The sequence below is a fragment of the Yersinia mollaretii ATCC 43969 genome (assembly GCF_013282725.1).
Lineage (GTDB): Bacteria > Pseudomonadota > Gammaproteobacteria > Enterobacterales > Enterobacteriaceae > Yersinia > Yersinia mollaretii.
In genome coordinates, this window is record NZ_CP054043.1 from 2,306,857 (window position 1) to 2,364,527 (window position 57,671).

Below are 57,671 nucleotides of genomic sequence, written 5' to 3' on the forward strand. Positions count from 1 at the left end.
AATAATTCTATCAATCGCCAATTGAAAGCGGTTAACCGCTCGGGCCAGCATTAAATAATAATGATTGTTATTGTTTTAGTTGGTGTCACTCCTATTATTCTACGTGGGCGTATTTGTATGCGATGTTTTTATTACTCCGCAAATTTATGTCGTCATCAATTAGTTAAGCTTTGCATAATACTATTTCTTGTTTTTTTTTGTTCATCACTCATTTCAGCACCACCCGTAAGACCTGTGCCTAATGCGGGAACTATTGGCAATGAAATACGGCAAACCACGATAGAGCCACTGCTTGCACCACAGGCGGCAGATATTGAAGTACCGCCATTACTTGTACCCTCGCCACCAAATAACCGTATTGCGTTGGCACAAATTACGCTACGTGAGGTTAGATTAGAGGGAGATACACTATTATTGTATTCTTCCGGCTCAGACCGTTCTGGGAGTAATAAAAATCTGCAAGCAGTGATTGCCCCTTGGCTAGGCCAGTCATTAACCTTTTCTGATTTACAAACCATGGTATCGGCAATAACCGGTTTTTATCGGCAGCAAGGATGGATAGCGGCTCAGGCAATATTACCGCCGCAAACTGTTCATCACGGCACCGTTGTGGTGCGTGTTATTGCTGGCCAACTCGATAAACCAGAAGTGAATAATCAGAGCCGCTTGAATACGCAATTTGCTACCGCTGTCATTGAAAGTAATAGTTGTATTAAACATGTCGGGATCTTTGGTGAAAAAGAGTGTGCAGCCTCACCCGCAGAATTATCCCGTCTTGAACGGACCGCATTGATTCTGAATGAAATACCGGGTGTCGAGGCATCTCTGGCATTAAAACCAGGAACGAAATCGGGCACCACGCGAATTTATGCCGATATTAAACCAGCCCCAATAGCCATGGGTTATCTCGGTCTGGACAATCAGGGTAATGACTACTCTGGTCATAATCGGCTATTAGCCGGCGGTGCAATCAATAATATAACGGGCTGGGGTGATCAACTACGCACAGACTTAATTCTATCCAGCTCGACTGATGTTTTTAGTGGGCAGTTTGATTATAACTTTCCTATTAATAATTATGGTAGCCGAGCGGCACTTGATTATAGTCATTTAAATTATACCTTGACCGGACCGTTCGAGCCTTTGGATGCACATGGTTACTCCGATACTTGGGGAGTTAACTTACGTCATCCGTGGATACGTGATTCAGCGGCAAGGATTGATGCGAATGCCGGTTATTATAATGCGAGGATGCGTGATTCACTGAATATGATACCCGAACAAAAACGTCATCTTAATGCGGGCGAGTTGGGTATTGGGGGAACATTTAGCGCATTACCCCGTGGACTTAGCCATTTCAATTTACTGGGCACGTCGGGTCATCTTTCACTGGATGACGAATTTAGCCAAAGCATAGACTCTGTGACGGGAGTCAGCGGCACCTTTGCCCGTTTTAATTATCGCGCGGGCCATGATCAGAGTTTTGATACTACGGCTCTCTCTTCAACTTTCTCATTTTTCAACCAATTTACCGGTCAAATGGCCAGTAAGAATTTGGATAGCTCACAAAAACTGTTACTGGGTGGGCCATTGGCAGTTCGTGCTTATGGTATTGGCGAGGGGGCGGTGGATAAAGGCACGGTGTTTACCACTGAATTGCGTGCGCGTTGGCAACCCCCCTTTCCTGCATGGGCTGGCGTGGGGAATCAAATCACAATTGCAGGATTCTTTGATCAGGGATGGGGGGCTTATTATCGCCAGCCAATCGCGAATGTGTCTGGAAATAACATCAATTTATCGGGTTTTGGTGCCTATATTACTTTCGCCCGTCCGGCAGATTACGCCCTAAATCTGACTTGGGCACACCGAACCGGTCAGGCCGTGGCGAGTAATCCGGATAACGATCAGCTTTGGCTTAGCGCTTACAAGATGTTTTAGCGCTTATTGGCCGATCGGCTGATTTAAGGGATATAAACAATGAACAGTAAATTATACAAACATATTTTCTGTCGTCGTTTGGGATGTTTAGTGGCTGTTAGCGAATTTGCGCGATCTTATGGTCAATCGTTTTCGTCTATGGGCGGGGCTTTAATTAAAGATAATCATCCTAGAGCCGGAATATTAAGTCGATTGGTGGTCATGGTGGGATTAGCGCTGGGCACATTGCCCTCGCGGATATTGGCGAATCCCTCACTGCCCGTTAACGGCAATATTGTGGTTGGTCAAGGCAGTTTGAATGTGGATAACACCACGCTAACCGTGACCCAGCAAACGGATAAATTGGCGATTAATTGGGGGAGTTATGACATTGCGCAGGGGCACACGGTTATTTATCAGCAGCCGGGGAGCCAAAGTATCGCGCTAAACCGAGTGTTGGGCAGCAATGGGTCACAAATCAATGGCAGCCTCAAGGCGAATGGTCAGATTTTTCTGCTCAATCCGAATGGCGTGCTGTTCGGGAAAGGGGCAGAAGTGAATGTTGGCGGGCTGCTGGCTAGCACTAAGTCAATGTCTGATAAAGATTTTATCAATGGCCGATATAGGCTAAAGAGCCGTAAGCACGAAGGCAGCATCATTAATCAGGCCAACTTAAGTGTCACTCCGGGTGGTTATATCGCGCTGGTGGGGCAGCAAGTGGATAACCAATATTCCGGCATCATTGAAACCCCACAGGGGAAAACGATGCTGCTGGCCGGGCGCAGTGTCACGCTGGATCTAGATGAAGGTCGCTTGCTCGGGGTACAAATTCAGGGGGAACAGGTGATTACCCTGTTACAAAATGGTGGGCTGATTAAAGCTGATGGTGGGGTGATTCAGCTAACCGCACGGGGCAAAGATGCGCTAATGAATACGGTGATTGATAACTCAGGTATTTTGCAAGCCCGTGGATTGACTCAAAAGAATGGGGTTATTCATCTAGACGGTGGCACCGATGGGGTTATAAGCCATAGAGGGGCGGCAGATGTCAGTAACCCACAGGGAGGTGGGGGGCGGGCGATTCTGGAAGGGGAACATATTCATTTGGTTGCCGGGAGTAAAATTGATGCCCATGGATCGGAAGGAGGGGGGGCTGTCTTTGTTGGCGGGGGCTGGCAGGGTAAAAATAACCAGATAAGAAATGCCGATTCAGTCGTAATGGAGAATGGTGCAAGTATTGATGCCTCCGCATCGCGTCAAGGGGATGGCGGAACTGTTGTATTGTGGTCTGAGCGTTACACCCATTTTAAGGGGGATATTCATGCCAGTGGTGGCCCACAGTCAGGGCGTGGTGGGCAGGTTGAAACCTCCAGTGCGAAGCTATTAACGGCTTTTGGTCGAGTTGATGTTATCGCCAATCGGGGGATCAAGGGGCATTGGTTACTTGATCCGGCTGAGGTCACGATTGTTGATAGTGGTGCTGAGACCGGTACATCGATTCAGGTCGGTGATATACCTGCTGAATATACGTCAAATGCGCAGGTTTTTACCCCGACAGCCAATATGTCTCAAATATTGAATAGCAGCATCAATTCCCATCTTGATGGGGGGGCAAATGTGACTATTATGACCAGTAATAGTCAACTGAATAACAATTGCCAAGGGTGCAATATCACTCTGCGGGCCGATATCAATAAAAAGGCTGGAACTGATGTTACGCTAACATTATATGCGGATGGTAATATTAATGTTGAGAATAATATTACCTCTGATACGGGAAAGTTAAATTTAAATCTATTGGCGGGCAATTCTAAAGAAGACTCCATGATTACATTAAATAATAGTGTCCTGTTATTAAATGGAGGAGATCTGGTTGCCAGACATGCGGGTAAAAATAACAAGACACATATCGCCATTATAGGGGGGCAGCATAGTGTCAGCAATCTGACTCTGGAAGGGAATGCGGGAATGACATCACAGGTGGGGGTCAATCTCAGCAATGCTGCTAATATCAGTGCCGCTGGTGAGGTTCATATCTCTGGGGAGAGTAGCAATATTAATGGGCAAGGGGGGCGTGGGATAGAGATAACCGATAATTCATCGATAATCGGCTCAGGAAATATGACCTTCACGATGAATTCCAACGCTAAGAGTGCATGGATGGGCTCATTCACTAATGTAACTATTGCCGGTGATAAAGAGGTTAAAATTGAGGCTAATGGCACCGCATTGGGTGGGGTTTCATTGAATAACAGCACGATAACCGCTAAATCAGGCGACCTTTCTATTCATTTACAGGGCGAGGTTCTCACTGCAACGAATCAAGGTATTTATCTCAACGGTTCGCAGGTCAGTGGGCAGAGTGTTAGCCTTGAAAGCCGTGTTACGGGCGCGGATGGTATCTTATTAAATGGCAGTCATATTAATGCCACCTCCGGCAATATTAATGCCAATGCAACAACAACCCATAAGGGGATTGGAATTTCAGGTAATAGTACTCTGCGCGCGAGTGGCAATATTGCTCTCAACGGTAAGACAACCGCGATTGCCGCAGGGGCTGATGGAATCAAGATCAGAGGGAGTTCGACGAGTAATGTGAACATGACCGCTGAGGGCGATATTTCGATGGTAGGGCAGAATTCAGGGCAAGAAGTCGGCACCAGTTTGGTGGTCGACTATGCCAATATAGAGAGCCGTGCCGGTGATTTTAATGTCAATATGAGTGGCACCAAAAACGGCAGCTTTACTAACACAAATATCAGCGCTAACACGATCTCACTGAATGGTAATATCACTGATTCTGACGGTTTAGTGATGACTCATACTAACCTTACGGCTAAAGCGGGTGATATTAAAACGAATTTGACCTCTCCGACGACCGGCTTCTTATTCAAAGGTAATGGTGGGATGACGGCGAGCCAGAATATCACTCTGGTGGGAAATAGTATCTCTGGGACCAATGCCAATATAACGGGTAATTTTGATGCGGTAAAAATCAATGGCACTTCAGCGAATAATAGGATGAATATTTCTGCTGGAAATAATATATCAATCATATCGTACAATAATGGCTCTGCATCAGGCACTAACACCTATGTTGAGAATGCCAATATTGTGGCTAATAAGGGTGCCTTTACCTCAAAGACCAGCGGGCTTAAAAGTGCATCCTTTAAAGGCGTTAATATTACGGCGAGTGACATTGATATTATTTCTGATATCACTGGCTCCGGTGGTGTCATATTGGATAATGCCAACATAACAGCCGCAGTGGGTGATATTAATATCAACACCATTGTCACCCAAGCAAGCAGTAAAGGGATCTGGATTAAGTCAAACTCAACATTAAGCTCTAACCGAGATATGACATTGAATGGGGTATCCCGTGGTGCTAATGAAGGAATTATTATTCAGGGGCTTTCAGAGAGTTCACGGAATACGCTCTCCGCTCAAGGGAATATTACCCTTACAGGTAAAAATAGTCGTGGTGCGGGTCAACGTTCATCGATCAACTTAGGGAATGTTAGCCTGATATCAACCGGAAAAAATATTGATATCAATGGCTCATCCACCAGCACGGGGGATGTTAACTTTACCAATGTCGAGCTTAATGCCACTGCGGGTAACGTGACGGTTTATGCTGAGACAATGACCGCTTTAACCTCTTCCGCCAGTTCAGTTTTCAGCATGGGTGATAATAACAGTATAAAAGCCAAAAGCGGGTCGCTGATGGGTAAAGCGTTGAATACGACACAGGGCGTGGGCATTATTTTTAGAGCCAATAACAGCTTATCTGTTGAAGGGAATATCGCTTTTCGCGGTGAAACAGAAGGCACCAGTGCGGCACGTAACGGCATCACTTTTTATGGCACGAATACATTGGATGTGGCGAAAGGGAGCCAATTATCTCTCCTCGGTGAAAATAGTGGTGCTCAAGATACCTCTGGCGGAAATGGCATAGCTTATGTCAGCCCTAAAAAATTAACGATCAATAACCATGGCTCCTTAAAAATGGAGGGGCGTTCAACCAGCGGGGCGGGGATTAATTTCCCTACCAGCAATAACACCCTGATACTCAATGGCGACGGTGACACCCTGATCAAAGGCAGCAGTGTGACTGGCACAGGAGTCTCTCTCTCTGGCGTGGTTAACAATAGTACTGGCCCCGTCACCCTTGAAGGCACCAGTACCGAAGATATTGGGTTCCGCCTTTTCAGTGCAGAGCATCAAATTAACCGGATTAATGTGACGGGCAGTTCGACGCAGGCCGAGGGTTTGATCATTAGCGGGAATACCACCATCACCGACACCACTCTCACCGGCAAGTCGATCAATGGCAGTGGGGTGAAGATTGATTCATTGTCAGGCTCCAATGTAGTGACCCATGGCACTTTGGATAATGCCACGCTCAATGGCACAAGTACCCATGGTAAAGGGGTGGAGATAACCAGCAGTATCAACGGCATTAACCACAGCACCATTAACGGAATGACCGATGGATCGGGCTATGGCATTGATATTGGAGAGGGTTTAAGTGTGACAGGCACCAGCGAGGCAGATTTATTGATGCTGCAAGGCGTGGCGATAATCGAAGCCGGTACTGGGATAAAAATAAATGGCGATAACGACTTAAGCAATACCAGCTTAAACGGATCGGCGGTTGACGGTATTGCGCTGGATATCATCGGCCCACTGAGTAATAGCAGCAACACGGCATTAAACGGCACCGCGTCCGGTGCGGGTATGGGGGCTTATGTTAATGGATCACTCAGTGAGAGTGTTGTCAATGGGACTTCCGCCAGCGGTATCGGCGTGCAACTCCATGGCAAGGTAGGCAGTAGCCGTATCAAGGGGATCTCGACCCATGGCAGTGGGGTGAAAATCGATGGTGAGAGTGTGCTCAGTAACACCACACTGACAGGCAGCAGCACTGACGGCAGAGGGGTTGAGATCTCCGCCAATCTGAATGGCAGTCAAAGCAGTGTGGTGCAAGGGACGACAGCCAATGACGTGGGGGTGACTATCGAGAGAGATACCACCCTCATTGGCGGCGGTTTGGATGACCTGTTGGTGATTAACGGGATTGCGGCTGGCTCGAACGGTAGCGGTGTGACTTTGGGGGGCAATAATACCCTCGATAACACCTCGCTAGCGGGCGAAGCGATCAGCGGTATGGGGATTGATATCACCGGCCCGCTCGTGAATAGCAACAGTTCTGTCGGCGGTAAGGCCACGACAGGGGTGGGGGTGCAACTGGATGGGGCGGTCAGCGACGGCGCATTCGATGGCACTTCCGCTGAGGGGAGCGGCATCAAAGTGCAAGGCGGCACCACGCTGGATAACGTCACCCTCAATGGCAACAGTGCTGATGGTAAAGGGGTCGATATCGCCGCTGATCTGACCGGCAGCAGGGGCAGCTCCGTGCAGGGAGTGACACTGAATGGGACGGGCATTGCTGTCAGCGAAGATCCCGACCTTACGGGCGGTGCCGCCGATGACCTGCTGGTGATCAGTGGCGATGCCCGTGGTGAGAAAGGTACGGGGTTGATATTAGCGGGCAACAATACCCTTGATAATACCTCGCTGGTGGGCAATGCCATTGGCGGCATTGGTTTCGATATCACCGCCCCGCTGGTGAGTAGCAACAGCACGGTTGAGGGGCACGCCAAACAGGGTGATGGGGTGCAGTTGAACGGCGCGCTCAGCGGTGGCACCTTCAATGGGACGTCGGCCATGGGGCGCGGTATCAAAGTGAAAGGCAGCACCATGCTGGATAATGTCACCCTCAATGGCAGCAGTACGGACGGCAAGGGGGTTCATATCACCGCTGATCTTACTGGCAGTGAGGGCAGTGCGGTGCTGGGGATGACCGTGAATGGGACGGGCGTGGCGGTCAGCCGAGATCCTGACCTGACGGGCGGCGGGTCTGATGATCTGCTGGTGATCAGCGGCGATGCTCGCGGTGATAAAGGCACGGGGCTGATATTGGCGGGCAACAATACACTTGAAAATACCTCGCTGTCGGGTCATGCCAGCGAGGGGCATGGAGTCGAGATCACCGGGCCAGTAATCAATAAAGGCAATAGCGCCATTGAAGGGGAGGCTTCGGGTGAGGGTCACGGGGTGCATATTGATGGCACCGTGACGGGGGGGCGCGTGAATGGCAGTTCTGGCAAGAGTAGCGGTGTATTCCTTGATGATGATGCATTTATCACTGAAATTGCGATTGGCGGAAAGGCGAAATCAGGTCAGCCGCAGGTGCATACCGTACCGCCAGAGCTGATAGGTGAAAATGTCACTATTAATGGCAAACTTTTCGTCAAAGCCCAGGTTGTCGGGGCCAATAACGGCATATCACCGCCAGTGCCAACGCTAACGCCAATCCCCACCTTATTCCCAACCTCAGTCCTAACTTCAACCTCAGCCCTAACACTAACCCTGTTCCCAAGCGGCACAACAGTCGGGGATGGCACGACGACAGTACAACATACCGAGGGGGACGCGTTCGACTCATTACTGATGATGCGCATTCAGATCCTCAGCTCCCTTGAAGGGCACGACGCCCCCTCATCCCCGCTGCTTGAATTAGCGCAAGATAGCACGGCCAATATCAGTATCGCGATTTGTGTCTCTGGCAGTGAACAGGCACCTTGCGACGAGCATGTTCTCGGCAAATGGGAACCCCGATGGTCAACCCGTCAGCCAAAATAGCGTGAATAGCACATTGTCAGGGAGAGCTGCAAATGGTGGAGAAACCCATTGAAATCGCGCCAGTTATTGAGCGCCCGGCTGTTTTTTCGTTGCCCTATTTTGAGTTTTTAGTCTGCACCCGGCGTTACGAAGAGGCGGGGCAGATATTGGTGTTTATGTTGGAGGAGTTGGATGCCCACTATGGGCGCTGGGATGTGTTTTCCCTGAAAAAACAGCCGCTACAGGAACAGGAACACTACTGTAGTCGGCTGGCCGCCGCCATTGGCACCCTGTTTTCTGATCCCGGATTTGTGCTTTCCGATAAAGGTTTTTTGCAACTGATTAATTTCCATCGCTGGATCGCCTTAATTTTTGCCGCCTCACCTTTTTTACATGCAGATCATGTGATTACCAATCTCAATCAGGCGGGGGAGGGCTGTGTGCATCCTTTGCGTTTTGAGCGCAATAATTTCCTGAAATTTTGTCTGATGTATTTACCTGAGTCAGGCATTCCCCTTCAGCCGGATATCTTGTGGCAATTTAACCCCAGTGTGGCGGCAGCCCTGTTTCTAGCCCTGTTATCCCCACGGATTTTACCCAGCGCCGCAGGGCACGCAAAGCGCGAGTTTCTACTGGCTTGGCTACCGGAGAAGCTGTTAACGCTGGAGAGCCTCGAGCATCTACCCGAGCGTATCCTGCACGATGTTTACATGCATTGCAGCTATGCGGATGGGGCAGAGAAGCACCGTATCAAGCGCAGTATCAATTTTCATTTACGTCATGCACTGCTTCACAATGGTCTGTCAGACAGCAAATTACCTCCGCCATCACGCAGTAAGCCATTGATGTTAGTTATCTTAGAATGGTTTAACAGCGGTCATTCTATCTATCGCACTCACTCCAGTACCTTGCGTGCCGCCCGTGCGCAGTTTTCTACCCATGGCGTCACCATTGTCGAAGCCACGGATGCTATCACCCAGAAAGTATTTGATGATTTCACTGAAGTGAGCCGGGTAGGTGCGGTCGAGGCGATTGCGACATTGGCGAAACAGTTGCAGCCAGATGTGATCTATTTCCCCAGTGTCGGCATGTTCCCGCTGACCGTGGCGTTGACCAATTTACGGCTAGCCCCCCTACAGGTGATGGCGTTAGGCCACCCGGCGACGACACACTCTGACTATATTGATGCGGTGCTGGTGGAAGAGGATTATTTGGGGGATACGGCCTGTTTCTCCGAAAAAGTGATCCCGCTCCCCAAAGATTGCCTGCCCTATGTGCCTCCGGTCAATATCAGTCAGCCCGAACCTATTCGGCACTTTTATGAGCGGCCAGCGGTACATATTGCGGTTTGTGCCTCCGCGATGAAGATTAATCCGCGCTTTTTAGCCACTTGCGCAAAAATCACTCAGCGAACAACCACGCCAGTGGTCTTCCATTTTCTGGTGGGTTTTTGCTGGGGGATTAGCCATCGGGTCATGGAAAAAGCAGTTAATCACATTGTCCCGCAAGCCATCGTGTATGAACACTTGGGGTATTTGGATTATTTACAGGTGATTAATCAGTGTGACCTCTTTATTAGCCCATTCCCCTTTGGCAATACCAATGGCATTGTCGATACCGTGCGTCAGGGGCTACCCGGTGTGTGTCTGAGCGGATCTGAAGTCCATGAGCATATCGACGAAGGGCTATTTCGCCGACTGGGGTTGGCTGAAGTGCTGATTACCCATAATTTACCAGACTATATTGCGGTGACCGTGCGGCTGATTACGGATATCAAGTGGCGCAACAGTTTGCGCCGCCAGCTGCTGAAGATGCAGCCCGATCGCGTGCTGTTTACCGGTAAGCCTGAGCAGTTTGGTTTGATTGTCCGTGGCTTGCTTGATGACCATCGTGCCAGAGAGAGGCGCAATAAAAAAAGCCCCCAGTAACCATTGGGGGCTTGAGTAGACACTAACCTTTATAAGGCCAATAACCTCTATAAGGTCGATCGATTACGCCGCTTCAGTATGCCGCTGTTTCGCGGGTGACTTTACTGCCGGTTTGGCGGCCAACTCATCGGCTTCAAACTCGTCGACATTAATTGAACGCAGACGGCTCTCTTCCGCTTTGGTGAGAATCGCGGCCTCCTCGGCACTGATTTTCCCTTCCGCCAGTGCCTGTTTCGCCAGTTGATCCAAGCGGGTAAATGGCAGGCTCTTACCTGCTTCTTTACTCAGGCGCTTATGAATCGGCTCTGCGGCAATCACATCTTGCAATGCGGCTTCCAGCAGGCCTACCGGGTTAAACTCGCTCGGTGTCAGGTATTGACCACGGCCAATACGGCTACGGGTGGCTGATGGGACTTGCAGTAATTGGGCAATTTGGTGATCCAGTTTGTCTGAAGGTGCCTGATGCACGCGGCCCAATGGGAAGACCACAAACCGCATTAACCCAGCAATCAAACCATTCGGGAAGTTACGCAGCAAGTCATCCAGTGCTTGCTCTGCCTGATTCAGCGCATCCTGAACCCCCCAATGGACCAGTGGCAAATCCTCTTTCTGGCGGCCTTCATCTTCATAGCGTTTCAGTGTGGCCGAGGCCAGATACAGTTGGCTGAGAATATCCCCCAGACGGGCAGAAATACGCTCGCGACGTTTCAAGCTGCCACCCAGTACACCCATCGAGACATCGGACAGCAGTGCCAGATTGGCGCTCAGGCGGTTCATCTGTTGGTAATAGCGGCGCGTGCTGTCTTTCACTGGTGTGGCGCTGGTGCGGCCATTCGTCAGGCCCAGCCAGAAACTGCGAATCTTAGCGCTGCCGACATGACCCAGATGCCCAAACAGCGCTTTATCAAAGGCAGCAACATCATTGGATTGTGCCGCAGCCATCTCATCGAGCACAAACGGATGGCAACGAATCGCGCCCTGACCGAAGATAATCATGCTGCGAGTCAGAATATTCGCGCCCTCGACAGTGATACCAATCGGGGCACCCTGATAACTGCGCGCGATAAAGTTAGTCGGGCCAAGGCAGATGCCTTTACCGCCAGCGATATCCATCGCATCCATTACGGCGCGCTGACCACGGTGGGTGCAGTGATACTTCACAATGGCGGAGAGCACCGCCGGTTTTTCACCCAGCATGATACCGCTAGTGACCAAGATAGCGGCGGCGTCCATCACATAGGCATTACCGGCAATGCGCGCCAATGGCTCTTCAATTCCCTCCATTTTACCGATGGAGATTTTGAACTGACGGCGAATATAGGCGTAAGCCCCGATGCCCATGGCCACACTTTTCAGGCTGCCAGTCGCATTGGACGGCAGAGTAATACCGCGCCCAACCGACAGGCACTCCACCAGCATCCGCCAGCCTTGCCCGGCCATTTTTGGCCCACCGATAATGTAATCAATCGGGACAAAGATATCATTGCCGCGCGTCGGGCCATTTTGGAACGGCACGTTCAGCGGGAAGTGGCGGTGACCAATTTCCACCCCTGGGGTGTTGGTGGGGATCAGGGCGCAGGTAATCCCCAAGTCCACGGTTTCGCCCAACAGATGTTCAGGATCCGAGAGTTTGAAGGCCAAACCGAGCACGGTGGCGATAGGCGCGAGAGTGATATAGCGCTTGTTCCACGTCAGGCGCATACCCAACACCTGCTTGCCTTGCCATTCGCCCATGCAGACGGTGCCTGTATCGGGAATCGCCCCGGCATCAGAGCCAGCTTCTGGGCTGGTCAGGGCGAAACACGGAATCTCGTCACCCCGGGCCAGACCCGGCAGATAATGATTTTTTTGCTCTTCAGTGCCGTAATGTTGCAGCAATTCGCCGGGACCGAGGGAGTTAGGCACACCCACCGTGATAGCTAATATACCCGAGACACCCGAGAGCTTTTGCAGCACGCGAGCCTGAGCATAGGCAGAGAACTCAAGGCCGCCGTACTCCTTCTTAATGATCATCGCAAAGAAGCGATTCTCTTTCAGATACGCCCACAATTCTGGCGGCAGATCAGCCAGTTCGTGAGTGATCTCGAAGTCATTCGCCAGACGGCAGGCCTCTTCAACCGGCCCATCGATAAAAGCTTGCTCTTCTGCGGTTAACTGCGGTTTTGGGTAGTTATGCAGCTTCTTCCAGTCGGGTTGACCTTGGAACAAATCGCCTTCCCACCATGTCGTACCGGCATCAATGGCCTCTTTTTCGGTCCGTGACATCGCTGGCATGACTTTACGGAACATGCGCAACGCCGGGGCAGAAAACAGTGATTGGCGGAGTGGCGTGAGCAGTAGGGGCAGCAAAACAATCACCAGCGGCAATAATACCCAGTATGACCATAACTGCGACGCACCCATTGCTGCGGTGTAAACCACGAGAATCAAACTGCTGAGAGAGAGGTTCACCCGGTGATAGAACAGCACACCAATAAGAACCAGCAAGGCAACAATGCTAAGAACCATCATGATAAAGCTCCTGAGATGTAGGAGGTCTGACCTGTTGAGTGATACATTTGTTTTAGTTCATCTCATTATCTTTATCAATACCATTACATGTTATTTACAACTTATCTCACAAATTGATCGTCATTTTCGCCAAAACTCTTGTGCCTAATATGATTACAGTGCTTCTCGCTGTTTATACGATCCGGTACACTGGCGCAGGAAGATATTGATGCCATAGGACTATAAAAGAGGCTCCCATGTACCACGATTTAATCCGCAGTGAATTGAACGAAGCCGCAGATACGCTGGCAAACTTTCTGAAAGATGATGCGAATATCGATGCTATTCAGCGCGCAGCCGTCCTATTGGCTGATTCTTTTAAAGCTGGTGGCAAAGTATTGTCATGCGGCAATGGCGGCTCCCATTGTGATGCCATGCATTTTGCCGAAGAGTTGACCGGGCGCTATCGCGAAAATCGCCCAGGTTATCCGGCCATTGCTATTTCAGATGTCAGCCATCTCTCTTGCGTCAGCAATGACTTTGGTTATGACTATGTCTTCTCTCGCTATGTTGAAGCTGTCGGCCGCGAGGGGGATGTCTTGCTTGGCATTTCTACTTCAGGTAATTCAGGCAATATTATTAAGGCGATTGAAGCTGCCCGCGCCAAGGGCATGAAGGTCATCACCCTGACAGGTAAAGATGGCGGCAAAATGGCAGGCACTGCGGATATCGAAATCCGGGTTCCCCATTTCGGTTATGCCGATCGTATTCAGGAAATTCATATCAAAGCGATTCATATCTTGATCCAGTTGATTGAAAAAGAGATGGTATCTGCTAACTAATTCGAGTCGCAGGAAGGCGGCTGGCAGCGGACTCGTCGAGTCACCCAAGCCGCCAACACAGGCAACCTGAAGAGTCATGGGTAAGCGGTTAATGATTTTGAATATTCATCAATAATATGGCAATCCGGTAAATTAAAAGCGCAGCTAACACCGCTGCAACACCAAGAATGAAGGGTATACGCGGGAGGTTGGTTATGTGCGAATTGCTCGGGATGAGCGCAAATGTTCCCACGGATATTTGCTTTAGCTTTACCGGTCTAGTGCAACGAGGCGGTGGGACTGGCCCACACAAAGATGGCTGGGGGATTACTTTCTATGAAGGTAATGGTTGCCGCACGTTTAAAGATCCCAAACCGAGTTTTAATTCACCGATTGCCCGCTTGGTGCAAGACTATCCGATAAAATCTTGCGCGGTCGTTTCGCATATTCGTCAGGCAAATCGGGGGGAAGTGGCGTTAGAAAATACTCACCCATTTACTCGCGAAATGTGGGGGCGAAACTGGACTTATGCCCATAACGGTCAGCTCAAGGGTTATCGTCAATTAGATACCGGCACTTTCCGTCCCATCGGCCAGACTGACAGCGAATACGCTTTCTGCTGGTTGCTAAATCAATTGGCAAAACGCTACCCCCGCACCCCGAGTAACTGGCCAGCGGTGTTCCGCTATATCGCCACGTTATGTGAGCAACTGCGCACTAAAGGGGTGTTTAATATGCTGCTCTCGGATGGGCGTTTTGTGATGGCGTTCTGTTCGACCAATTTATATTGGATAACCCGCCGTGCGCCTTTCGGCAAAGCGACTTTGCTGGATCAAGATGTCGAGATCGATTTTCAACAACAGACGACCCCTAACGATGTGGTCACGGTGATCGCGACTCAGCCACTGACAGCAAATGAAACCTGGCACAAAATTGCACCAGGTGAGTTTTCATTATTCTGTTTTGGTGAGCAAATTTGAGTGGGTCACGGCGTACTGCGATGCTGGTGCGCTGGAGACCGGCGGGCGGCTCAGGACATACTGCCCGTTGATCACGGAAACTGAAGGTGGCATCCGATTCTTGGCAAAGTAGGCATATCCCGGCTGCAATTGACGCCAGAAGTTGTAATCCGAAGAGTTACGATGGCGCTGCATATTCTGCTCCGTCATCCGGAATGGGTAAATACTGATATCGACCTTTTCCTGACCAAAGATAAATGCTGTTTGCACGTAGTTAAATATCTCGTCCATATAAGCATCGGTCATTGCGTAACAGCCGATTGATTTGCAAGCGCCATGGATCATCAGATATTTTCCTGAATAGCCCTGTGACTTGTCATAATCATTTGGGAAGCCAATATTGATTGCTCGATAAAACTTACTGTCGGGTTTTAAATGGCGCGTATCAATAGTGTAAAACCCTTCCGGACTTTTGAAATCACCCTCACGGCGTTTTGGGCCAAGCCCACCTGAGAATTCACAAATGCGATAGCTTTGTACTAGGCGATACTCGCCCTGTAATCTGGCATATAGCTCCAGAGTACGCTCTTCTTTGAAGATCTGAATATAGACTGATGATCCGAGTAATTGCTGTTTTAGCTCTTTGGACACCGCCACAGGCTCACTGGCTGAGCTGGTGAAGGATACCGCAGGCAAACAAATTATCATCGCAAACAATAGCGCGACTTTGCCCATTATTATTCCTACTTATATTTATAGATGCCACTGACTATTCTGATTTATAGGCGCAGATTATCAGTCAGAAATTTTTTAGCAATATATGTTTTGTATAAAATAAATACCAACTCGGTAAAGTTGAGTTGATGATGCGATTTTACCGAATATATTTAGAGTTTAGCGGGGAATTATTTGTGTTTGCTTGACTCAAGTCACTGCATTTCTCAGACACTGCAAGATGTACAATGCTAAAATCATTCGCGGTTAACCTGCTCGTCGAAGGGTTATTTCATCAGTGGCATATCAGGCGAGTAAGGATATAGCATTTATTTCAGATATTCTTTCAGTAAGCATTCATGTTTGTCCAATTGACTCGGCTTTAAGCCGCCGTTTTAATGAATTATGAAAGCATCTTCTCTTTGTGTGGCTGTACACTCTGGGTTCAAGTACAGCACTTAATATCACTAATAAAGTTGTCCAACCTTATGATTAAAATAAAGAAAGGACTCGACCTACCCATTACTGGCGCACCTTTGCAGGTAGTAGAAGAGGGTCCTACTGTTCGTCGTGTCGCCCTGCTGGGTGAAGAGTATGTGGGTATGCGTCCCTCAATGTTGGTGCAAGAGGGGGATTGGGTTAAGAAAGGTCAGGTTCTGTTTGAAGATAAAAAAAATCCGGGCGTGATGTATACCGCACCGGCCAGCGGCAAAGTGAGCGCTATTAATCGTGGTGAGCGGCGGGTGCTGCAATCTGTCGTGATCGACGTTGAAGGGGATGAGCAGATCCCATTCGAACCTTACGATGAAGCTTCTCTCAATCATCTGACCAATGAACAAGTACAAAACTATTTGCTGGCATCGGGTTTATGGACCGCATTGCGAACTCGCCCCTTCAGTAAAACTCCCGTACCCGGTAGCATCCCACGCGCTATCTTTGTCAGCGCCATGGATACCCAACCACTGGCGGCTGATCCGCAGGTGATTATTGCCACTGAACCTGAGGCTTTTAAGCATGGCCTCACTGTACTCTCGCGCTTAACTGAAGGTAAAGTGCATGTTTGTCATGCACCGGGGCCGGTGATTACCAGCCACCCGAATGCTCAGGTCACTTATAATGAGTTCTCCGGCCCGCATCCGGCCGGTCTGGTTGGCACACACATTCACTTCCTTGAACCCGTGAGCGCACGCAAAACAGTTTGGCATGTGGGTTATCAGGACGTCATTGCTATCGGTAAATTATTTACCCGGGGTGAGTTGTGCACTGATCGCATCGTCGCAGTGGCTGGACCGCAAGTGAATCAACCGATTTTACTGCGTACTCGTCTTGGTGCCAGTTTATCTGAATTGACAGCCGGCAGGTTGAATGAGGGTGACAACCGCATTATTTCCGGCTCAGTCCTTAGTGGCACTGCGTCCTCGGTCACTCATGGCTATCTGGGGCGTTTCCATCAGCAAGTCTCTGTTATCCGCGAAGGGCGAGAAAAAGAGCTATTTGGCTGGATGATGCCAGGTCGCGATAAATACTCGATTACCCGCACCACGCTAGGCCATTTCTTCAAACACAAATTGTTTGCCTTCTCCACCAATATGCAGGGCGGAGAGCGCGCTATGGTGCCCATTGGTAACTATGAGCGGGTGATGCCACTGGATATTTTGGCGACACATCTGCTGCGCGACTTGCTATCCGGTGATACCGACAGTGCGCAGGCGCTCGGTTGTCTGGAGCTGGACGAAGAAGATCTGGCTTTATGCACATTTGTCTGTCCCGGTAAGTACGAATACGGTCCGGTACTGCGCGACATACTGACCAAGATTGAGCAGGAAGGATAACCTATGGGCCTGAAAAGTTTTCTTGAGAAAATAGAGCACCACTTTGAAGCGGGTGGCAAACTAGAAAAGTACTATCCGCTGTATGAAGCTGCTGCCACCATTTTCTATACTCAGGGCAAAGTGACTCCGGGTGCTTCTCATGTACGAGATGCCATCGATCTAAAGCGGATGATGATTCTGGTCTGGCTGGCGGTCTTCCCGACGATGTTCTGGGGGATGTACAACGTCGGTGCTCAGGCGATTCCGGCACTGAACCAGCTCTACAGTGGCGTGGAGCTACAACAAATTATTGCCGGTGACTGGCATTACCAATTGGCACACCTGCTAGGGGCCTCTTTTGCTCCCGATGCCGGCTGGATAAGTAAGATGGTACTGGGTGCCGCCTATTTCCTGCCAATTTATGCGGTGGTGTTTTTGGTCGGCGGCTTCTGGGAAGTCGTTTTCTCCATTGTCCGCAAACATGAAATCAACGAAGGTTTCTTCGTTACTTCCATCTTATTCTCCCTGATTGTGCCGCCGACATTGCCTCTTTGGCAGGCGGCGTTGGGGATCTCTTTTGGCGTGGTTATCGGCAAAGAGATCTTCGGTGGCACGGGGCGTAACTTCCTCAATCCCGCTTTGGCTGGGCGTGCTTTCCTGTTCTTTGCTTATCCTGCACAGATCTCAGGTGACTTAGTGTGGACCGCTGCGGATGGTTTTTCCGGCGCAACCCCATTGTCACAATGGACGGTCAATGGTAGCCACAGCTTGGTCAATACAGTGACCCAGCAACCTATCACTTGGATGGATGCATTCCTCGGCAATGTTCCCGGTTCTATTGGCGAAGTCTCTACGCTGATGATTCTGATTGGCGGTGCCATTATTCTGTTTGCCCGCGTAGCATCTTGGCAGATTGTGGCTGGCGTGATGATTGGCATGATTGCGACCGCGTGTTTATTTAACTGGATAGGTTCGTCCACCAACCCGCTATTTGCCATGCCATGGTATTGGCACTTGGTACTGGGCGGCTTTGCTTTCGGCATGATCTTTATGGCGACCGACCCTGTCTCAGCCTCCTTCACCAATGTCGGTAAGTGGTGGTATGGCGGTTTGATTGGCGCGATGTGTGTCCTTATCCGCGTCATCAATCCGGCTTATCCGGAGGGAATGATGCTGGCTATCCTGTTCGCCAACCTGTTTGCACCCCTGTTTGACTATGTGGTTGTGCAGGCCAACATCAAGCGGAGGAAAGCTCGTGGCGAGTGATAAACCAAGAAATAATGACAGCATCGGCAAAACATTGCTGGTGGTGATTGTGCTCTGTTTGGTCTGTTCCGTGGTAGTCGCGGGTGCGGCTGTGGGCTTGAAAGCCAAGCAGCAAGAGCAGCGCCTGCTGGATAAACAGCGCAATATTCTGGCGGTGACCGGATTACTGCAACCGAGAATGCCCGCAGAAGAGGTGCAGCGGGAATTTGCGGCACGGATTGAACCGAGATTACTGGATTTACAAAGTGGCGAGTTTATCAAACAAGATCCCGCCACCTTTGACCGTACTCAGGCGCTGCGAGATAACCAAATGAGTATCGCACTGACTGCGGCACAAGATACCGCTGGTATCCGTCGTCGGGCGAATGTGGTTGAGATCTATCTGGTGCGCGGTGAAGGCGGGCAGATCAACCAAATTGTCTTGCCGGTCTATGGCTCTGGTTTGTGGTCAATGATGTATGCCTTTGTGGCCATTGATAGCGACGGCAAAACTGTTCGCGGCATTACCTATTACGATCATGGTGAGACACCGGGGCTGGGCGGCGAGATTGAAAACCCAATTTGGCGTAACCAGTGGATTGGTAAGCGGTTATTTGATGAGCAGGGGCAACCCGCTATCCGTATCGTTAAAGGGCGTGCGCCCGCTAACGACCCCCATGCGATAGATGGTTTATCAGGGGCGACGCTGACCTCAAACGGGGTGCAAAACAGCTTCGATTTTTGGCTTGGTGAAAACGGCTTTGGCCCGTTCCTGAAAAAAGTACGCGAAGGAGCGTTAAAAAATGGCTGATACCAAAGAGATTAAGCGGGTCTTATTCGGGCCGTTATTTGACAACAACCCGATTGCGTTACAGATCCTTGGGGTTTGCTCTGCGCTGGCGGTGACGACCAAGCTGGAAACCGCCTTGGTGATGACACTGGCGGTGACCTTGGTGACGGCGTTCTCCAGTTTCTTCATCTCATTGATTCGAAATCATATTCCAAACAGTGTGCGCATCATTGTTCAGATGGTAATTATTGCCTCGTTGGTGATTGTGGTGGATCAGGTCTTGCGCGCTTATGCCTATGAGATATCCAAACAGCTATCGGTATTTGTTGGCTTGATAATCACAAACTGCATTGTGATGGGGCGTGCGGAAGCCTACGCGATGAAATCCCCGCCGATTGAAAGCTTCATGGATGGCATTGGGAATGGTTTAGGCTATGGCGTGATTTTAGTGCTGGTGGGCTTTGTCCGCGAACTGATTGGCTCGGGTAAATTATTTGGTGTGACGGTCCTGGAAACAGTTCAGAACGGTGGGTGGTATCAGCCGAATGGATTATTCCTGCTAGCACCTAGCGCATTCTTTATCATTGGTTTGCTGATTTGGGGTCTGCGAACCCTGAAACCTGCGCAGATTGAGAAGGAGTAATTGACGATGGAACATTACATCAGTCTGTTTGTCCGCGCAGTGTTTGTGGAGAATATGGCTTTAGCGTTCTTCTTGGGGATGTGCACTTTTCTGGCGGTTTCCAAGAAAGTGGCCACGGCCTTTGGTCTGGGTATTGCCGTGACGGTCGTTTTAGGTATCTCAGTACCGGCGAATAATTTGGTTTATAACCTTGTGCTACGGGATGGCGCATTGGTGGAGGGGGTTGATCTCAGTTTCCTGAGCTTCATCACCTTTATTGGTGTTATCGCCGCCATTGTGCAAGTGCTGGAGATGATCCTCGATCGCTATTTCCCAGCCCTGTACAACGCACTAGGTATTTTCTTACCACTGATTACCGTGAACTGCGCCATCTTTGGCGGCGTGTCATTTATGGCGCAACGTGATTACAACTTCCCCGAATCGATTGTTTATGGTTTTGGTTCAGGTATGGGCTGGATGTTGGCTATTGTGGCGCTGGCGGGTATTCGCGAAAAAATGAAATATGCCAATGTGCCTGCGGGCTTACAGGGGTTAGGGATCACCTTTATCACGACCGGATTGATGGCATTGGGGTTTATGTCTTTCGCCGGTGTGAGCCTATAAAAGCAGGAATAATTCATGGAAATAATTCTGGGCGTAGTGATGTTCACCCTCATAGTGCTAGCGCTGACGGTGATGATTTTATTTGCCAAATCAAAGTTGGTGAATACCGGTGATATTAGTATTGATATCAACGATGACGCGGAAAAAAGTTTTGTTGCTCCAGCGGGGGATAAGCTACTCAATATGTTGTCCAGCCACGGTATTTTTGTCTCTTCAGCCTGTGGCGGTGGCGGCTCTTGTGGGCAGTGCCGAGTAAAGATTAAAGAGGGGGGCGGGGATATTCTGCCCACTGAGCTTTCGCATATCTCAAAGCGCGAAGCTAAAGAGGGGTGTCGGCTGGCTTGTCAGGTTAGCGTGAAGCAAAATCTGAAAATTGAATTGCCAGAAGAGATCTTTGGTGTGAAAAAATGGGAGTGTGAAGTTATCTCCAATGATAACAAAGCCACATTTATCAAAGAGCTAAAGCTGAAAATACCTGATGGTGAGGTTGTCCCATTCCGCGCGGGTGGCTTTATTCAAATAGAGGCTGAACCCCACACAGTAAAATATGCTGATTTTGAGGTGCCAGCGGAATATCGTGGCGACTGGGATAAATTCAATTTGTTCCGGTATGTGTCAGTCGCCACTGAGCAGACAGTGCGTGCTTACTCCATGGCCAACTACCCAGATGAGCGCGGTATTATCATGCTTAACGTGCGTATTGCCGTGCCACCCCCTTCACAACCTGATGCGCCACCGGGGATTATGTCCTCCTATATCTGGTCACTGAAACCGGGTGACAGAGTGGTTATTTCCGGGCCATTCGGTGAGTTTTTTGCCAAAGATACCAATGCAGAGATGGTCTTTATTGGCGGTGGTGCAGGGATGGCACCAATGCGCTCACATATCTTTGATCAGCTCAAGCGGTTACATTCGAAGCGCAAAATCAGCTTTTGGTATGGTGCTCGTTCACGGCGCGAAATGTTCTACGAAGAAGATTTTGACCAGTTACAGGCTGAGAATGATAATTTCCGTTGGCATGTTGCGCTCTCAGACCCACAGCCAGAGGATAACTGGACGGGCTATACGGGGTTCATTCACAACGTATTGTTAGAAAATTATCTTAAAAATCATCCGGCACCGGAAGATTGTGAATTCTATATGTGTGGCCCGCCAATGATGAATGCGGCAGTCATCAAAATGCTGAAAGATCTCGGCGTGGAAGACGATAATATTATGCTTGATGATTTCGGTGGCTAATTTCTTACCATCCGGCTTCAAGTCTGTAGGGAATAGAGCTATTGGGGATATCGTGCAAAAACAGTTAATACATTGGCTAATGGTTGTGGTGGTGGCGTTGTTGCTGACGGGGTGTGGCCCCGAGCAAATCAATCTCGATGGTAAAACCATGGGAACCTCATACTCAATTAAGTATGTGAGTGACTCATCGACACCTAGCCCAGAGAAGCTACAGCAGGAAATAGATCGCGAGTTGGAAGCCGTTAATGACCAGATGTCGACTTATCGGCCAGGTTCTGAATTGAGCCGTTTTAACACCAGCCGAGAGGTGGATACCCCTTTCCCCGTTTCTGCTGCGACAGCGAAAGTGGTCCGGGAAGCAATTCGAATTAACCGCCTGACCGACGGCGCATTGGATGTGACTGTCGGGCCATTGGTCAATTTATGGGGGTTCGGCCCGGAAGGGCGACCAGATACGGTGCCTACCGAAGCTGAAATTGCTAAACGTCGGGCGTGGGTCGGTATTGATAAACTGGCGGTAGAAAACGGGGCTTTGGTCAAACGAATCCCCGAACTGTATGTCGATCTCTCCTCTATTGCTAAAGGTTATGGGGTCGATGTAGTGGCTGAATATCTGGAAGCTAATAATATCACCAACTATATGGTTGATATCGGTGGTGAAGTGCGGACTCGTGGCAACAATGGGGAGAGCAAACCGTGGCGCATTGCGATTGAGAAGCCCGTGTCTGGCATGGCACAAAGTGCCCAAGAGATTATTGAGCCTGGGCGCATGGCAATAGCCACTTCTGGGGATTATCGTAACTATTTCGAACAGAATGGTGTCCGTTATTCTCACACTATTGATCCTGATACCGGCCGACCCATTAACCATCGGTTGGTGTCGATCACGGTTCTAGATCCGAGCTGTATGACAGCGGATGGGCTATCGACTGGGCTAGATGTTCTTGGACCGGAGCGGGGAATGGCATTAGCCAATCTGCTTGATATTCCGGTATTGATGATTGTCAAAACCGATCAGGGCTTTGAGGAACGCTATTCCGATGCATTCCAGCCTTATCGACAAAAACGGCCTTAATCGGAGGAGATATGTTGACTGTTTTTATCGCGTCCTTTGTCTTCTTCCTATTGGCTATCGCTGCGATGTCGCTCGGCTATATCGTAAAACGTAAAACCTTACAGGGCAGTTGTGGCGGCATTGGGGCGTTGGGGATGGAAAAAGTCTGTGATTGCCCTGAGCCTTGTGATGCTCGTAAGAAACGTTTGGCGAAAGAGTCTGCTCGCCAGAAGGCGCTGGATAAATATCGTATTTTATAGCTAGCGGTAAGACCGATAAAATAGCGTCGATACGATAAATATCGTAGAGACGACAAAGCCCCAGTCAGCTATTTGTTGTCTGGGGCTTTATTATTCAGATAGTTTAATATCCAATTTGTGTGGGTAATAAATTAATGTGTTTTTTTATTTGCTATTTCTACACTCCCTTTGGATTTTCTAATTACTGATTGTTACTACAAATACCTATTGTCGTTGACAATTTTTTTAAACATGGCAGGTGAATCAACTAGGATGCCATCTGCACCCAGTTCTTTCGCTTTTTTATAGTCTTCAAGAGTATTGATACCGAAGAAGATAATATGTGCGTTAGTGTTTTTACGGAAACAGTCAACAGCTTCTTTATCCCAACTTAATACCGCGTTAGAACGCCCTTCACCTAGCGTATATTTCTCTACGACTTCAACGTTGCGATGTAATTCCAATCCATACCAACGATCTTTATTATCTGTTGGTAAATCACATTTATGATCCATGGTGATGTTGGCTAACTGAGTCCGCGTAAGGTCGCGGCTTTCGAAACGTTTTACCTGATGTGATGGATCATTTGTCTTATTCACTGCGTCCAGCGCAGTTAAGTAAGTATCGTCGGTGGAGTAGACACGGGTGCGGGATAGGCGGTTTTCCTCATTTTTAGTAGTCGCCTCAAGTACTTTTTGTAGCACTTTGGCAAAAGTCGCCGGATTTGCATCTGGGGATTTGATGTCGAGATAAAATGTGGTGGTAGGAAACTGTTTCAATACTTCATCAAGTGTGGGAATACCAATATGCGCATCTGTCTTAGGTGTAATATTATTTTTTTTATCATAAGCAACATTAGCGCCAACTTTTGCAAGTTGCTGTGCAGTATAATCAGAGATCTTTCCTGATTCATTCGTTAATTCCTTAAGGTCAGAGGGGCGATACAATACGGGAATATTATCTTTTGACAATTGCAGTGTGATCCAAATTGCATTGGCATCATTATCTAACGCTTTTTTGATGGCAGGTAGTGTATTTTCCGGTGCGTCAGCCGTTCCCCCACGGTGAGCAATAATTTGTGGTGTCGGGTGTAATACAGGCGATGCAACAGACTGTGCGTTTGCTGAAAAACCAGAAGATAATAGTAAAGTCGCCATTATATAATTTCGCATAATATTGAGTTTCCATCCATTAGTGAATAATGAATCTTTCTGAGGTTAATGTTAATCATATAACTAACATTTTACGACTCTGTCGAATTTAATGATTTTTTTATAAAAATAAATAACAAAATACTTAAAAACCTCAATAACAGAATTCAATTCTGTTATATGTGTAATTGGTTGGTGTTTTGATTAGGATAATTACTACCACCTTTCAACTGAAGGATTGGGTAGGCACTATGAGTTAGGATAATCTTGAATTTCCCTCATTTAACTGTATTCTTATACAGTGGTTTGTGGCGAGGGGGGTGACATGCGAAAGATTATTCATGTGGATATGGATTGCTTCTTCGCGGCAGTGGAAATGCGCGACGATCCTGGCCTGCGCGATATTCCCATTGCAATTGGCGGCAGCCGGGATCGGCGTGGTGTCATCAGCACTGCCAATTATCCCGCCAGACGTTATGGCGTACGCAGTGCTATGCCAACGGCGATGGCTCTGAAACTGTGCCCGCAGCTCAAAGTTATCCCTGGCCGAATGGCGGCGTATAAAGAAGCTTCACTGCATATTCGTGAAATTTTTGCCCGCTATACCCCATTGATTGAGCCGCTATCCTTGGATGAAGCCTATCTGGATGTGTCTGATTGCCTCGTGTGCAGCGGCTCAGCGACGTTAATTGCACAAGAAATTCGCCAGTCGATTGCTGATGAATTGCACCTGACGGCTTCGGCAGGCATCGCTCCCATCAAGTTTCTCGCCAAGATCGCATCTGATTTAAATAAGCCCAATGGGCAATATGTGATTACGCCCGATCAGGTTTTGCCCTTCCTGCATGATTTACCGCTGAGCAAAATTCCTGGTGTCGGGAAAGTGACCGCAAAACGTTTACAAGAAGTGGGCTTGGTCACCTGTAGTGATGTGCAAAACTATCCGCAAGCTGAATTATTGAAGCGTTTTGGTAAATTTGGGCATGTGCTATGGGAGCGCAGCCATGGCATTGATGAGCGAGAGATCTCGCCCGATCGCTTGCGTAAATCGGTGGGTGTCGAAAGAACCTTGGCAGAAGACATTCATGATTGGGATAGCTGTGAATCATTGATTGAACAGCTATATGCTGAGCTGGAAACTCGCTTGCGTAAGGTGAGGCCGGATCTGCATATTGCCCGGCAAGGGGTTAAGCTGAAATTTCATGATTTTCAGCAAACAACACAGGAACATGTTTGGCCGCAACTGAATAAAGCTGATTTGCTGCAAGTGGCGCGAACCGCGTGGAACGAGCGGCGTGCAGGGCGGGGAGTGAGGTTAGTGGGGTTACATGTCACCCTGCTTGACCCACAACTGGAGCGGCAATTGCTGCTTAGCTGGGAATAACGCGGCATAAAAAAACGGCAGACCCATCAAGCCCGCCGTTATCGTATCAATAGGTTGGTTAAACCTATTTATGCGCGTTCTGGAATCGCTTTCAACAGCGCAGTCAGCAGCTGCCAATATTGACCCACGCTCTCAATATGAACCTGCTCATCCGGTGAATGCGGGCCGGTCATGGTTGGCCCAATCGACACCATATCCATATCTGGGTAAGGTTTTTTGAACAAACCACACTCTAAACCGGCATGGATGACCATGATATTCGGTGTCTTGTTAAATAACTTTTGGTAGGTTTCCCGCACCAATGCCATCACTGGTGAGCTAGGATCTGGCTGCCATCCTGGGTAGCCGCCTTTTGGCGAGGTTTTAGCGCCCGCCAACTCACCCACTGCCGTCAGCATGCTTACCACGTAATCTTTACCGCTGTCGATCAGAGAGCGAATCAGGCAAATGATCTCTGCTTCATTCTCATTCATGGTCACCACACCCACATTCAGTGAGGTTTCTACCACGCCTTTCACGGCATCGCTCATGCGAATTACCCCGTTTGGCGTCGCATTTAAGAGTGCCACCAAACGCTGTTGGGTCTCTTTTGTCAGGGCTTTTGCATCGGTAGTGACGGGTTCCAGCACCACAGTCAGATTTTTTTCCACTGCGGACAATTCGTTTTTCAACGTCGCCAGATAATCTTGGCTCAAGCTTTTCAGCTGATCGACTTTATCTGCGGCGATGGCTAGCGTCACAGAGCCTTCACGAGGGATGGCGTTACGCAATGTGCCACCATTCAGATCCAATACTCGCAAGTCTAAATCTTTTGCCTGCTCAAACAGGAAGCGGGCCAGCAGCTTGTTGGCATTGCCTAAACCTAAATGGATATCCGCGCCAGAGTGACCGCCCTTCAGGCCCTTTAAGGTCAGTTTCAGGGTTTGATAACCCGCAGGAACTGCTTCGCGCTTCAGCGCCAACGTCGTAATGAAATCAATACCACCGGCGCAACCCATATAGATTTCGCCCTCCTGCTCGGAGTCGGTGTTGATCAGAATATCGGCTTTCAGCCAGTTAGGTTGCAGGCCGAATGCGCCATCCATCCCCGCTTCTTCTGTCATGGTCAGCAGCACTTCCAGTGGACCATGCTCGACGCTATCGTCAGACAATACTGCCAGCGCAGAGGCCATACCAATACCGTTATCAGCCCCTAATGTGGTGCCACGGGCTTTAACCCATTCACCATCGATATAAGGTTGGATAGGGTCTTTGGTGAAGTCATGTACCGTATCATTATTCTTCTGTGGAACCATATCCAAATGGGCTTGCAGTGCAACGGGCTTACGGTTCTCCATCCCTTTGGTAGCAGGCTTACGCAGCAGGATATTACCGACTTGATCACGCTCGGCATGCAGACCTTTTTCTTTGGCCCACGTCATAATATGCTGCGCTAGCGCTTCTTCATGGTAAGACGGGTGTGGAATTGAGCAGATTTTTGCGAAAATATCCCACAACGGCTGAGGCGAAAGTTGAGACAGTTCAGACACTGTAAGTCTCCTGTAATAGCATTCTCATCTTGGCAACCTCGTAATGGAGATGCCAGAGACGCTATTGGGTTGATGACTAAAGATTTTAGGGGTGGTGACACACCGCCATCAAGATGGCGAGATAGTTTGAGAATATCACTTTCATTGGCATTGCGCGCGTATCGCCGCACAATTACCGCATCCGATCCGATTAATTAGCCAGATAATTGCTGGTTTTTATCCGGCTGGCTCACTATAATCTCGCGCAACCTTTTTTCCCCTTCTGATACATGGCAAGCCACTTCTAGACTGGCTGGGATTACATTTTATGAGCGAAAAATACGTCGTTACCTGGGATATGTTGCAAATTCACGCCCGCAAACTGGCACAGCGTTTACTGCCAGCCGAGCAATGGAAAGGTATCATCGCGGTGAGCCGTGGTGGGTTAGTACCGGCTGGTATTCTGGCGCGTGAGCTGGGTATTCGTTATGTAGACACCGTATGCATTTCTAGCTATGACCATGATAATCAACGTGATCTTAAAGTCTTAAAGCGTGCTGAAGGCGATGGCGAAGGCTTTATCGTGATTGATGATTTGGTGGATACCGGTGGCACCGCGAAAGCCATTCGCGATATGTATCCGAAAGCACACTTTGTGACTATCTTCGCCAAACCGGCTGGCCGCCCATTAGTTGATGACTATGTAGTTGATATCCCTCAGGACACATGGATTGAACAACCATGGGATATGGCGGTGACTTTTGTTGCCCCTTTAAGCGGTAAATAATTTAGCTGACTTTAAACGCTCGGTATTGACCGGGCGTTCCATTTTCCTCGCAGTATGAGTACACTGACTCCATCTGAGCAGCCCTTACCGGGCCTGATTCACGGCTTATGGAGGCTATTGTTACCATGGCACAAGCCAACCTTTCTGAAATTCTGTTCAAACCCAAATTTAAGCATCCTGAAACCTCGACGTTAGTCCGGCATGCCCATTGCAATCATCCTATGAGTGTTCATTCAGCACTGGATGGTGATACCGCTAGCCACTGGTATCGCATGATAAACCGCCTCATCTGGACTTGGCGTGGTGTCGATCCACTTGAAATAGAAGAAGTCTTATCGCGGATTGCCTGTTCAAAGGCGGAGCATAGCGATAACGAACTGCTGGATACCGTGGTGGGTTATCGTAATGGTAACTGGATTTATGAGTGGGCCCATCAAGCGATGCAGTGGCAGCAAAAAGCGATGGAAGAAGCTGATCCGGTGAATGCGGGTCAATATTGGTTAAACGCGGCCAATCTTTACAGCATCGCCAGTTACCCGCACTTAAAAGGTGATGAGCTGGCCGAGCAAGTCGAAGTGCTGTCAAATCGTGCCTATGAAGCTGCCGCTGAGCACTTGCTCTACACATTGAAAAAGCTCGATTTCACGATTTCCGATGGTGGCACACTCTCTGGCTTCCTGCATATGCCAACGGTGGGCAGTGCGCCATTCCCAACGGTACTGATATGCGGTGGGCTGGATACCCTACAAGGGGATTACCACCGCTTATTCCGCGACTATCTGGCCCCAAAAGGGATCGCCATGTTGACCATCGACATGCCATCCGTAGGGGCATCATCCCGCTGGAAATTAACGCAAGATACCAGTTATCTGCACCAACAAGTGTTGCAGGCATTGCCGAATATTCCTTGGGTTGATCATCAGCGAGTCACTGTTTTCGGCTTACGTTTTGGTGCCAATGTGGCAGTGCGCTTAGGTTATCTTGAGCCTCAGCGGGTCCGCGCAGTGGCTTGCCTTGGGCCGATTGTTCACCATCTTTTGTGCAACAGCGATAGCCAGCGCAAAGTGCCGGACATGTATATGGATGTGATGGCCAGTCGCTTGGGCATGGCAGATGCGTCGGATGAGACACTGAAAACAGAAATGAACCGCTACTCCCTGAAAACACAGGGGTTGTTGGGACGGCGCTGCCAAACGCCCATGCTGGCAGGCTTCTGGGAAAATGATCCCTTCAGCCCGAAAGAGGAGTCGAAACTCATCTGTTCTTCCTCCGCTGATGGCAAGTTATTGGCTATACCATCTACACCACTGTATGACAATTTCCATCGCGCATTATTGCAAACCAGCGAATGGTTAGAAGATAAAATGCGTTAATGAGTTGCTAATTTTTAACAGTTTGCTAAAAAGGTGCGTCTACATAAGGAGATTTAAGAATGACGTCAACCAGTGCTCATCCTAAAAGCAAGCTTATGAAACGTTTTGCAGCTTTGGGGCCATACCTACGTGAAGGGCAGTGCCAGAATGACCGTTTTTTCTTTGACTGTTTAGCTGTTTGCGTCAATGTAAAGCTTGCTCCAGAGAAGCGTGAGTTCTGGGGGTGGTGGATAGAGCTGGAGCCAGCGGCAGACCACTTCACCTATGTTTACCAGTTTGGCCTGTTTAACAAAGAGGGCAGTTGGAAGGCGGAAAACATTAAAGATCCTGAAGTACAAGAGAAGTTGGAGACCACATTGCGTGGTTTTCATAAGCGTCTAGCCGAAATGCTGACCTCTATTGAGATGAAATTGGTGCCAGCGCAAGATTTTAGCGAACAGCCAGTTAAGTTATCCGCGTAAGAGTTGAGTTGTTACTCCCTAATTAAGAAGCATATTCCCCCTTTTAGCACAATAAAAGGGGGAATATATGGCTATGCCTGTTGGCATAATGCTTCGCGCCTGCTACAAAGTTCCCTCTATCATCTCTTTTTTATTTATCCAAACGGCAGAAAAATTATGAGTGGCAGCCAGACATTGGTTGTGAAATTGGGGACGAGTGTACTGACGGGCGGCTCCCGTCGTCTTAACCGTGCCCATATTGTTGAACTGGTGCGCCAATGCGCCCAGCAACACGCCAAAGGTCATCGTATTGTTATTGTTACCTCCGGGGCGATTGCTGCCGGACGTGAACACTTGGGTTACCCGGAATTACCCGCCACCATTGCATCGAAGCAACTGCTGGCCGCCGTCGGGCAAAGTCGGCTGATTCAGCTCTGGGAGCAGCTATTTTCTATCTATGGCATTCATGTGGGCCAGATGCTGCTGACCCGTGCTGATTTAGAAGATCGTGAGCGTTTTTTGAATGCTCGCGACACCATGAACGCTTTGCTGGATAATCGCATCGTTCCTGTCATCAATGAGAATGATGCCGTCGCCACCGCTGAAATCAAAGTGGGCGACAACGACAATCTCTCCGCGCTGGCAGCGATTTTGGCGGGGGCGGATAAGTTGCTGTTACTGACCGATCAAGCGGGCTTATACACCGCCGATCCTCGCAACAACCCAGAAGCAGAGCTGATTCGCGAAGTGCATGGTATTGATGATGCTTTGCGCGAGATTGCGGGCGACAGTGTTTCGGGCCTTGGAACCGGGGGGATGGCAACCAAACTGCAAGCTGCCGATGTTGCCTGTCGCGCAGGGATTGATGTGGTGATTGCGGCAGGGAGTCAGGTCGGTGTGATTGCAGATGTGATTGATGGCACCCCCGTCGGCACCCGCTTCCACTCACTGGAAACCCCGCTGGAAAACCGCAAACGCTGGATTTTTGGTGCGCCACCGGCGGGCGAAATTACCGTCGATGACGGCGCTGTCTCTGCCATTATGGAGCGGGGAAGTTCGCTATTGCCAAAAGGGATTCGCAGCGTCAAAGGGGACTTCTCCCGTGGTGAAGTGATCCGCATCCGTAACCTCAGTGGGCGGGATTTGGCCCACGGCGTTTCACGTTATAACAGTGACGCCTTGCGCCTGCTAGCGGGTCACCACTCGCAACAAATCAGTGAAATCCTCGGCTATGAATACGGCCCAGTGGCTGTTCACCGTGACGATATGATTGTCAGTTAAGGAGCAAGCATGAGCATGCTGGAACAGATGGGGAAGGCCGCCAAACAAGCCTCCTGGCAATTGGCGATGCTAAGCACGGCCAAAAAGAATCAGGCACTCGCGGTCATTGCAAACCTGCTGGAGTCTGAAAGTCAGGCCATCTTGCAGGCCAATGAACAAGACATGAAAGCTGCCCGTGACAGTGGCATGAGTGAAGCGCTGCTCGATCGGTTGTTATTATCGCCCGCGCGATTAGCCGCCATTGCTAATGATGTACGCCAGGTATGCCGCCTGAATGACCCTGTGGGCCGGGTGATTGATGGTAGCCTGCTCGACAGCGGCTTAAAACTCGAACGCCGCCGTGTGCCACTGGGGGTGATTGGTGTCATTTATGAGGCCCGCCCTAATGTCACCATTGATGTGGCCAGCTTATGCCTGAAGACCGGCAATGCGGTCATTTTGCGCGGTGGTAAAGAGACGCATCACACCAATCAGGCGACGGTGAAAGTGATCCAACAGGCGCTGGAGCAGTGCGGTTTACCCGCAGCAGCAGTGCAGGCGATTGAAAGTCCCGATCGCGAGTTGGTGAATGAATTGCTGCGGATGGATCGCTATGTCGATATGTTGATTCCCCGTGGTGGTGCGGGTTTACATAAATTGTGCCGCGAGCAGTCAACCATTCCAGTGATTACTGGTGGAATCGGTGTTTGCCACACTTTTGTCGATGAAAGCGCAGACATTGAGAAAGCACTGTTGGTCATTGAAAACGCAAAAATTCAGCGGCCAAGCGCCTGTAACTCACTGGAAACGCTGCTGGTTCATCAGGCCATCGCCGAAAGCTTCCTGCCCGTATTGAGCGCCAGAATGCATGCTTTTGGTGTGACACTGCACGCCAGCCCGCAAGCCATGCCGTATCTGGCAGAAGGTCAGGCTAAAGTGGTGGCGGTGGAGGCGGCAGATTATGATGACGAATGGTTATCACTGGATCTGAATGTGGACATCGTGGCTGATATTGATGCCGCCATTAGTCACATCCGTGAACACGGCACCAGCCACTCCGACGCTATTTTGACGCGCTCACTCAGCAGTGCCGAACATTTTGTCCGTGCGGTAGACTCCTCAGCGGTCTATGTGAATGCCAGTACGCGCTTCACCGATGGGGGGCAATTTGGTTTGGGGGCAGAGGTGGCTGTCAGCACACAAAAACTCCATGCGCGCGGCCCTATGGGGTTGGATGCATTAACCACCTATAAGTGGATTGGCTACGGTGACGATTTAGTCCGTAACTGATTAACTGCCAATAATGGCGTGGGTATTAAAGCGATATTGGGCCTATGCCAATGTCGCTTTATTTTTATGCCTATTTTAGTTTCGTAGAAATATAAAATAATCACTAAAGTCATTTTATCACCTGCCGATAACTAACCTGTTATCTATATGCTTATTAATTATCTCGGTAGCTAGAGTGATAAATTAAAGATGGGGAATGGCAGGTGAGCGAAGCGTCGAAAGAAAATTTTATCAAAACGAATAAATTAGCAATCTGTGCAATTCTTCGCGATTTAAAGAAGAATGATACTGCCGTGATGGTGACACATGCGCGCGGGCAATTTATTAGCCGTATTCTGGATGTGGTACCCGAAACCAATCAGTTTATTTTTGATTTTGGCAGCGTAGGACATGAAAACATTTCAGCCCTTGCTGCTAATCAAATAACGATTATTGCGGAACCTACCGGTGCGAAAATCGAGTTTACCTGCAATCCATTGAAAGAAATAAAGTATCTGTCACTGCCCGCTTTTAGTACCGCCCTCCCTGATCAGCTCTATTTCATCCAGCGCCGGGAGTATTTTCGTGTCAACATTCCGCAGTGGCCCGCTTATTATTGCTCTGGGAAATTCGTTGATGGCACCCCCTTTTCCTATACGCTAGCCGATATCTCCTTGGGCGGGATGGGGTTATATGCCGCGAAAGGCAGTGAGTTCCCTCTGCAAGGATGTGGCATTCTGCGTGATGTCTCGGTTGATTTATGTGGTTTTGGTATTTTTAAACTGGATCTGCAATTTATCCGAGCCATTGATAAGCAGGTGGTCAATAACAAAGGTGAAACACTCACAGTGCAACGCCTGAGTTTTAAATTCCCTCGCTTAAGCCCCATTCAGGAGAAAGGATTGCAACGCGCCATTTTTGAGCTGGAAAAGCAGCAAACTGCCAAGGCGCGAAAATTTCAGGACAGTATTTAGTTTTTGGTACGATGAGTGATGACCTGTGGCTGATGTAATAGTGCATTGGCAGCAGGTATCCTATTTTTCTGACTGGCTATCGCCACCACCCACAGATATTTCCCCCTTCTGGTATGGCCTGATCCCTAATTTCATTTTTGGACTATAGTTAATCCTATTCAGCTTTCTTGCTGCGCTACGTTTATTGCGTATTGTCAGCCTTTATTTGCTTCTTTTTATGACTGAAGGCTTTGGTGCATCAGTCTGTTGCTTTCCACCTTCATTCAGCCATTTTGACAGCACTCCGCCTGTCAGAACATTTTCTGCGCCCTATCACGCGGCTCGTCAGGCTCAGGACGTTCACCTGTTCGGAAAGGTAGCTATGAAATCAATTATCAACACTATTCTTGGATCACGAACGACAAGCAACCTCTGGCATGATTCTGCCCCGGTAAGGGAGGAGTTATTCAGTGTCGAGCGGTTGGAGCAACATGCTGAAAGTTTAGCCAAAGCACAATCGATCACGGACCATCCCCCACGGGTCTCCACACTGCATTCCCGCCTCAATGATAACGCCGATACCTTGCTGGCCGCCTATCGGGCCAGCGCAGCAGAGCTGGAAAAGGGCCATGCGGTTGTGCCTGCGGCTGAATGGCTGCTGGATAATTATCATCTGGTTGAGGAGCAAATCCGCGAAATCCGGGATGACCTACCACCGGGTTACTATCGCCAGTTACCGAAACTGGCTGATGGCCCCTTTGCCGGTTATCCACGGGTGTTTGGCATGACTTGGGCCTTTGTGGCGCACACTGACAGCCATCTGGACCCCGATGTTTTGTGCCGTTTTATTATGGCCTATCAGCGTGTCCAGCCGCTGACTATCGGCGAACTCTGGGCGGTCGCGATTACACTGCGCATCGTGCTGATAGAGAATTTACGTCGTCTGGCGGATCAGATAACCCAAGGGCGCAAAGCCCGCGCAGATGCTGAAGCACTGGCGAATCGCTTATTGGCGAGCGGGGAGAGCCGCTTTGCGCTGGAGTCCGATATTGCCATGCGCTCAACTGAGCCGCTATCGGAGCCATTTGCGGCTCACTTGGCAAAGCGATTACGGGATCAAGATCCGCGCACCACGCCCGCGCTGGGGTGGCTGGAAGATCGCCTGAAGCTACAAGGGTTATCCGTCAGCGAAGTCGTGCAACATGCCCAATTGCGCCAAGGGACATCGAATGTCTCGATACGCAATGTGATTACCAGCATGCGGTTGATCTCAGATATCGACTGGGCGGATCTGTTTGAGAGCGTCAGTCTGGTGGATGCCTGCTTACGGCAAGGGAGCGCCTTTGCCAGCATGGATTTTCAAACCCGCAATCTCTACCGCAGCGCCATCGAACAGTTGTGTCGTGGTTCCACCTTCACTGAACTGGAGATTGCCAATCTCGCCTTGCAAGCGGCGCAGGATGCCGCCAGCAGCGCCGAACCGGAGGAGGTTGAGCGCTGTCGTGACCCCGGTTATCACTTAATTGGTGCCGGGCGGCGTGAATTGGAGAGTCAACTCAGATTTAGCCCCTCAATGCGTCAATGGTTTAGCCGCATGAGTATCCGCCTTGGGGTGGGCGGCTATATGGGGGCGATTTTACTGGTTACCGCGGGATTGCTGGCATTGGCACTGTGGGCTATCTCCTTTCCCGGTCTGGCGATCGGCTGGTGGGTGGCATTTGCCGTCATCGGATTTATCCCGCTAACAGAAGTGGCGACAGCGCTAGTGAACCGCGTTATCACTTGGAGCTTTGGTGCCACGATTTTACCGGGGCTGTCGCTGACCGACGAGATCCCTGATACCCTGCGGACACTGGTGGTGGTGCCCACCTTACTCACTGGCAAAGCGGATTTACTCGAGCAAATCGAGCAGTTGGAAGTTCACCATCTCTCCGGCATGACTGGCTCTCTGACCTTTGCTCTGCTACTGGATGGCGTCGATGCGGATCAGCAAGTTTTACCGAGTGATGGCCCACTGTTGGCGCTAGCCGATGAGGCCATTGCGCGGCTGAATCAGCAGTATGGCCCCGGCCCAACAGGCCCACGCTTTCTGTTGCTCTACCGTCAGCGGAGGTTCAATGAGAGTGAAAACTGCTGGATGGGCTGGGAGCGCAAGCGGGGCAAGCTGCATGAGCTTAACCGCCTGTTACGTGGTGCAACCGACACCTCCTTTACCCCGGCTGCCGCTGGTGAACCGCAGGTGCCAACGGACGTGCGCTATGTGATCACGTTGGATGCCGATACCCGTCTACCGCGAGATGCGGCCCGACGATTGATTGGCAAAATGGCCCATCCGCTTAATCAGCCTCGCTTTAGTGAGGATCAGCAGCGGGTCATTGAGGGGTACGGCATTCTTCAGCCGCGAGTGACATTGGCGTTGCCAATGGGTAAAGGCGGATCATTGTACCAACGGATATTTTCTGGCCCCGGTGGTATCGACCCTTATGCGGCAGCCGTTTCGGATGTTTATCAGGATCTCTTCGGTGAAGGCTCTTATACCGGCAAAGGGATTTATGATGTTGATGCCTTTGAAGCCGCGCTGGCGGGCAGGGTGCCGGAAAACACCTTACTCAGTCATGACCTGTTCGAGGGAATTTTTGCCCGTGCCGGATTAGCCTCGGATATTGAGGTGGTCGAAGAGTCTCCGGCCCGCTATGACGTGGTGAGTAAGCGCCAACACCGCTGGACCCGAGGTGATTGGCAATTACTGCGCTGGGTGTTCAAAAGCAACAACACGGGCAAGGGTATCCCGCCGTTGGGCCGGTGGAAAATGATGGATAACCTGAGGCGCTCACTGGTTGCGCCTTTTTCGCTGTTGTTGCTGGGGATGAGTTGGGTATTACCTCTGCCCGCCGCGTGGGTCGGCGTGCTACTGGTGATAGTATTGACGGCGCTGCCTTCATTCTTGCCGGTTCTGTTCTCATTATGGCCTGCTCATAATACTCGGCTGAGTCACCATTTACGCTCCTTATCAGACGATGCCAAACGGGCGGGAAGTCAGACACTCCTTTCGCTGATTTTTTTGGCCGACCACGCATGGCAAATGGGGGATGCCATTGGCCGCACACTGATTCGGATCGGTATTACTCATCGCCATTTACTGGAGTGGACGACGGCGGCCCAATCGGCAGGTCAACCCCGCCCCGGTCTGCCCGGTTTCTATCGCCATATGGCCGGAGGGACGCTACTCGGCTTGCTGCTGGCGGCCATTGCGCTAACCCTGTCTCCCCCAGCGTGGCCGCTGATTCTCCCCTTTGCCACACTCTGGTTTTTCGCGCCAGCGATAGCATTGTGGGTCAGCCGCGCCCATCCGGTGGTTCAGCATAAACCGATGACGGTGGAGGATATCCCCGAGTTGCGGCTGATCGCTCGCCGCACATGGCGTTTCTTCGAAACCTTTGTCACGCCCGATGAAAATATGCTGCCCCCAGATAACTTTCAGGAGGACCCAAAACCGGTGGTGGCGCACCGAACTTCGCCGACCAATATGGGCCTTTATCTGCTCTCGACGGTGGTCGCCCGTGATTTTTGCTGGGCAGGCACTTACCGCACTCTGGTGCGCCTAGAAGCCACCTTCGACAGTTTAAATAAGCTGGATCGCTTCAGAGGGCATTTCTTTAACTGGTATGGCACGCAGGATCTGCGGGCACTGGAACCCGCCTATGTCTCTTCCGTCGATAGTGGCAATCTGGCTGGGCATTTGATTGTGCTGGCGAATACCTGTGAGGAGTGGGCGACACAACCGCTCGCGGCCAATTGGGCCAAGGGGTTGATGGATAACCTGCTGTTGGCTGAAGCCGCTTTCCGGCAGTTGCCGCGGGGAGACGTTGATTTTAAAAGAAAACTTTGGGCGGTGCTGGAACAGGTTCGCATGGACTTAAAGTATGTTGGCGAAGCTGAAATGCTGCCACTGGCGGTGAAACCTTTATTGGCGAAAGCCTCGGCGATGGTGCATGGCGTTGCTCGTCCAATTGATGATAATGCATTTATTGATTTGAGCTATTGGATTGAGGCGCTGGTTCTGGCCGCCGCCGAACATGAGTATGACCAGCAACTGTCGGCTGAGATGCAGGAGGAGGTCAATAATCGGTTACTCAAGCTGGCAGCAGAGGCCCGCCATATGGCGCTGTCGATGGACTTTGCCTTCCTGCTCGACCCTGAACGCAAATTGCTCTCCATCGGCTATTCGATGGCAGATAACCGCCTTGATCCTAGCTGTTATGACTTGCTGGCTTCAGAAGCGCGGCTGGCCAGCTTGTTTGCGATTGCCAAAGGGGATATCCCCACCCGCCACTGGTTCCGACTGGGGCGAGCAGCAACGCCTGTGGGTAAAGGCGCGGCGCTGATTTCATGGTCGGGTTCCATGTTCGAATATCTGATGCCATCACTGGTGATGCGCGCGCCAGCAGGCAGTTTGCTGGAACAAACCAATCAACTGGTGGTGGAACGGCAACAGGCTTACGGGCGCAGCTTGAATATCCCATGGGGGATATCTGAGTCGGCGTACAGTGCGCGGGATATCGAATTTACCTATCAATATTCCAACTTTGGTGTGCCGGGACTGGGGTTAAAGCGCGGCTTATCAGAAAATACCGTGATTGCGCCTTATGCGACCGGCTTGGCAACCATGATTGATCCCCACGGTGCGCTGCAGAATTATGGCCGACTGGCTGAGATGGGGGCGCTGGGGCGCTACGGTTTTTATGAAGCGCTAGATTTTACCCGCTCCCGCTTACCGGAAAATCAGCAGGCGGTGATCGTCCGCAACTATATGGCTCACCATCAGGGGATGACCATTGTGGCGATCGCCAATACCTTGCAGCAAGGGCGGATGCGCAACCGCTTCCATCATGAGCCGATGATTCAAGCCTGTGAGCTATTGTTGCAAGAGCGGATGCCGCGCAATGTGGCGATTGCCTACCCACGCACCGAGGAGGTGCGGCTTTCCGCCGTGGCAGACAGTGCCTTGCCGACGGTGCGCCGCCTCTCTTCTCCGGTGATCGGCGCGCCGATCACTCACCTGTTATCCAATGGTCGTTATGCGGTAATGCTAACCTCCGCTGGTGCGGGCTACAGTCGATGGCTGGATATGGCGGTCACTCGCTGGCGGGAGGATGCGACTTGTGATGATTACGGTTCCTTTATTTTCCTGCGTGATTTACGCAGTGGCCGCAGTTGGTCGGCAGGGGCGCAATTGGCTGCCAGTGATAATGCGCACCGCGAGGTGATCTTCGCTGAGGATCATGCCGAGTTTATCTGCCGAGACGGCACCCTCACCAGCACCATGCATGTGTTGATCTCCAGCGAAGATGATGGCGAGGTACGGCGCGTCTCTCTGCTCAATACGGGCCGCCGGGCGCGGGAGATTGAGCTGACATCTTATGCTGAAGTGGTGCTCACCGCCGCGTCAGCGGACAATGCCCATCCGGCCTTCGCCAAAATGTTTGTGGTCACCGAATATCTGCCGGAGTTGGGGGCATTAATTGCGACGCGGCGGCCTCGGACGGCACAAGAGCCTCAAGTTTGGGCGGCGCACTTCTCCGTGGCAGAGGGGTTGCCCGTGCGTGAACTGCAATACGAATCGGACCGCGCTAAATTTATTGGCCGTGGTAACCGGGTAGCCACCTCGGCGGCCATGCAAGTGGATGTGCCACTGTCAAATACCGTGGGAACCGTGCTGGACCCCATCTTCTCTTTGCGCCATAGCTTGCTGGTTCCCGCTGGAAAAACCGTCACTGTCTCCTTCTGGACACTGATCGCCTCATCAAAAGAAGCTCTGCTGGATATGGTGGACAAACACCGCGACCGCAGTGCTTACGAGCGGGCGAAAACGCTGGCTTGGACACAGGCGCAGGTGCAATTACGCCATCTGGGCATTAAAGCGGAAGAGGCGGCCGACTTTCAGCAACTGGCGGCACCGATTCTGTATGCCGATCCTCGCTTCCGTTCGCCCTCCAGTACCATCATGCGCGGCGCGGGGATACAGTCGGCACTCTGGGCGCAATCGATATCCGGCGACCTGCCGATTGTCTTGCTGCGAATCGATGACGGCGAAGACATTGAACAGGTGCGGCAATTACTGCGCGCCCATGAATACTGGCGCATTAAACGTCTGGCGGTGGATCTGGTTATCATCAATGAGCGGGCCTCGTCTTATGTGCAAGACTTACAAATTGCCATCGAAACCGCCGTCCGCAGTAGCCAGTCACGGCCTCGTCTGGGGGATGAACTCCGGCAAGGTTCGGCTTATGCTTTGCGCGCGGATCTGATGAGTGCCGAGACCCGAGCGCTCTTGTGCTCGGTCGCGCGCGTGGTACTGACGGCTCGCGCGGGCAAACTGGGCCATCAGCTTCATCACCTACTGTTTACCCTGAACAAAAAAGGGGTCTCCGCAGAGAAGAAAACGGCTTTCTCATTGGCTAAACCGAGCCATTTCCCTCTGGCGGCGCTATCGCCACTGCCAAGAACCTTGCTGCCACTCCCCGAAGAGCTGGAGTTCTTTAATGGGCTAGGTGGCTTTGGTCAGCAGGGGCGGGAATATGTCATCTGCCTGAATGACGGAGAAAATACCCCCGCGCCCTGGATCAATGTGATCGCCAATCAGAACTTCGGTTTTCAGGTTTCGGCGACCGGCAGCGGCTATACCTGGGCTGAAAATAGCCGCGAAAACCAAATAACCCCATGGCTGAATGATCCGGTCATCGATCCTATTGGCGAGTGTCTCTATCTGCGCGATGAGGACTCCGGCCAACTTTGCAGCCCAACGGCACAACCGATCCGTGATGGCGGCACCTATATTGCTCACCACGGACACGGCTATAGCCGATTTGATCATCAGGCGAATGGTGTGGGTATGACGCTATTGCAGTATGTCCCGCTAGCCGATCCCATCAAGATATCGCGGCTGACACTGCACAACAGATCAGATAAACCTCGGCGTCTCTCGGTGACCGCCTATGCCGAGTGGGTGCTAGCGACCTCTCGGGGGGCCAGTGGGCCATTTATTATTACCGAGATGGATGAGTCAACCGGAGCCATGTTGGCACGCAATCCGTGGAGCACCGCCTTCCCCGGAAGAGTCTCTTTTGCCGATCTCAATGGGCAGCAAAAGAGCTGGACAGCCGATCGCAGCGAGTTCCTCGGCCACTATGGGAACAGCTCTGCACCAGCCGCCCTGCTGGCAACCCTACCGCTCTCCGGGGTGACTGGGGCGGGGCTTGACCCGTGCAGTGCGCTACAGCAGACCATTGAACTGGCCGCCGGTGAGCAGGTGGAAGTGGTGTGGTTTATCGGCCAATGTGGTTCGGTGGGTGAAGCACAGACATTGATTACTCGCTACCGCGAGGCCAATCTGGATGCGGTGTTGAGTGAAGTGACCGACTACTGGCGGGGCTTGCTGGAGGCGATTCAGGTGAAAACGCCGGATCGGCAGATGGATATCATGCTTAATGGCTGGCTGCTTTATCAGACACTGGCGTGCCGTGTGTGGGCAAGATCGGCCTTCTATCAGGCCAGCGGTGCCTATGGCTTCCGTGACCAGTTACAAGATGGCATGGCGCTGACCTTTGCTCAGCCGGAGACCACCCGTCACCACCTGCTGCGCGCTGCCGGACGGCAATTTATTGAAGGCGATGTGCAACACTGGTGGCTGCCGCACTCGGGGCAGGGGGTACGTACCCGCATCTCCGATGACCGAGTTTGGCTCTCATTTGCTACCGCCACCTATATTCTTGCTAGCGGAGACACCCCTGTGCTGGATGAGTTGGTACCGTTCCTCGAAGGGCCAGCACTTCATCCGGGGGAACACGATGCTTTCTTCCAGCCACTGGTGGCGCAGGAAGCTGCGTCTCTGTTTGAGCACTGCGCCAAAGGGTTGGATCAATGTATCGACCTGACGGGCGAACTGGGCTTGCCACTCATGGGAACCGGTGACTGGAATGATGGGATGAATCGGGTCGGGGAAGGCGGCAAAGGCGAGAGTGTCTGGCTGGGGTGGCTGCTGGTGGCGACACTCAAGATGTTCATTCCGTTGGCGGCAAAGCGTGATCCGCTGCGGGCCAGAGCATGGCAAGCACACCTCTCGGGGCTGATTACCGCGTTAGAGCAAGAGACATGGGACGGCGATTGGTATCGGCGGGCCACCTTTGATAATGGTAGCTGGTTAGGGTCCAAAACCTGCGCTGAGTGCCGCATTGACTCGATTGCGCAGTCATGGGCGGTGCTCTCCAAAGCGGCAGATCCGCAACGGGCAGTGCAGGCGATGACCTCACTGGAGCAACATCTTATTCGCCCCAATGATGGCATGGCACTCCTCTTCACCCCACCTTTTGACAAAATCGCCGATGACCCCGGTTACATCAAAGGTTATCCACCGGGCCTGCGGGAAAATGGTGGGCAATATAGTCATGCCGCCATGTGGGCGATTTTGGCATTTGCTGAATTGGGGGAGGGGGATAAAGCCCATGAGCTGTTTGCTCTGCTCAATCCGGTCAATCATGGCAATACCCCTGAGGGAGTGGCGCGCTACAAAGTTGAACCTTATGTGGTGGCCGCCGACATCTACTCTGTCGCCCCCCATGTCGGGCGCGGCGGCTGGACGTGGTATACCGGTTCTGCGGGTTGGATGCACCGTGCGGGTATTGAAGGCATTTTGGGTATCCACCGCGAAGGGATGGAGTTGGTGATTAATCCTTGTATTCCCGCCAGTTGGCAGGGATTTGAGGTGACCATTAATCTGGCCAACACCCGCTATGCCATCCGCGTTGAAAACCCGAACTCGCGTTGTCAGGGCATCAATTCAGCGACATTGAATGGTTCAGCTGTATCCTATCAACCTGATGGATTACGGGTCGCACTGGATGGTGGCGAGTACGAATTGATTGTGACTTTATAGCCATGACCCACTCAGTCGAGATAGTCAATCAGCGCTATCTCAACTGGATAAAATAAAAACTAAAAAATATGTTGAATTATCATGCTACTGACCCAATATTATAAGCTAGTTATTAAGGAGGATAAGGAGAAGTAAGCATGGGGATCAGCGAAGAAGAGAGTATCCGCCGTTTGACTGATGAGAAAAACTCGATTGGTCATTCGGCTAAATGGGTAGCAATTATATCTGCTGTCTATTTTGTTATTATGCTGTTTTATCAGCATGAGTTGGGCGTACTAAGCTTGGCGGGTAGCATTTTTGTCGTGTCATTCTCTATTTGGATGAAGAAACGCCAAAAAGTGAAATCTTACAAAAATCAGTTGCAACAGATGGGAGAAGATAAAATAGTTTAAGCCAGCAATAACAGATCTATTTGACTGATTAATCAGAAGAACAGCCGATATCGTGCCTGATAAACTGTTCATCCGATAATCAGTGCTTAACGCGTTTCCGTTTGCAGCCTTGCAAGCGCCCGCTGAATATTGTCTTCATCCTTGCCACTGCTCATCAGGTTATTTCAGCGACTTAGACATATTGAATCCGGTGACGACAAACGCCATTTGCTCATACAACCTTTTTGCCTGTGGATTATCAGCCGCGACCCGCAGTTTTATCTCGAATATCCCCTGATCAATAAGCTGTTTTTCCAACGCCTCTAAACACGCGGAGCCATAACCTTTGCGTTGGCACTGTGGCAGTACATAGAAATCTTTAATAAAGGCGGCGCTATCCTCTTGACCTAACCCATACCATAAATAACCCACCAATGACTCTTCGCCCTCGATATCCTCTCTATTTTCGATGCAAAAAAGGTGGTCATTTGGGCTATTAACCCCCTCCGGCAAATAGCCATCAAAGCTATGTGTTGCATAAGCCAGAGCTTGCTCGACACTATAATTGCTATTAGACGACAAATCTTGCGCATATTCGGTAATAAATAAATTCCTATAGTCGCAAAGTTCCTCAGCCCGCATTGCCCTGAGCGTTACCATATTCTCTCCCACGCTATTGTGATGCTTGAATTCACCCACTATAGTGGATTAAGTTCGAGAAAAGCATATTAACGCTTTATCTTCTATGACATAAATTAATTTATTTCCTCCTTATTCCCCTCACAATGATTGATGTTCTTTACACAGCATTACGTCCGCTTGCGTTGGCTCGCTCATAATTAACCTCACAAAGACGTTACATATAACCCGTCAGTTGGAGCATATTATGAAATTATTACCTGTCATCGCCGCTGCACTTATCGCTACTGCATCATTCGCCTCTATGGCTGCGCAAGAAGTCAGCCCAGAACAAGCCACTAAGTTGCAAAGCATGGGGGTCATTTCACTGTCTAATATCAGTGGTTCACCCATGGATGTTGAGTCAGCACTAAATGAGAAAGCCACTGCTGATGGTGCAAGTCACTATCGGGTTATTGGTATGAGCAACCCCGGTGATTCCAGCAATTTCAGTGCCAGTGCTGAGATTTATCGCTAACTCTTCGTACCAAGTGATAATGACTGAAATAGTCAGATAGTGTGTTGATATAGCAACAACATTTTAGTCTACAAATGAGTCCAAGGTGACAATCGTAAATTATTGTTACCTTGGACTCACTTATTTCATTATCACGCCTATTCCTCTTGCTTGTATTTTCTATTAACTGACAAAAATAATTAATTATTAGAGCAATCTTAATGATAACTTAAGGAATATAAGGTGTTATTGTGGTGTATCTGGGGTTCCGAGGAGAAGCCATGCTAAACACCGTTCGGCGTAATTTTAAAAGTCAATTTTCCTATTTACAGCGCTTTATTGCCTCCCCCCGCACGGTTGGCACATTAGCGCCTTCCTCGCCTTGGTTATGCCAAGCGATGTTGAATCAGGTCGATTGGCAACAACATCTTAATATTGCCGAATTAGGCGCAGCAGATGGTGTGCTGACAAAGCGCATTTTGTCACATATGTCAGTAGACTCTCGCTTACAGGCTTACGAAATCCTGCCTCACTTTGTGCACGCATTACATCAAATAAACGATCCGCGTTTACAGGTGGCTGATCGCTCAGCCGAACAATTAGATCAGAATTACGATGTGGTTTTTTGTTGCTTGCCACTGCTCTCGATCCCCACCAAGATCAGCATCAGAATATTGCAGCAGACTCAGCAACGCTTACGAGCGAATAAAGGGATGTTGGTTTTATTCCAATACAGCCACCTTTCTGAACCCTTGTTATCCCGCTATTTCATCTGGAGAAAGATTCGGGTGGTCCGTAATTTTCCTCCGGCCTTAGTCTATATTTGTCAGCCACGTTAGCGGCCCCGTTTTACTGCTCCTCATGTTTCATTTCATCTTGGCCTCTGGTTTTTCAGAGGATTATCAAATGGAATAGATCATCTTGCTAACCAATAACGGTGCTAAAACCTGAAAAAGCATGACGAACTTATGCCTAAGCCACAGGAAAGAATGCGCTATATTGGATGGAGGTAGCGTATTTTGTGTATCATTAATTTTACGAATCTGTAAAGTTTGCACTACTCTCAATTATCGGTATGATTTGCATCTACAGTATATGGCTGAGTGTTAACCTAATTGAGTCGGTTAACAATGGTGGCCAGATTTTTGATGTCGAGAATTTATCCTCAGAAGTTGATGCGAAAGGACTTTCAAGTAATGACACAAACTCTCTTCATGGTGGGTGCGCGTGGTGCGGGTAAGACAACGGTAGGGAAGGCGCTGGCAGAGGCGTTGGGATATCGCTTTATTGATACAGACCTATTTATGCAGCAAACCTTACAGTTAAGTGTTGCCGAAGTCGTCGCTCGCGAGGGCTGGGATGGCTTTCGTTTGCGCGAAAGTATGGCTCTGGAGACGGTCACGGCCCCTAAAACTGTGGTGGCTACCGGTGGTGGTGCGGTGTTAACACCTAAAAATCGCACATTTATGCGTAATCATGGGTTGGTCATCTATCTGCGTGCATCAGCGAATATACTGGCAGAGCGTTTAGCCGAAGATCCAGAAGATGCTCAACGGCCAAGCCTCACCGGCAAACCGATCGTTGAGGAGATGCAGGATGTCTTAGCCAGCCGGGAAGCGCTCTATCAGGAGGTCGCCCACCATGTACTGGATGCCACTCAACGACCGCAGGATGTTGTCGAGCACATTTTGCAGATTTTAGCGGATGAAACAGTGAAATAGCGGGAGAAATTAACCCCCTTTATAAGATGAGTAGATTTGAAAGGCGAATAAAATTGTATTATGAATAAGTAGCCCATCTGATTGCCTGATAATTATACGAAGCGTACAATCATCACCTACGTAATCATTTCAACGTAAATCATTTGCGCTGATTAAAGCCACTTAAGGCAAGGCCATTCAAGGCGGGCCGATGAAAACCTTCAAATTGTTTATCCATCAACACACCAATTTCATGCCGGCATTCTGGTCAATATTGATTGTGGTCTTTGAAACCTCGCTGGCGCTATATATCTTACGAAACCTCTGATGCCACTCTATTTTTCATAAAATACACTCTCATTTATACGGTCAACTATTTATAGCGGCGCTATTTTCGCCAAATAGCCGCTCTCCTCTGGGGAAAAAGTCAAATACAGCATCAATTCGTGCGTTTTCTCCGCAACCTCGATTATGAATTCGGCAATGATCCCATTTCGTCATAATAATCAGTGACAGCGCGTTTATAGAGACTCTAATATGAAAGCTCAATTTTGATTAAGACGCGGGTGCAAAACTATGCTGAAATTTAATGAGTATTTTACCGGGAAAGTGAAATCTATTGGTTTTGACAGTGACAGCATTGGGCCAGCTAGCGTTGGGGTGATGGAAAAGGGTGAATACACCTTCAGTACAGCTAAACCGGAAGAGATGACGGTCATTACGGGCAGCTTAAAAGTACTGATTCCGGGGTCATCAGGTTGGGAAGTCTTCAAGCCCGGTGAAACCTTCTACATCCCAGGGGAGAGTGAATTTAACCTGCAAGTGGCTGAAGCATCATCGTATCTGTGCAAATATTTGAGCTAATCCACTTCTGATTTAGCGAATATTACGGCCCTCTCCATAGCAGAGAGGGCAATATTATCTGTTCCTGAGTAACAGCGATATTAGCGCTGAGCCTCACCACCCAAAGCTTCAATGATATTTTTAATCAAAGCGGCCAGTTCACTGGTCATCAGAATAAAATCAGCATCAAAACGCTGAGCAAAATCTTCCCGATCGATATCATCGTTCTGTTCACGCAAGGTGTCAGAGAACTTCAGGCGCTTAAGTGATCCGTCATCGGACAGCACCAACTGAACACGTTCTTGCCAATCCAGTGCCAGCTTAGTCACCAACTTGCCCGCTTCAATGTGTACCGCAATTTCGTCACTGAACAGATCCTGTTTCTTGCAACGGATCACGCCGCCATCTTCCAGAATAGCTTTCAGTTCAGCTTCATCCATCAAGGTAAAACCAGCAGGTAATTCTTTGCTGCGCACCCACTCAGTGAGTGTCAGCTCAATCGGGTTTTCTAATGTCAGCGGCACGACTGGCAAGGAGCCTAGACTTTTTCGCAGCAGTGCCAAGGTGTCTTCTGCTCGTTTGGCACTGGCCGCATCGACCATAATCAGATCATTGACCGTATCAATCCACAGGAAGGTTTGGTTAAAACGGCTGAATGCTCGTGGCAATAAACTGTGCAAGACTTCATCTTTTAATGAGTCTTTTTCAGTTTTTTTCAGTTTGCGATGTTGTTCACCTTCCAGACGTTCAATTTTGGCTTGTAACTCTTGCTTGATCACCGGAGATGGCAAGATTTTCTCTTCTTTACGTGCACAAATCACGATCTGACCATTAATCGTATGCGTTAAGGCATCGCTGTGTGAACCCATCGGTGATACCCAGCCGGTTTTTGCCATATCCTGACTACCACAGGGGGTGAAACTGAGCGCGCTTAACTGTTTCTCCATTTCATCCGCAGACAGTGAGACTTCCCGGCTCAAACGGTAAACCATTAAATTCTTAAACCACAGCATAGTGTTATCCCTGGCTCGGGCGCGCCTGTAGCGCGCGAGTTAATCAAACGCAGGGCGGCATGATAACGAATTGATGCGTTGACCCCTAGTAAAGAATAAGAAAAAAGAGCGCCAGCCAGTCATTTTCGGAAGGTAATTTTAGCCTAATAGGATTTAAACACGACGTAATGCAAAATTACGGGTAACAAAGATTGTGCCGCCACGAGCTATTGTCCACACTGAAAAGATAAGATTTTTATTATCGTCACTGCCTTGGTATATCGGGCATGTTTATCGCTCGCAGTAAAACGAACAATTCCGTCAATGAGGTGTAGCGCAATGCGCATTGGTATCGATCTGGGTGGCACCAAAATAGAGGTCATTGCATTGAGCAATGATGGCCTGGAACTTTTCCGTAAGCGGGTTGATACCCCACGCCATGATTATCAAAAAACGTTACAGGCGATTGCCACTTTAGTCGCTGACGCTGAGCTGGCTACGGGCGAGAAGGGCAGTGTCGGCGTGGGTATTCCGGGGACACTCTCTCCTTTTACCGGCAAAGTAAAAAATGCTAATTCCGTATGGCTGAATGGGCAGTTTGTCGATAAAGATCTGTCTGATCTTCTCTCTCGTCCGGTGCGTTTGGCAAATGATGCGAACTGTCTGGCTGTTTCTGAGGCAACTGATGGGGCGGGTGCAGGCAAGCATCTGGTATTTGCTGCCATTATTGGCACGGGCTGTGGGTCAGGCATTGCTATTGATGGGCGGGTACATGCTGGCGGCAATGGCATCGCCGGGGAGTGGGGCCATAATCCTTTGCCGTGGCAGAATGACGAAGAGCGACAATATCAGCAGGAAGTGGCTTGTTATTGTGGCAAAAAGGGCTGTATTGAGACATTTGTCTCCGGCACCGGTTTTGCCACGGATTACTTCCGCCTGAGTGGAAAACCCCTTAAAGGTCATGAAATCATAACGTTGGCTGAACAGGGGGATGCGGTAGCAGAGCAGGCCATGAGCCATTATGAGCAGCGTTTTGCTAAATCATTGGCTCAAGTCATTAACCTGTTTGACCCCGATGTGGTGGTCTTGGGCGGAGGAATGAGCAATGTCGACCGCCTATATAAAACATTACCTGCATTAATCAGCCCTTGGGTATTTGGTGGTGAGTGTGAAACTCCCATTCGCAAGGCGGTGCATGGTGATTCGAGCGGGGTGCGTGGCGCCGCTTGGTTATGGCCCACAGCCCTTCGTCCTTGACGCTACAGCGTTGTTAGCTGTACTCGTTTACCCGAGCCACTGACGTGCCGTTGGCCTTGCTTATAAATAGGCTCATCGGGATGCGCTCGCTTGCCGCCTAGCTGTAACGCCAATGACTTTGGGGAGATGCTCAGTCTTGATTTATCCGGAAAATATTGTCTAATCGACTCACACCCAGCCCGTTGACTTTCTTCACTTTTATTTGCACCGGAATTCTCTCTTTCATTGCCTCAACATGGCTGATAACCCCGATGGTTTTGCCCGATGCATTCAGACTATCAAGTGCATCCAGTGCGGTATCCAGTGTTTCGGCATCCAGTGTGCCAAAGCCTTCATCAAGGAATAGAGAGTCAATGCTGGTTTTATGGCTGACCAGATCCGACAGCGCGAGTGCCAACGCCAGACTGACTAGAAAACTTTCACCTCCCGATAGTGTGCGGGTATCACGTATCGCATCGGCTTGCCATGTATCCACCACTTGTAACTCCAGTGCATCACTGGTTTTTCGCTGCAACAGATAGCGGCCATGTAAGCGGCTGAGCTGGTTATTCGCCAGATAGACCAGATGATCGAGTGTCAGCCCTTGGGCAAATTTGCGGAATTTATCGCCCTCTTTGGAGCCAATTAAGTGATTGAGATAGCTCCAATCATCATATTGCTGTTGGCTGCACTCAATTTGTTCAAATAGAGTGTGCTGGTTGTTACGGCGAGTGGCGTCACTCTCTAGCTGATTGCGTAACTCGCCCTGCCGTAATGTATTGGCTTTTAGCTGTGCAAATAGTTGTTCCAATTGCTGCTGTAGTACCGCCAATTCAGATGTCTGATCGACTCCCGGGGGACACTGCTGTAGATGGTGTTCTAGCGCTTCTTGAGTTTGTTGCTGACGAATGTGGATCTGCTGTTGCCGCTCGTTCAATTGCTGTTGCAATTGCTGCAAACGTTGCCTCTCTTCTTCGCTCAGCAAGGCGGCGGTTAGGGCCGCTTCATCGTCGAACTCACTGATCTCCAGTGCCTGCTGTAACTCAGCTTGAGCCGCCGCCGCACGCTGTTGATTATGCTGGTATTGCTGCTCTAACCCCGTAAGTTCACCGGAGAGCCGGTTGAGTTGAGATTGGGTCAGTTGTAGGGCATCTGAGGCATTTTTTTGTGCCAGATCGACTTGCTGCTGTTGCTGGCGTAATAACTGGCGGGCCTCACTCACACTCGTGTTACCAAACAGTTCGTGGCGCTGCTGCTGCTGTTGTTGTAACAGGGCTTCAGCCTGCTGATGTTTCTGAGTCAGCTTCGTCAATTGATCAACGCACGATTGCAAATGGCGGCGCTCATCTTCAATCCGCGTCTCCAGTGCTTTTTGTTCCAGCATCAGTTGCTGTTGCTCTTGCTGATAGTGTTGCCAGCGTTGGCTCTCTTCTTCCCGCAGCCTCAGCCAACTCTGCTGCAGATCTGCTTCAGGTAGGGTGAGCGATAATTCAGCTAGCGAATTATGGAAACCCTGTTGCATCAGGGCTAATTCATCCTGCTGGCGCTGATGCTGCGCTAATAATGTTTGGTGAATTTGCTGGGTATCTTGGTGACGCTGCGTGATGAGTGCCAACTGTTGTAGATGTGTTTGCTGCTGCTGTTCTGCTTGGGTCAGAGCATCCTTTGCTTGCTGATATTGTTGATTTAAATGCTCATATTCAGTCAGTTTTAGCTGACAGTTTTGTTCTAACCGTTCTTGCTCCTCCAGCCAAGTTGCTAAGGCTTTGGGTTCGTGCAAGGCAAAAGTCAGCGCCAATGGTTGTGCCAGTGTCTGCCAACGTTGTTGATAATCCGCCAGTTGTTGGCGGTTGTGCTGTAACTCTTGCTCCAAACGCAGCTGCTGTTGCTGCACACTCTCAACCTGAGTGCGCAGTTCTGTTCCTACGGTAGAGAGCTGCTCAACTTGTTGGCGCAGTTTATCAAGGCGCTCGGCTGTTTCTGAGGGTTTTACCGCCTGATATTCAGTAATCGCTGGGTGATCCAGTGCACCACATAATGGGCAGGGGTTTCCCGATTGCAATTTGGCCCTTTCAGCTTCTAATCCGGCTATCTGTTTTTCGCGTTCCCACAAGCTTTCCAGATCAGTTTGATGCTGTTTTTGCTGTTTATACAACTGACGTTTTTCAGCTAACTGCTGTTCAAGTCCTTTTAGCTGTTGCTGCAGACTATCGAATTGCTGCTGTTGTTTATCGAGCTGCGACTGAATTTGTTGCGCCAAAGGCGATAATGCGGCTAATTGTTGCCTAATTGGCCGTTGTTGCTGGAGTTCACTCCATTGCTGGCGTAGCTGTGTCGAGGGGTGTTGCTGCTCAAGCCGTGCTAATTGCTGTTGGATGCTACCCGCCTGCGAGCTGGCCTGTATCAATGTGGCTTGCTGTTGTTTGTCTTGCTCATTCAGCGTGGTGATTTGTTGCTGCAATGTGTTCAGCAATGCGGCCTGTTGCTGTAACTGCTGTTCACTTTCAATCCACTGCTGTTGCACTATTTGTTGTTGGCGGAACTGTTCGCGCCATAAGGGGAGGTTCTTTTCCCAGTGCTGATGATGGGGGTGCAGGTGGGCATATTCAGCCAATTGCTGTAGGCGCTGGAGGTTTTTTAGCTGCTGTTGTTCATTGAGTTCGAGCTGCTGCCTCTCTTGTTGTTCTTGGTCCCGTAGTGGTTGTAATTGCATAGCAAGTTGCGCCAATGTGTGCTGCTGCTGTGCAATCGTGTTATCCAATGGGGCGACTTTTTGTTCGATCAACGTTTCTTGCTCATGCTGTTTAGCCGCCTGCTGTTGGCGGGCCAAATTGGCTTGCTCCAACGCCTGAGCCAGTGGTGTCAGCTGAGTCTGAAGTTGCTGCTGTTGCTGAGTCAGTGTGGTGATACGCAGCTGTATCTGTTGCACATCTTGCTGGCTGCGTGAGCACTCTCGTAGTAAGGGGCGCAATTTTTCAGCGGGTTCACTGCGGGCTAGCCGTTGCAGCTCTGGCTGAGCTTGCAGGAGGGCTTGCTCAACCAATTTTTGTTGCTGCCGATACTCCTGTGCACTCTTTTGCTGCTGTTGCCAATGTGTTAGCCAGCTTATTTGTTGTTGATTAATCGATTGTTCGGCGGCGAGTTGCTTCTCTTGTTGGCTGAGAACATCTATTTGTTGTGATAGAGCTGACCGCTGTTCTTCATTGAGCAGCTCAATACCAGTTGCCTGTTGGTGTAAGGCATCCAGATCGGCTTTGGCCTGTTTATGCTGTTCGAACACCTGTTCGGATAGTCGCCCATAGATATCAGTGCCAGTTAACTCTTCCAATAGCTCAGCGCGGTCATTAGCATTGGCATTAAGGAACGCGGCAAATTGCCCCTGTGACAGCATCATGGATTTGGTAAAACGGCCAAAGTCCAGCCCCGTTATCTCTGCAACCCTATCAAGCTTGTCACGCACTTTGTCGGCCAGGATTTTGCCGCTTTCACATAACGCCAACTCAACTTTAGGTGCTTGTAGGCTCCCTTCAGGGCTGTTTTTAGCGCGACGTTGACTCCAGAAGGCGCGATAACGGGTGCCTTTCACCTCAAATTCAACTTCGGCCAGAGATTCTGCGGTATGGCGTGTCATCAGCTCATTTTGGCTGGGCGTGACATTCAGACGTGGTGTTTGGTGGTATAGCGCAAGGCAGATTGCATCCAGCAGTGTGGTTTTCCCCGCCCCCGTCGGGCCAGTGATGGCGAATAAGCCGTTGCTGGCAAAGGGCTCAGCAGTAAAGTCTATCTTCCACTCCCCTTGTAGAGAGTTAATGTTTTTTAGGCGCAGGCTTAAAATTCTCATTTCGGCTGCTCCTCTGCGGCATCATTACCTTGGGTGATCGCTTCAACCACCTGATTGAACATTTGGCGCATCCGCTGCTGGCGTGGCTCGGCTAAATCTGGCTCCAGTGCCAGTCTGCGTTCGAAGACATCGGCGACACTCAGCTCATTGAGTGTCTCCTTTTCTTGCCGCTCAATATTGTTGTTGCGCTGTTCTTTGCTGCGACGTAATAGTACAACCTCAACGGGGAGATCTGCTGCCAACGCCTGAATTCTCCGTTGAATATCAGTAAGATAGTCTTGGGTGGCCACTTCGATATCCAGCCAGACAGGTAAGCCTTGGTGGTCAGCAAATTTAGCCAACTGCTGCTCTATTTGCTGCAAATCCCCTTTGATGAGCTGCATCGGCTGAAATTGAGGGATGAGTAGCGGGGCCACTGACGCCAATGTTTGTTGGGCAAACTCCACCAAATAAACACTTTTCTCTTTGCTCAATTCATCAAAACTCAGGGCGATGGGCGAGCCGCTATAGCGGATATGCTCCGTTTTAGCTACTTGCTGTGCGCGGTGAATGTGGCCCAGCGCAATATAATCAGCCGGTGGAAACGCTTGCGCCGGGAAGGCATCTAGTGTGCCGATATAGATATCACGAACCGAGTCTGAGGTGGTGACCCCTACGGTGGTGAGGTGCCCCGTGGCAATAATAGACAGAGGCAAACCCAGTTCGCTGCGCAGTTCAACGGCTCGCTGATATAACGCCTGATAGTGGCCCGCAATGGCTTCTTGCAACGCCAATTGCTTCTGCCCACCAGATTCACCGGCTTGGCTGGTCACCAAGTCCCGTGGGCGCAAGAAGGGAATGGCACACAGCAAGGCCGCAGGCTGTTTCTGACGGTTTTTCAGCGTAATAATTTGTTGTTCGAGATGGCTACTGGCGCAGGAGATCACTGTAGTATTCAGATAAGAAAGCAAACCGCGTGATTCATTCAGTGTTGATACTGAATCGTGGTTCCCCCCAAGAACAACTAATTGACAGCCAGTGGGCTGGAGTTCAACCACGAAACGGTTATACAACTCGCGGGCATAGCTAGGTGGGGAGCCAGTATCAAAAATATCGCCAGCGACAATCAGCGCATCTACCTGATTTTCTTCGATCTGCTTAATGAGCCAGTGCAGAAATGCCTGATGTTCGGCAGCCCGGCTTTTGGTGAAGAAATGCTGGCCTAAATGCCAATCAGAGGTGTGGATAATGCGCATAAATCTCCCGCACGGCAGGTTATCAGTCAAAGAGAATGGCGCTGATTATAAACGCTGGTCGCAGGATGTCGCGGCTAAAACAAGAGCATGAGGCAAATCTCCGAGACGTCTCGCAAACTTGGCTGCTGCATTTTGCAATTACTGTGAAATTTATCACTATGCTTATTGCTGATAGAAGCGTGATGTTTTTCATAAAAATGTCACAAAAGTGACGCATAATGGCTCCCGAAATCAAATAGTGACCACTAACTTACTGGCAGGGTTGATGATGGCAAGACGCATACTGGTGGTGGAAGATGAAGCACCAATCCGTGAGATGGTGTGCTTTGTGTTGGAACAGAATGGTTACCAACCCTTAGAAGCCGAAGATTATGACAGCGCAGTCACTCGTCTGTCGGAGCCTTACCCTGATTTAGTGCTACTGGACTGGATGCTGCCGGGTGGCTCGGGTATCCAGTTTATTAAGCATATGAAACGCGAAGCATTGACCAGAGATATTCCTGTGATGATGTTGACCGCCCGTGGCGAAGAAGAAGACCGGGTGCGCGGTTTGGAAGTGGGTGCTGATGACTACATCACCAAGCCCTTTTCGCCGAAGGAGTTGGTGGCGCGTATCAAGGCGGTTATGCGGCGGATATCGCCGATGGCAGTTGAAGAAGTGATTGAAATGCAAGGGTTAAGCCTTGACCCCTCCTCTCATCGAGTGATGGCTAATGAGCAAGCACTAGAGATGGGGCCAACCGAGTTTAAGTTGCTGCACTTTTTTATGACCCATCCTGAACGTGTTTACAGCCGTGAACAGTTGCTTAATTATGTCTGGGGCACTAACGTTTATGTAGAAGATCGTACGGTTGACGTGCATATTCGTCGGCTACGCAAGGCGCTTGAAGTTGATGGTCATGATCGCATGGTACAAACTGTCCGGGGAACTGGATACCGTTTCTCAACGCGCTACTGAGTTTTCAGTGCCGGAGAATTCGTCGTGTTAGAACGTTTATCATGGAAAACGCTGGCTTTAGAGCTGGCTCTTTTTTGTTTGCCAGCACTGCTGCTGGGTGCTTTTATCGGGTATCTCCCTTGGTTGTTGCTGGTATCCGTGCTCGCGGCGCTGGTCTGGAACTTCTATAACCAACTCAAATTATCTCACTGGCTGTGGTTAGACCGTAGCATGACCCCTCCTGCGGGGCGTTGGAGCTGGGAGCCGCTGTTTTACGGCTTGTACCAGATGCAACTGAGAAATCGTCGGCGTCGGCGTGAGTTAGCATTACTTATCAAGCGATTCCGTAGCGGGGCCGAGTCACTACCAGACGCAGTGGTTATCACGACCATTGATGGCAATATCTTCTGGTGTAACGGCTTGGCTCAGCAATTGCTCGGGTTCCGTTGGCCGGAGGATAATGGGCAGCATATTCTCAACTTATTGCGCTATCCTGAATTCAGCCAATACCTGCAACAACAAACCTTTTCCCGCCCGCTGACCCTGCAATTGAACAATGGTTATTACGTCGAGTTCCGCGTGATGCCTTATTCTGAGGGGCAATTATTGATGGTCGCCCGTGATGTGACTCAAATGCGTCAGTTGGAAGGGGCGAGACGTAATTTCTTTGCTAACGTCAGCCACGAGCTGCGCACCCCGCTGACGGTGTTGCAGGGCTATCTGGAAATGATGCATGACCAAGAGTTAGCTGGGCCATTACGGGACAAAGCACTAGGGACGATGCAGGAGCAGACCAAGCGCATGGATGGACTGGTTAAACAACTATTGACGCTATCACGTATTGAAGCTGCACCTAATGTGGATATGAATGAGCGGGTGGATATTCCGTTGATGCTCAAGGTATTGCAGCATGAGGTGCAGGCGCTGAGTAATGGTCGCCATGAGATTACTTTCCGGGTGAACGAGCAGTTAAAGGTGTTTGGCAATGAAGACCAACTGCGCAGTGCGGTATCAAATCTGGTCTATAACGCGGTCAATCACACTCCTGAGGGCACTAAAATTGAGGTGTGTTGGCAGCAAACACCGCAAGGCGCGCAATTTCAGGTCAGCGACAATGGGCCGGGGATTGGTCCGGAACATGTGCCACGGCTGACGGAACGTTTCTATCGGGTGGATAAAGCGCGATCACGGCAAACGGGCGGCAGTGGGTTGGGGCTGGCGATTGTGAAACATGCATTGAGCCACCACGACGCGCGTTTAGAGGTGATGAGTGAAATTGGTCTGGGCACGCGATTTATCTTTACCTTGCCGAACCGGTTGATTGTTCCCACAGTTTTAGCCGAGAATGCAGTCAAATCCTAACACTGCATGGATATTAAGCTGATGAGATGGGGAAAATGGGCGCTGTTCACCGCCATGCTAGGGTTGTGCTATGGCGTTTTCGCGCAACAGGTGGTGCTATCTCCAATGATGACGCAGCACTCATCATCGTCAGTTTCTACTGCTCATACCCTGTCAGGCAATCTCTCCAGTGTTGGCTCTGATACCTTAGCCAACTTGATCTCCTTATGGGCTGACGATTTCAATCATCACTATCCCGGCGTTAATTTGCAGATTCAGGCGGCAGGATCTTCAACTGCCCCTGCCGCCTTGGCCGCTGGGGCTGCCCAACTTGGCCCGATGAGTCGGCCAATGAAAAATGGTGAAATTAGCGCATTTATTCAACGTTATGGCTATCCGCCGCTGGCTGTACCTGTGGCCGTCGATGCCTTAGTGGTTTTTGTTCATCAGGACAACCCACTGAATAAACTGAATTTATCTCAGCTTGATGCTATTTTCTCGCAAAATCGCCGCTGTGGGGCGCTCCGCCCAGTTCAGCGCTTTGGTGAATTGGGGCTGGAGGGGGACTGGGCGGCTCGCGCGTTGCAGCGTTACAGCCGAAATTCAGCCTCGGGAACCTATGGCTACTTTAAGCATCGGGTGCTGTGCGATGGCGATTTTATAAATAATGTCAATGAGTTGCCCGGTTCTGCATCTGTGGTGCAAGCCGTAGCAGAGTCATTAAATGGCATTGGCTATGCCAGTATCGGTTTTCGTAACAGTGGTGTTAAACCACTGGCACTGGCGGCCTCTGGGCAGGATTTTGTGCTGCCGACGCCCGAAAATGTTAAAGATGGCCGCTATCCTTTGTCGCGCTATCTCTATATTTACATCAATAAGGCACCGGGCCAGCCGTTGGAGCCCCTCACTGCGGCATTCCTTGAGCGCGTGTTATCACCGGAAGGGCAAAAGCAGGCAGCCCATGACGGCTATTTGCCATTGCCACCTGATGTGCTGATGCGCACCCGAAAAGCTTTGGGTTTTGCTGATTAGTCTGTTTCCAATGTCACTTTTCATCCACGTAATCAGGTGCGATTACCCGTGATAAAAAACCGCTACTGACCGATGATATTTTCACCAGATTCGCTGAGTTGGTGGGGTGATATTGACGATAAAATGTTAACGGTTGGATATAAATGATACAAATCTTGTGGGGTGTATTTATCTAAATCTGGCACGATTAACTGGTTTGGTGAAATTATCTGGATGATGACTCTGCTTTTATGATCCTCACTTGCCTTTCTCCGCTATAAACGGTCTACTTAGCGCCGTTGTTGGCCTATTCCACCTGCAAATAACTTCAAAAACACTGCATACTGACGAAATAGATTGCTTATTAACCGCCGGAGTTTGCGTTTATCAGAGCTTTGTATCGTTTCGATCACGTCGGAAAGACCGCAACTTAGGACTTTTTCTTTTGGTCATTTAACTAGGCAACGCACATCACTATGAGTCATCGTTTATCGTCTAAAGATATTATGGCATTAGGTTTTATGACCTTTGCCTTATTCGTCGGGGCTGGCAATATCATCTTCCCGCCGATGGTAGGTTTACAATCGGGTGAACATGTTTGGGTGGCGGCGCTGGGCTTCCTGATTACTGCGGTTGGATTGCCGGTCATTACGGTTATCGCGCTGGCACGTGTCGGCGGTGGCATTGATGCTCTGAGCACCCCGATTGGCCGCAGTGCTGGTCTGGTGCTGGCGACCGTTTGCTATCTGGCAGTCGGCCCACTGTTTGCTACCCCACGTACTGCAACTGTTTCCTTCGAAGTGGGTATTGCCCCTTTGACGGGTGATGGTCC

General features: G+C 50.0%; 39 protein-coding genes (1 of these 39 running past the window's edge). 31 read left to right on the forward strand and 8 right to left on the reverse strand.

All coding sequences use genetic code 11. The annotated features are described in order from the left end of the window. The first annotated feature begins 117 nt into the window (after positions 1-117). The 3 genes from HRD69_RS10245 to HRD69_RS10255 are packed head-to-tail and all read left to right on the forward strand — an operon-like array spanning position 118 to position 10,532. On the forward strand, positions 118-1,938 hold the full coding sequence (locus HRD69_RS10245) for a ShlB/FhaC/HecB family hemolysin secretion/activation protein (protein ID WP_172984613.1): 1,821 nt from the start codon (positions 118-120) through the stop codon (positions 1,936-1,938). Between the two features lie 39 nt (positions 1,939-1,977). Next, a complete protein-coding gene (locus HRD69_RS10250) occupies positions 1,978-8,625 on the forward strand; it encodes a two-partner secretion domain-containing protein (RefSeq protein ID WP_152412071.1) in 6,648 nt (2,215 codons plus the stop codon). A gap of 32 nt (positions 8,626-8,657) precedes the next feature. Further along, positions 8,658-10,532 (forward strand): hypothetical protein, encoded by a 1,875-nt coding sequence (locus tag HRD69_RS10255; protein ID WP_004873525.1) that lies wholly within the window; start codon positions 8,658-8,660, stop codon positions 10,530-10,532. 63 nt (positions 10,533-10,595) lie between these two features. Here the strand turns inward: HRD69_RS10255 and fadE are convergent, their stop codons facing one another. Next, positions 10,596-13,043, reverse strand: coding sequence for an acyl-CoA dehydrogenase FadE (gene fadE / locus HRD69_RS10260; RefSeq protein ID WP_004873524.1), 2,448 nt, complete (start codon positions 13,041-13,043; stop codon positions 10,596-10,598). A 236-nt stretch (positions 13,044-13,279) separates the two neighbouring features. Here fadE and lpcA point away from each other — a divergent pair, with 236 nt between their 5' ends. Together lpcA and HRD69_RS10270 are read left to right on the forward strand one after the other, a co-directional pair. Continuing rightward, positions 13,280-13,864 (forward strand): D-sedoheptulose 7-phosphate isomerase, encoded by a 585-nt coding sequence (gene lpcA / locus HRD69_RS10265; RefSeq protein ID WP_004873523.1) that lies wholly within the window; start codon positions 13,280-13,282, stop codon positions 13,862-13,864. A 194-nt stretch (positions 13,865-14,058) separates the two neighbouring features. Next, complete coding sequence (locus HRD69_RS10270; protein WP_004873522.1) at positions 14,059-14,823, forward strand: class II glutamine amidotransferase; 765 nt, start codon at positions 14,059-14,061, stop codon at positions 14,821-14,823. Here the strand turns inward: HRD69_RS10270 and dpaA are convergent. After that, positions 14,797-15,537, reverse strand: coding sequence for a peptidoglycan meso-diaminopimelic acid protein amidase (gene dpaA, locus HRD69_RS10275; RefSeq protein WP_032812996.1), 741 nt, complete (start codon positions 15,535-15,537; stop codon positions 14,797-14,799). The two genes, HRD69_RS10270 and dpaA, sit on opposite strands and share 27 nt — an antisense overlap. Before the next feature lie 467 nt (positions 15,538-16,004). Here dpaA and HRD69_RS10280 point away from each other — a divergent pair, with 467 nt between their 5' ends. The 8 genes from HRD69_RS10280 to nqrM all read left to right on the forward strand — a co-directional run bounded on the left by HRD69_RS10280 (position 16,005) and on the right by nqrM (position 23,161). After that, positions 16,005-17,348 carry a Na(+)-translocating NADH-quinone reductase subunit A gene (locus tag HRD69_RS10280; protein WP_004873520.1) on the forward strand — a complete coding sequence of 448 codons (1,344 nt, stop codon included), beginning with the start codon at positions 16,005-16,007 and terminating at the stop codon, positions 17,346-17,348. A 3-nt stretch (positions 17,349-17,351) separates the two neighbouring features. Continuing rightward, positions 17,352-18,593 carry an NADH:ubiquinone reductase (Na(+)-transporting) subunit B gene (locus HRD69_RS10285; RefSeq protein WP_004873519.1) on the forward strand — a complete coding sequence of 414 codons (1,242 nt, stop codon included), beginning with the start codon at positions 17,352-17,354 and terminating at the stop codon, positions 18,591-18,593. Beyond that, positions 18,583-19,383: a Na(+)-translocating NADH-quinone reductase subunit C gene (locus HRD69_RS10290; protein WP_032812995.1), complete on the forward strand. Its 801-nt coding sequence runs from the start codon at positions 18,583-18,585 to the stop codon at positions 19,381-19,383. The genes HRD69_RS10285 and HRD69_RS10290 overlap by 11 nt, the downstream gene beginning before the upstream one ends. Then, positions 19,376-20,005, forward strand: a complete 630-nt coding sequence (locus HRD69_RS10295; RefSeq protein ID WP_032812994.1) for an NADH:ubiquinone reductase (Na(+)-transporting) subunit D — start codon at positions 19,376-19,378, stop codon at positions 20,003-20,005. Before HRD69_RS10290 ends, HRD69_RS10295 begins: the two co-directional genes overlap by 8 nt. A gap of 6 nt (positions 20,006-20,011) precedes the next feature. Then, a complete protein-coding gene (gene nqrE / locus HRD69_RS10300; RefSeq protein WP_004873516.1) occupies positions 20,012-20,608 on the forward strand; it encodes an NADH:ubiquinone reductase (Na(+)-transporting) subunit E in 597 nt (198 codons plus the stop codon). A gap of 15 nt (positions 20,609-20,623) precedes the next feature. After that, on the forward strand, positions 20,624-21,847 hold the full coding sequence (gene nqrF / locus HRD69_RS10305; protein ID WP_004873515.1) for an NADH:ubiquinone reductase (Na(+)-transporting) subunit F: 1,224 nt from the start codon (positions 20,624-20,626) through the stop codon (positions 21,845-21,847). Between the two features lie 79 nt (positions 21,848-21,926). Further along, positions 21,927-22,922 (forward strand): FAD:protein FMN transferase, encoded by a 996-nt coding sequence (locus HRD69_RS10310; RefSeq protein ID WP_004873514.1) that lies wholly within the window; start codon positions 21,927-21,929, stop codon positions 22,920-22,922. Between the two features lie 11 nt (positions 22,923-22,933). After that, positions 22,934-23,161 carry a (Na+)-NQR maturation NqrM gene (gene nqrM, locus HRD69_RS10315; RefSeq protein ID WP_004873513.1) on the forward strand — a complete coding sequence of 76 codons (228 nt, stop codon included), beginning with the start codon at positions 22,934-22,936 and terminating at the stop codon, positions 23,159-23,161. Between the two features lie 194 nt (positions 23,162-23,355). Here the strand turns inward: nqrM and HRD69_RS10320 are convergent, their stop codons facing one another. Further along, positions 23,356-24,312, reverse strand: a complete 957-nt coding sequence (locus tag HRD69_RS10320; protein ID WP_032812993.1) for a glycerophosphodiester phosphodiesterase family protein — start codon at positions 24,310-24,312, stop codon at positions 23,356-23,358. Positions 24,313-24,616: 304 nt separating this feature from the next. Here HRD69_RS10320 and dinB point away from each other — a divergent pair, with 304 nt between their 5' ends. Beyond that, positions 24,617-25,675, forward strand: coding sequence for a DNA polymerase IV (dinB, locus tag HRD69_RS10325; protein WP_004873511.1), 1,059 nt, complete (start codon positions 24,617-24,619; stop codon positions 25,673-25,675). 68 nt (positions 25,676-25,743) lie between these two features. On the opposite strand, the gene pepD is transcribed toward dinB, so the two are convergent. Continuing rightward, the gene (gene pepD, locus HRD69_RS10330; RefSeq protein WP_004873510.1) at positions 25,744-27,204 is read right to left on the reverse strand and encodes a beta-Ala-His dipeptidase; all 1,461 of its coding nucleotides are present in this window, start codon (positions 27,202-27,204) and stop codon (positions 25,744-25,746) included. 307 nt (positions 27,205-27,511) lie between these two features. On the opposite strand from pepD, the gene gpt reads away from it, so the two are divergent. The 8 genes from gpt (at position 27,512) to HRD69_RS10370 (ending at position 42,589) form a co-directional block, all read left to right on the forward strand. Next, on the forward strand, positions 27,512-27,970 hold the full coding sequence (gene gpt / locus HRD69_RS10335) for a xanthine phosphoribosyltransferase (protein ID WP_004873509.1): 459 nt from the start codon (positions 27,512-27,514) through the stop codon (positions 27,968-27,970). Between the two features lie 125 nt (positions 27,971-28,095). Then, complete coding sequence (frsA, locus tag HRD69_RS10340; protein WP_032812992.1) at positions 28,096-29,343, forward strand: esterase FrsA; 1,248 nt, start codon at positions 28,096-28,098, stop codon at positions 29,341-29,343. 59 nt (positions 29,344-29,402) lie between these two features. Beyond that, a complete protein-coding gene (gene crl / locus HRD69_RS10345) occupies positions 29,403-29,804 on the forward strand; it encodes a sigma factor-binding protein Crl (protein ID WP_032812991.1) in 402 nt (133 codons plus the stop codon). Positions 29,805-29,960: 156 nt separating this feature from the next. Then, positions 29,961-31,064, forward strand: coding sequence for a glutamate 5-kinase (proB, locus tag HRD69_RS10350; protein WP_004873506.1), 1,104 nt, complete (start codon positions 29,961-29,963; stop codon positions 31,062-31,064). A 15-nt stretch (positions 31,065-31,079) separates the two neighbouring features. After that, positions 31,080-32,333 (forward strand): glutamate-5-semialdehyde dehydrogenase, encoded by a 1,254-nt coding sequence (gene proA / locus HRD69_RS10355; protein WP_004873505.1) that lies wholly within the window; start codon positions 31,080-31,082, stop codon positions 32,331-32,333. A gap of 203 nt (positions 32,334-32,536) precedes the next feature. Continuing rightward, positions 32,537-33,286, forward strand: coding sequence for a flagellar brake protein (locus HRD69_RS10360; protein WP_004873504.1), 750 nt, complete (start codon positions 32,537-32,539; stop codon positions 33,284-33,286). A 361-nt stretch (positions 33,287-33,647) separates the two neighbouring features. Beyond that, complete coding sequence (locus HRD69_RS10365; protein WP_032812990.1) at positions 33,648-42,197, forward strand: GH36-type glycosyl hydrolase domain-containing protein; 8,550 nt, start codon at positions 33,648-33,650, stop codon at positions 42,195-42,197. Between the two features lie 137 nt (positions 42,198-42,334). After that, on the forward strand, positions 42,335-42,589 hold the full coding sequence (locus tag HRD69_RS10370; protein ID WP_004873501.1) for a hypothetical protein: 255 nt from the start codon (positions 42,335-42,337) through the stop codon (positions 42,587-42,589). A gap of 159 nt (positions 42,590-42,748) precedes the next feature. Here the strand turns inward: HRD69_RS10370 and HRD69_RS10375 are convergent, their stop codons facing one another. Next, complete coding sequence (locus HRD69_RS10375) at positions 42,749-43,228, reverse strand: GNAT family N-acetyltransferase (RefSeq protein ID WP_032812988.1); 480 nt, start codon at positions 43,226-43,228, stop codon at positions 42,749-42,751. A 226-nt stretch (positions 43,229-43,454) separates the two neighbouring features. Here HRD69_RS10375 and HRD69_RS10380 point away from each other — a divergent pair, with 226 nt between their 5' ends. The 4 genes from HRD69_RS10380 to ppnP all read left to right on the forward strand — a co-directional run bounded on the left by HRD69_RS10380 (position 43,455) and on the right by ppnP (position 46,267). After that, positions 43,455-43,724, forward strand: coding sequence for a YdgH/BhsA/McbA-like domain containing protein (locus tag HRD69_RS10380; RefSeq protein WP_004873499.1), 270 nt, complete (start codon positions 43,455-43,457; stop codon positions 43,722-43,724). Between the two features lie 260 nt (positions 43,725-43,984). Next, positions 43,985-44,542, forward strand: a complete 558-nt coding sequence (locus tag HRD69_RS10385) for a class I SAM-dependent methyltransferase (RefSeq protein ID WP_032812987.1) — start codon at positions 43,985-43,987, stop codon at positions 44,540-44,542. A gap of 357 nt (positions 44,543-44,899) precedes the next feature. Beyond that, positions 44,900-45,424, forward strand: a complete 525-nt coding sequence (aroL, locus tag HRD69_RS10390; protein ID WP_032812986.1) for a shikimate kinase AroL — start codon at positions 44,900-44,902, stop codon at positions 45,422-45,424. A 555-nt stretch (positions 45,425-45,979) separates the two neighbouring features. Next, positions 45,980-46,267 carry a pyrimidine/purine nucleoside phosphorylase gene (gene ppnP / locus HRD69_RS10395; protein WP_004873495.1) on the forward strand — a complete coding sequence of 96 codons (288 nt, stop codon included), beginning with the start codon at positions 45,980-45,982 and terminating at the stop codon, positions 46,265-46,267. An 80-nt stretch (positions 46,268-46,347) separates the two neighbouring features. Here ppnP and rdgC read toward each other — a convergent pair whose 3' ends face one another. Next, on the reverse strand, positions 46,348-47,259 hold the full coding sequence (gene rdgC, locus HRD69_RS10400) for a recombination-associated protein RdgC (protein ID WP_004873494.1): 912 nt from the start codon (positions 47,257-47,259) through the stop codon (positions 46,348-46,350). Between the two features lie 318 nt (positions 47,260-47,577). On the opposite strand from rdgC, the gene mak reads away from it, so the two are divergent. Further along, complete coding sequence (gene mak / locus HRD69_RS10405; RefSeq protein WP_004873493.1) at positions 47,578-48,495, forward strand: fructokinase; 918 nt, start codon at positions 47,578-47,580, stop codon at positions 48,493-48,495. Between the two features lie 130 nt (positions 48,496-48,625). On the opposite strand, the gene HRD69_RS10410 is transcribed toward mak, so the two are convergent. Together HRD69_RS10410 and sbcD are read right to left on the reverse strand one after the other, a co-directional pair. Beyond that, positions 48,626-52,315, reverse strand: coding sequence for an AAA family ATPase (locus HRD69_RS10410; RefSeq protein WP_032812985.1), 3,690 nt, complete (start codon positions 52,313-52,315; stop codon positions 48,626-48,628). Next, positions 52,312-53,550: an exonuclease subunit SbcD gene (sbcD, locus tag HRD69_RS10415; protein WP_004873491.1), complete on the reverse strand. Its 1,239-nt coding sequence runs from the start codon at positions 53,548-53,550 to the stop codon at positions 52,312-52,314. Before sbcD ends, HRD69_RS10410 begins: the two co-directional genes overlap by 4 nt. Before the next feature lie 268 nt (positions 53,551-53,818). Here sbcD and phoB point away from each other — a divergent pair, with 268 nt between their 5' ends. From phoB to brnQ, 4 genes are all read left to right on the forward strand, one after another. Next, the gene (gene phoB, locus HRD69_RS10420; RefSeq protein WP_032813021.1) at positions 53,819-54,508 is read left to right on the forward strand and encodes a phosphate response regulator transcription factor PhoB; all 690 of its coding nucleotides are present in this window, start codon (positions 53,819-53,821) and stop codon (positions 54,506-54,508) included. Positions 54,509-54,532: 24 nt separating this feature from the next. Then, the gene (phoR, locus tag HRD69_RS10425; protein ID WP_050537759.1) at positions 54,533-55,849 is read left to right on the forward strand and encodes a phosphate regulon sensor histidine kinase PhoR; all 1,317 of its coding nucleotides are present in this window, start codon (positions 54,533-54,535) and stop codon (positions 55,847-55,849) included. A 21-nt stretch (positions 55,850-55,870) separates the two neighbouring features. Next, positions 55,871-56,860 carry a PstS family phosphate ABC transporter substrate-binding protein gene (locus HRD69_RS10430; protein WP_032812984.1) on the forward strand — a complete coding sequence of 330 codons (990 nt, stop codon included), beginning with the start codon at positions 55,871-55,873 and terminating at the stop codon, positions 56,858-56,860. Positions 56,861-57,315: 455 nt separating this feature from the next. Further along, positions 57,316-57,671: the start of a branched-chain amino acid transport system II carrier protein gene (gene brnQ, locus HRD69_RS10435; RefSeq protein WP_004873485.1), read on the forward strand. 964 nt of this gene lie beyond the right edge of the window; only the first 356 of its 1,320 coding nucleotides appear in the window; its start codon is at positions 57,316-57,318; its stop codon lies off the right edge, out of view.

What these genes read in the sequence shown, in the direction of transcription:
- HRD69_RS10370 (WP_004873501.1), top strand. Translation starts at nt 42,335, where the DNA reads ATGGGGATCAGCGAAGAAGAGAGTATCCGCCGTTTGACTGATGAGAAA.
- frsA (WP_032812992.1), top strand. Translation starts at nt 28,096, where the DNA reads ATGGCACAAGCCAACCTTTCTGAAATTCTGTTCAAACCCAAATTTAAG.
- HRD69_RS10385 (WP_032812987.1), top strand. Translation starts at nt 43,985, where the DNA reads ATGCTAAACACCGTTCGGCGTAATTTTAAAAGTCAATTTTCCTATTTA.
- nqrF (WP_004873515.1), top strand. Translation starts at nt 20,624, where the DNA reads ATGGAAATAATTCTGGGCGTAGTGATGTTCACCCTCATAGTGCTAGCG.
- rdgC (WP_004873494.1), bottom strand. Translation starts at nt 47,259, where the DNA reads ATGCTGTGGTTTAAGAATTTAATGGTTTACCGTTTGAGCCGGGAAGTC.
- HRD69_RS10380 (WP_004873499.1), top strand. Translation starts at nt 43,455, where the DNA reads ATGAAATTATTACCTGTCATCGCCGCTGCACTTATCGCTACTGCATCA.
- fadE (WP_004873524.1), bottom strand. Translation starts at nt 13,043, where the DNA reads ATGATGGTTCTTAGCATTGTTGCCTTGCTGGTTCTTATTGGTGTGCTG.
- HRD69_RS10375 (WP_032812988.1), bottom strand. Translation starts at nt 43,228, where the DNA reads ATGGTAACGCTCAGGGCAATGCGGGCTGAGGAACTTTGCGACTATAGG.
- mak (WP_004873493.1), top strand. Translation starts at nt 47,578, where the DNA reads ATGCGCATTGGTATCGATCTGGGTGGCACCAAAATAGAGGTCATTGCA.
- HRD69_RS10295 (WP_032812994.1), top strand. Translation starts at nt 19,376, where the DNA reads ATGGCTGATACCAAAGAGATTAAGCGGGTCTTATTCGGGCCGTTATTT.
- proB (WP_004873506.1), top strand. Translation starts at nt 29,961, where the DNA reads ATGAGTGGCAGCCAGACATTGGTTGTGAAATTGGGGACGAGTGTACTG.
- dinB (WP_004873511.1), top strand. Translation starts at nt 24,617, where the DNA reads ATGCGAAAGATTATTCATGTGGATATGGATTGCTTCTTCGCGGCAGTG.
- HRD69_RS10245 (WP_172984613.1), top strand. Translation starts at nt 118, where the DNA reads ATGCGATGTTTTTATTACTCCGCAAATTTATGTCGTCATCAATTAGTT.
- HRD69_RS10270 (WP_004873522.1), top strand. Translation starts at nt 14,059, where the DNA reads ATGTGCGAATTGCTCGGGATGAGCGCAAATGTTCCCACGGATATTTGC.
- nqrE (WP_004873516.1), top strand. Translation starts at nt 20,012, where the DNA reads ATGGAACATTACATCAGTCTGTTTGTCCGCGCAGTGTTTGTGGAGAAT.
- HRD69_RS10250 (WP_152412071.1), top strand. Translation starts at nt 1,978, where the DNA reads ATGAACAGTAAATTATACAAACATATTTTCTGTCGTCGTTTGGGATGT.
- dpaA (WP_032812996.1), bottom strand. Translation starts at nt 15,537, where the DNA reads ATGGGCAAAGTCGCGCTATTGTTTGCGATGATAATTTGTTTGCCTGCG.
- HRD69_RS10365 (WP_032812990.1), top strand. Translation starts at nt 33,648, where the DNA reads ATGAAATCAATTATCAACACTATTCTTGGATCACGAACGACAAGCAAC.
- nqrM (WP_004873513.1), top strand. Translation starts at nt 22,934, where the DNA reads ATGTTGACTGTTTTTATCGCGTCCTTTGTCTTCTTCCTATTGGCTATC.
- HRD69_RS10410 (WP_032812985.1), bottom strand. Translation starts at nt 52,315, where the DNA reads ATGAGAATTTTAAGCCTGCGCCTAAAAAACATTAACTCTCTACAAGGG.
- HRD69_RS10310 (WP_004873514.1), top strand. Translation starts at nt 21,927, where the DNA reads ATGGTTGTGGTGGTGGCGTTGTTGCTGACGGGGTGTGGCCCCGAGCAA.
- HRD69_RS10280 (WP_004873520.1), top strand. Translation starts at nt 16,005, where the DNA reads ATGATTAAAATAAAGAAAGGACTCGACCTACCCATTACTGGCGCACCT.
- gpt (WP_004873509.1), top strand. Translation starts at nt 27,512, where the DNA reads ATGAGCGAAAAATACGTCGTTACCTGGGATATGTTGCAAATTCACGCC.
- proA (WP_004873505.1), top strand. Translation starts at nt 31,080, where the DNA reads ATGCTGGAACAGATGGGGAAGGCCGCCAAACAAGCCTCCTGGCAATTG.
- HRD69_RS10255 (WP_004873525.1), top strand. Translation starts at nt 8,658, where the DNA reads ATGGTGGAGAAACCCATTGAAATCGCGCCAGTTATTGAGCGCCCGGCT.
- aroL (WP_032812986.1), top strand. Translation starts at nt 44,900, where the DNA reads ATGACACAAACTCTCTTCATGGTGGGTGCGCGTGGTGCGGGTAAGACA.
- lpcA (WP_004873523.1), top strand. Translation starts at nt 13,280, where the DNA reads ATGTACCACGATTTAATCCGCAGTGAATTGAACGAAGCCGCAGATACG.
- HRD69_RS10320 (WP_032812993.1), bottom strand. Translation starts at nt 24,312, where the DNA reads ATGCGAAATTATATAATGGCGACTTTACTATTATCTTCTGGTTTTTCA.
- HRD69_RS10285 (WP_004873519.1), top strand. Translation starts at nt 17,352, where the DNA reads ATGGGCCTGAAAAGTTTTCTTGAGAAAATAGAGCACCACTTTGAAGCG.
- sbcD (WP_004873491.1), bottom strand. Translation starts at nt 53,550, where the DNA reads ATGCGCATTATCCACACCTCTGATTGGCATTTAGGCCAGCATTTCTTC.
- phoB (WP_032813021.1), top strand. Translation starts at nt 53,819, where the DNA reads ATGGCAAGACGCATACTGGTGGTGGAAGATGAAGCACCAATCCGTGAG.
- ppnP (WP_004873495.1), top strand. Translation starts at nt 45,980, where the DNA reads ATGCTGAAATTTAATGAGTATTTTACCGGGAAAGTGAAATCTATTGGT.
- HRD69_RS10430 (WP_032812984.1), top strand. Translation starts at nt 55,871, where the DNA reads ATGAGATGGGGAAAATGGGCGCTGTTCACCGCCATGCTAGGGTTGTGC.
- crl (WP_032812991.1), top strand. Translation starts at nt 29,403, where the DNA reads ATGACGTCAACCAGTGCTCATCCTAAAAGCAAGCTTATGAAACGTTTT.